General features: G+C 67.6%; 50 protein-coding genes (2 of these 50 running past the window's edge). 34 read left to right on the top strand and 16 right to left on the bottom strand.

The features are described 5' to 3' along the window. Positions 1–446, top strand: partial view of a twin-arginine translocase subunit TatC gene (gene tatC / locus BZF61_RS02270; RefSeq protein WP_086617015.1) — the 3' portion only. Its footprint begins 364 nt before the window's first position; only the last 446 of its 810 coding nucleotides appear in the window; the start codon falls outside the window, past its left edge; its stop codon occupies positions 444–446. Here tatC and BZF61_RS02265 read toward each other — a convergent pair whose 3' ends face one another. Then, on the bottom strand, positions 447–2,096 hold the full coding sequence (locus BZF61_RS02265) for an amidohydrolase (protein ID WP_086617014.1): 1,650 nt from the start codon (positions 2,094–2,096) through the stop codon (positions 447–449). A 154-nt stretch (positions 2,097–2,250) separates the two neighbouring features. On the opposite strand from BZF61_RS02265, the gene BZF61_RS02260 reads away from it, so the two are divergent. From BZF61_RS02260 to BZF61_RS02245, 4 genes are all read left to right on the top strand, one after another. Continuing rightward, the gene (locus BZF61_RS02260) at positions 2,251–3,513 is read left to right on the top strand and encodes a threonine ammonia-lyase (protein ID WP_086617013.1); all 1,263 of its coding nucleotides are present in this window, start codon (positions 2,251–2,253) and stop codon (positions 3,511–3,513) included. A 199-nt stretch (positions 3,514–3,712) separates the two neighbouring features. Continuing rightward, entirely contained in the window at positions 3,713–4,558 is an 846-nt protein-coding gene (locus BZF61_RS02255) for an arginyltransferase (protein ID WP_086617012.1), read from the top strand. Then, complete coding sequence (locus BZF61_RS02250) at positions 4,527–6,890, top strand: autotransporter assembly complex protein TamA (RefSeq protein ID WP_245804471.1); 2,364 nt, start codon at positions 4,527–4,529, stop codon at positions 6,888–6,890. The genes BZF61_RS02255 and BZF61_RS02250 overlap by 32 nt, the downstream gene beginning before the upstream one ends. After that, on the top strand, positions 6,890–11,155 hold the full coding sequence (locus BZF61_RS02245) for a translocation/assembly module TamB domain-containing protein (RefSeq protein ID WP_086617010.1): 4,266 nt from the start codon (positions 6,890–6,892) through the stop codon (positions 11,153–11,155). The genes BZF61_RS02250 and BZF61_RS02245 overlap by 1 nt, the downstream gene beginning before the upstream one ends. Before the next feature lie 104 nt (positions 11,156–11,259). Here the strand turns inward: BZF61_RS02245 and BZF61_RS02240 are convergent, their stop codons facing one another. From BZF61_RS02240 to BZF61_RS02230, 3 genes are all read right to left on the bottom strand, one after another. Beyond that, positions 11,260–11,907: a lysozyme gene (locus BZF61_RS02240; protein ID WP_086617009.1), complete on the bottom strand. Its 648-nt coding sequence runs from the start codon at positions 11,905–11,907 to the stop codon at positions 11,260–11,262. A 201-nt stretch (positions 11,908–12,108) separates the two neighbouring features. Continuing rightward, positions 12,109–15,441, bottom strand: coding sequence for an autotransporter domain-containing protein (locus BZF61_RS02235; protein ID WP_086617008.1), 3,333 nt, complete (start codon positions 15,439–15,441; stop codon positions 12,109–12,111). 133 nt (positions 15,442–15,574) lie between these two features. Next, positions 15,575–16,537 carry a calcium/sodium antiporter gene (locus tag BZF61_RS02230; RefSeq protein WP_245804470.1) on the bottom strand — a complete coding sequence of 321 codons (963 nt, stop codon included), beginning with the start codon at positions 16,535–16,537 and terminating at the stop codon, positions 15,575–15,577. Positions 16,538–16,708: 171 nt separating this feature from the next. Between BZF61_RS02230 and BZF61_RS02225 the strand changes: the two genes are divergently transcribed. Beyond that, a complete protein-coding gene (locus tag BZF61_RS02225; RefSeq protein WP_143736863.1) occupies positions 16,709–17,770 on the top strand; it encodes a hypothetical protein in 1,062 nt (353 codons plus the stop codon). Positions 17,771–17,848: 78 nt separating this feature from the next. Here the strand turns inward: BZF61_RS02225 and glnA are convergent, their stop codons facing one another. The 5 genes from glnA to BZF61_RS02200 all read right to left on the bottom strand — a co-directional run bounded on the left by glnA (position 17,849) and on the right by BZF61_RS02200 (position 22,660). Next, positions 17,849–19,258, bottom strand: a complete 1,410-nt coding sequence (gene glnA, locus BZF61_RS02220) for a type I glutamate--ammonia ligase (protein WP_086617006.1) — start codon at positions 19,256–19,258, stop codon at positions 17,849–17,851. 67 nt (positions 19,259–19,325) lie between these two features. Beyond that, positions 19,326–19,664: a P-II family nitrogen regulator gene (locus tag BZF61_RS02215; RefSeq protein ID WP_086617165.1), complete on the bottom strand. Its 339-nt coding sequence runs from the start codon at positions 19,662–19,664 to the stop codon at positions 19,326–19,328. Between the two features lie 219 nt (positions 19,665–19,883). Then, on the bottom strand, positions 19,884–20,813 hold the full coding sequence (gene argC / locus BZF61_RS02210; protein ID WP_086617005.1) for an N-acetyl-gamma-glutamyl-phosphate reductase: 930 nt from the start codon (positions 20,811–20,813) through the stop codon (positions 19,884–19,886). A gap of 4 nt (positions 20,814–20,817) precedes the next feature. Then, positions 20,818–21,180 carry a hypothetical protein gene (locus tag BZF61_RS02205; RefSeq protein ID WP_086617004.1) on the bottom strand — a complete coding sequence of 121 codons (363 nt, stop codon included), beginning with the start codon at positions 21,178–21,180 and terminating at the stop codon, positions 20,818–20,820. Positions 21,181–21,274: 94 nt separating this feature from the next. Continuing rightward, positions 21,275–22,660 carry a leucyl aminopeptidase family protein gene (locus BZF61_RS02200; RefSeq protein ID WP_086617003.1) on the bottom strand — a complete coding sequence of 462 codons (1,386 nt, stop codon included), beginning with the start codon at positions 22,658–22,660 and terminating at the stop codon, positions 21,275–21,277. A gap of 67 nt (positions 22,661–22,727) precedes the next feature. Between BZF61_RS02200 and BZF61_RS02195 the strand changes: the two genes are divergently transcribed. Genes BZF61_RS02195 through BZF61_RS02185 form a run of 3 tightly spaced genes read left to right on the top strand, consistent with a single transcriptional unit; the run spans position 22,728 to position 24,720 of the window. Further along, positions 22,728–23,609: a PdaC/SigV domain-containing protein gene (locus tag BZF61_RS02195; protein ID WP_245804469.1), complete on the top strand. Its 882-nt coding sequence runs from the start codon at positions 22,728–22,730 to the stop codon at positions 23,607–23,609. A 32-nt stretch (positions 23,610–23,641) separates the two neighbouring features. Next, positions 23,642–24,466, top strand: coding sequence for a type I methionyl aminopeptidase (gene map / locus BZF61_RS02190; RefSeq protein ID WP_086617002.1), 825 nt, complete (start codon positions 23,642–23,644; stop codon positions 24,464–24,466). A gap of 44 nt (positions 24,467–24,510) precedes the next feature. Further along, positions 24,511–24,720 carry a hypothetical protein gene (locus BZF61_RS02185; protein WP_086617001.1) on the top strand — a complete coding sequence of 70 codons (210 nt, stop codon included), beginning with the start codon at positions 24,511–24,513 and terminating at the stop codon, positions 24,718–24,720. Between the two features lie 82 nt (positions 24,721–24,802). Here BZF61_RS02185 and BZF61_RS02180 read toward each other — a convergent pair whose 3' ends face one another. The 4 genes from BZF61_RS02180 to ccmA are packed head-to-tail and all read right to left on the bottom strand — an operon-like array spanning position 24,803 to position 27,190. Continuing rightward, positions 24,803–25,465, bottom strand: coding sequence for a hypothetical protein (locus BZF61_RS02180; protein WP_245804468.1), 663 nt, complete (start codon positions 25,463–25,465; stop codon positions 24,803–24,805). Positions 25,466–25,473: 8 nt separating this feature from the next. Beyond that, positions 25,474–25,926 carry a hypothetical protein gene (locus tag BZF61_RS02175; protein WP_086617000.1) on the bottom strand — a complete coding sequence of 151 codons (453 nt, stop codon included), beginning with the start codon at positions 25,924–25,926 and terminating at the stop codon, positions 25,474–25,476. Between the two features lie 2 nt (positions 25,927–25,928). After that, on the bottom strand, positions 25,929–26,579 hold the full coding sequence (locus BZF61_RS02170) for a heme exporter protein CcmB (RefSeq protein ID WP_086616999.1): 651 nt from the start codon (positions 26,577–26,579) through the stop codon (positions 25,929–25,931). Next, positions 26,576–27,190 carry a heme ABC exporter ATP-binding protein CcmA gene (gene ccmA / locus BZF61_RS02165; RefSeq protein WP_086616998.1) on the bottom strand — a complete coding sequence of 205 codons (615 nt, stop codon included), beginning with the start codon at positions 27,188–27,190 and terminating at the stop codon, positions 26,576–26,578. Before ccmA ends, BZF61_RS02170 begins: the two co-directional genes overlap by 4 nt. A 64-nt stretch (positions 27,191–27,254) precedes the next feature. Here ccmA and BZF61_RS02160 point away from each other — a divergent pair, with 64 nt between their 5' ends. Next, the gene (locus BZF61_RS02160; protein WP_086617162.1) at positions 27,255–27,560 is read left to right on the top strand and encodes a 4a-hydroxytetrahydrobiopterin dehydratase; all 306 of its coding nucleotides are present in this window, start codon (positions 27,255–27,257) and stop codon (positions 27,558–27,560) included. A 125-nt stretch (positions 27,561–27,685) separates the two neighbouring features. On the opposite strand, the gene BZF61_RS02155 is transcribed toward BZF61_RS02160, so the two are convergent. The 3 genes from BZF61_RS02155 to BZF61_RS02145 form a co-directional block, all read right to left on the bottom strand. After that, positions 27,686–28,498: an SDR family oxidoreductase gene (locus BZF61_RS02155; RefSeq protein WP_086616997.1), complete on the bottom strand. Its 813-nt coding sequence runs from the start codon at positions 28,496–28,498 to the stop codon at positions 27,686–27,688. A 69-nt stretch (positions 28,499–28,567) separates the two neighbouring features. Further along, the gene (locus BZF61_RS02150) at positions 28,568–30,541 is read right to left on the bottom strand and encodes a S9 family peptidase (RefSeq protein WP_086616996.1); all 1,974 of its coding nucleotides are present in this window, start codon (positions 30,539–30,541) and stop codon (positions 28,568–28,570) included. Between the two features lie 62 nt (positions 30,542–30,603). Beyond that, positions 30,604–31,221: a DNA-3-methyladenine glycosylase family protein gene (locus tag BZF61_RS02145; protein WP_086617161.1), complete on the bottom strand. Its 618-nt coding sequence runs from the start codon at positions 31,219–31,221 to the stop codon at positions 30,604–30,606. 107 nt (positions 31,222–31,328) lie between these two features. Here BZF61_RS02145 and BZF61_RS02140 point away from each other — a divergent pair, with 107 nt between their 5' ends. The 24 genes from BZF61_RS02140 to BZF61_RS02025 form a co-directional block, all read left to right on the top strand. Then, positions 31,329–31,646 (top strand): 2Fe-2S iron-sulfur cluster-binding protein, encoded by a 318-nt coding sequence (locus BZF61_RS02140; RefSeq protein ID WP_086616995.1) that lies wholly within the window; start codon positions 31,329–31,331, stop codon positions 31,644–31,646. Positions 31,647–31,770: 124 nt separating this feature from the next. Next, the gene (locus tag BZF61_RS02135) at positions 31,771–32,799 is read left to right on the top strand and encodes a cysteine synthase A (protein ID WP_086616994.1); all 1,029 of its coding nucleotides are present in this window, start codon (positions 31,771–31,773) and stop codon (positions 32,797–32,799) included. Continuing rightward, positions 32,796–33,200 (top strand): hypothetical protein, encoded by a 405-nt coding sequence (locus tag BZF61_RS02130; protein WP_086616993.1) that lies wholly within the window; start codon positions 32,796–32,798, stop codon positions 33,198–33,200. The genes BZF61_RS02135 and BZF61_RS02130 overlap by 4 nt, the downstream gene beginning before the upstream one ends. Beyond that, the gene (locus tag BZF61_RS02125; protein WP_086616992.1) at positions 33,181–33,963 is read left to right on the top strand and encodes a motility-associated ABC transporter substrate-binding family protein; all 783 of its coding nucleotides are present in this window, start codon (positions 33,181–33,183) and stop codon (positions 33,961–33,963) included. The genes BZF61_RS02130 and BZF61_RS02125 overlap by 20 nt, the downstream gene beginning before the upstream one ends. Positions 33,964–34,317: 354 nt before the next feature. Next, a complete protein-coding gene (locus BZF61_RS02120) occupies positions 34,318–34,812 on the top strand; it encodes a division/cell wall cluster transcriptional repressor MraZ (protein ID WP_086616991.1) in 495 nt (164 codons plus the stop codon). Beyond that, positions 34,812–35,753 carry a 16S rRNA (cytosine(1402)-N(4))-methyltransferase RsmH gene (gene rsmH, locus BZF61_RS02115; protein ID WP_086616990.1) on the top strand — a complete coding sequence of 314 codons (942 nt, stop codon included), beginning with the start codon at positions 34,812–34,814 and terminating at the stop codon, positions 35,751–35,753. Before BZF61_RS02120 ends, rsmH begins: the two co-directional genes overlap by 1 nt. After that, entirely contained in the window at positions 35,750–36,304 is a 555-nt protein-coding gene (locus BZF61_RS02110; protein WP_086616989.1) for a hypothetical protein, read from the top strand. The genes rsmH and BZF61_RS02110 overlap by 4 nt, the downstream gene beginning before the upstream one ends. Further along, positions 36,301–38,025: a peptidoglycan D,D-transpeptidase FtsI family protein gene (locus BZF61_RS02105; protein ID WP_086616988.1), complete on the top strand. Its 1,725-nt coding sequence runs from the start codon at positions 36,301–36,303 to the stop codon at positions 38,023–38,025. Before BZF61_RS02110 ends, BZF61_RS02105 begins: the two co-directional genes overlap by 4 nt. Further along, on the top strand, positions 38,025–39,497 hold the full coding sequence (locus BZF61_RS02100) for a UDP-N-acetylmuramoyl-L-alanyl-D-glutamate--2,6-diaminopimelate ligase (protein ID WP_086616987.1): 1,473 nt from the start codon (positions 38,025–38,027) through the stop codon (positions 39,495–39,497). The genes BZF61_RS02105 and BZF61_RS02100 overlap by 1 nt, the downstream gene beginning before the upstream one ends. Next, the gene (locus BZF61_RS02095) at positions 39,497–40,984 is read left to right on the top strand and encodes a UDP-N-acetylmuramoyl-tripeptide--D-alanyl-D-alanine ligase (protein WP_086616986.1); all 1,488 of its coding nucleotides are present in this window, start codon (positions 39,497–39,499) and stop codon (positions 40,982–40,984) included. The genes BZF61_RS02100 and BZF61_RS02095 overlap by 1 nt, the downstream gene beginning before the upstream one ends. Positions 40,985–41,029: 45 nt before the next feature. Then, positions 41,030–42,100: a phospho-N-acetylmuramoyl-pentapeptide-transferase gene (mraY, locus tag BZF61_RS02090; RefSeq protein WP_086616985.1), complete on the top strand. Its 1,071-nt coding sequence runs from the start codon at positions 41,030–41,032 to the stop codon at positions 42,098–42,100. Between the two features lie 11 nt (positions 42,101–42,111). Next, entirely contained in the window at positions 42,112–43,479 is a 1,368-nt protein-coding gene (gene murD, locus BZF61_RS02085; protein ID WP_086616984.1) for a UDP-N-acetylmuramoyl-L-alanine--D-glutamate ligase, read from the top strand. Beyond that, positions 43,476–44,702, top strand: coding sequence for an FtsW/RodA/SpoVE family cell cycle protein (locus BZF61_RS02080; protein WP_086616983.1), 1,227 nt, complete (start codon positions 43,476–43,478; stop codon positions 44,700–44,702). The genes murD and BZF61_RS02080 overlap by 4 nt, the downstream gene beginning before the upstream one ends. Then, positions 44,699–45,922 carry an undecaprenyldiphospho-muramoylpentapeptide beta-N-acetylglucosaminyltransferase gene (gene murG, locus BZF61_RS02075; RefSeq protein ID WP_086616982.1) on the top strand — a complete coding sequence of 408 codons (1,224 nt, stop codon included), beginning with the start codon at positions 44,699–44,701 and terminating at the stop codon, positions 45,920–45,922. Before BZF61_RS02080 ends, murG begins: the two co-directional genes overlap by 4 nt. Continuing rightward, positions 45,919–47,358 carry a UDP-N-acetylmuramate--L-alanine ligase gene (gene murC, locus BZF61_RS02070; protein ID WP_086616981.1) on the top strand — a complete coding sequence of 480 codons (1,440 nt, stop codon included), beginning with the start codon at positions 45,919–45,921 and terminating at the stop codon, positions 47,356–47,358. The genes murG and murC overlap by 4 nt, the downstream gene beginning before the upstream one ends. Beyond that, complete coding sequence (gene murB, locus BZF61_RS02065; protein WP_245804467.1) at positions 47,355–48,320, top strand: UDP-N-acetylmuramate dehydrogenase; 966 nt, start codon at positions 47,355–47,357, stop codon at positions 48,318–48,320. Before murC ends, murB begins: the two co-directional genes overlap by 4 nt. Further along, positions 48,290–49,309 (top strand): D-alanine--D-alanine ligase, encoded by a 1,020-nt coding sequence (locus BZF61_RS02060; protein ID WP_086616980.1) that lies wholly within the window; start codon positions 48,290–48,292, stop codon positions 49,307–49,309. The genes murB and BZF61_RS02060 overlap by 31 nt, the downstream gene beginning before the upstream one ends. Beyond that, on the top strand, positions 49,287–50,201 hold the full coding sequence (locus BZF61_RS02055; protein WP_086616979.1) for a cell division protein FtsQ/DivIB: 915 nt from the start codon (positions 49,287–49,289) through the stop codon (positions 50,199–50,201). Before BZF61_RS02060 ends, BZF61_RS02055 begins: the two co-directional genes overlap by 23 nt. Continuing rightward, positions 50,201–51,523 carry a cell division protein FtsA gene (gene ftsA / locus BZF61_RS02050; RefSeq protein ID WP_086616978.1) on the top strand — a complete coding sequence of 441 codons (1,323 nt, stop codon included), beginning with the start codon at positions 50,201–50,203 and terminating at the stop codon, positions 51,521–51,523. Before BZF61_RS02055 ends, ftsA begins: the two co-directional genes overlap by 1 nt. Positions 51,524–51,659: 136 nt before the next feature. Then, positions 51,660–53,357: a cell division protein FtsZ gene (gene ftsZ / locus BZF61_RS02045; protein WP_086616977.1), complete on the top strand. Its 1,698-nt coding sequence runs from the start codon at positions 51,660–51,662 to the stop codon at positions 53,355–53,357. Positions 53,358–53,470: 113 nt separating this feature from the next. Further along, complete coding sequence (locus tag BZF61_RS02040; RefSeq protein ID WP_086616976.1) at positions 53,471–54,865, top strand: SPOR domain-containing protein; 1,395 nt, start codon at positions 53,471–53,473, stop codon at positions 54,863–54,865. Between the two features lie 192 nt (positions 54,866–55,057). Further along, entirely contained in the window at positions 55,058–55,564 is a 507-nt protein-coding gene (locus BZF61_RS02035; RefSeq protein ID WP_245804466.1) for a type III secretion system chaperone family protein, read from the top strand. Between the two features lie 107 nt (positions 55,565–55,671). Beyond that, a complete protein-coding gene (locus tag BZF61_RS02030) occupies positions 55,672–56,475 on the top strand; it encodes a pyrroline-5-carboxylate reductase family protein (protein ID WP_086616975.1) in 804 nt (267 codons plus the stop codon). A gap of 138 nt (positions 56,476–56,613) precedes the next feature. Continuing rightward, positions 56,614–56,771 carry the 5' portion of a Bax inhibitor-1/YccA family protein gene (locus BZF61_RS02025; protein ID WP_086616974.1) on the top strand. It continues 580 nt past the right edge of the window, so 158 of the gene's 738 nt are visible here — the first part of the coding sequence; its start codon is at positions 56,614–56,616; its stop codon lies beyond the right edge, outside the window.

The raw sequence follows: 56,771 nt of genomic DNA, 5'->3' as shown, positions 1-56,771 counted from the left end.
TGCTGTTCAGCGCCGGCGCGGCGCTGGCCTATTTCGTGGTGATGCCGGTCGCCTTTACCTTCTTCCTCGGCTTTGGCGGCGAGACCGGCGGGTTGGCGGTGCAGGCCCTGCCGAGCGCAGGCGACTATCTCAGCCTGGTGATGCAGTTCATCCTCGCCTTCGGGCTCACCTTCCTGCTGCCGGTGCTGCTGTTGCTGCTCCACCGCGCGGGCCTCATCACCCGCGACCAGATGGTGGCAGCGCGGCGCTATGTGATCGTCGGCATCTTTATCATCGCCGCGATCGTGACGCCGCCCGATCCGGGCTCGCAGATCATCCTCGCGGTGCCGCTGTGGCTGCTGTTCGAGGGTTCGCTGCTGCTGATGCGTCTGCAGGAGAAGGCCGTTGCCGCCGACAAGGCCGCACAGGCGGCCCAAGCAGCAGCGAAGCCGGACGCGGCGGAGTAGCTATTCGCCCGTCACCTTCACGCCGCCGATCCACACCTCGATCACCTTGGTCTGGCGAATCTCGTCGGGAGAGGCCAGCAGCGGGTCGCGGTCAACCAGCAGGAAGTCGGCGCGCTCGCCCGGCACCAGCCGGCCAAAGCGTCCCTCGGCAAACCCGGCAAAGGCTGCGTCGGCGGTGAAGGCGGCAAGCGCGCCCTCGCGGCTGACGGTCTCCTGCGGAAACCAGCCGCCGAAGGGTTCGCCCTTGGCATCAGTGCGGCTTATCGCGGCGGCAATGCCGGCCCAGGGATCCGCCGGTTCGACCGGCGCGTCCGAACCGAACGCCAGTCGGCCGCCGACCGTCATCACGCTGCGCCACGGATAGGCGCCATCGAGCCGGTCAGGCCCGAGCCGGGCTTCGGCCATCAGCCGGTCGGAGGTCTGGTGGAGCGGCTGCATCGAGGCGATGATGCCATGCCGGCCCAGCCGCGGCAGGTCTGCCGGATCGACGATCTGCGCATGCTCGATCCGCCAGCGGCGATCGCCCTTGTAGCTTTCCGAAAGCTCCTCGATCGCGGCCAGCACTTCCGCGTTGGCGGCATCGCCGATGGCGTGGACGGCGGTCTGGAAATTGTCCATCGCGGCGCGGCTCATCAGGTTGCGCAGCTGGCTGGGGGAGAGCAGGGGCAATCCCTTGGTGCCCGGATCGTCGTGATAGGGGGCCTTGAGCGCCGCCCCGCGCGATCCGAGCGCGCCGTCGAGATAGAGCTTGATCCCGCCCATCCGCAGACGATCCTCATAGAGCCAGACGGTCGGCGCCGGCCCGGCAACTGTCTCCAGCGTCTCGAAACCGTCGGCATAGGCCATGATGCGGATCCGCAGCCGCCCCTCGTCACCGGCGCGGCGGAAGGTGTTCCAGTCGGCCAGTGTGGTGCCCATATCGGCGACCGCTGTGACCCCGTAACCGAGCAGCACCTCCTGCGCCTTGACGAAGGCAAGGTCGCGGTCTTCGGGCCGGGGGGCGGGGATGACCTTCTCGACCAGCTGTGTCGCCTTGTCGATGAACACGCCGGCGGGCGCGCCCCTGGCATCGCGGATGATCTTGCCCCCGGCCGGATCGGGGGTCTTCGCGCTCACGCCCGCGGTCTGGAGCGCGAGACTGTTGCCCCAGGCGGCATGGCCATCGACCCGTTCGAGCCACACCGGCCGGTCGGCCACCACCGCGTCCAGCTCGGCGGCGGTCGGGAAACGGCCAAGGCCCCACTTTTCCTGGTTCCAGCCGCGCCCGAGGATCCACGGGCGGCCCGGGCTCTCCTCGGCAAAGGTCTTGATTTTCGCCAGTGCATCTTCGAGCGATACGCTGTCCGAAAGGTCAAGCGTCAGCTTGCCGAAACCGATACCCATGACGTGGACATGGGCATCGATCATGCCCGGCAACATCACCTTGCCCTTGGCATCGAGGCGGTAATCGACCTGCGGGCGCGGCTCCCCGCGCTCGAGCAGCGCGGTCACCTTGCCGTCCTTGTCGAACACCAGACCGGTGAAGCGCTGCACCTTGCCTTCGGCATTGATCGTCACCCCGTCGACATTGTCGATCAGGGTGTCGGCCAGCGCCGGGGCGGCTAGCGCGAGGGCGGAAGCGACAAGAGCAAAGGCGAAGGTGCGAGGCATGGCAATCCCTGAAAGAACGCAAGAACGGCGGTGGCGCGGTGCCTATCGCCTTCGCGCGAGGTTGCCAACTTTCCCCCTGGCAGGAAATCCTTTCGGGCAATCGGCGCGTGGCTGATTGCCCTTGCGGCAACAAGCCTCTAATCGGCGCCGCACCATGTCAACACAGCCTGCATCGATTAGCCCCAAGGGCGCTGCCGCTTCGCCGGCCGACCTTACCCTCGACGACGTGCGCGCCGCCGCCGCGCGGATCGGCTCGGCTGTGGTCAACACGCCGATGATGCGCTCGATCACCCTGTCGGAGATTACCGGCGCACAGATCTGGCTGAAGTTCGAGAACCTCCAGTTCACCGCCGCCTACAAGGAGCGCGGGGCGCTCAACGCGCTGCTGCTGCTGAGCGAGGAGCAGCGCGCGCGCGGCGTGATCGCGGCCTCGGCGGGCAACCATTCGCAAGGCCTCTCCTACCACGGCACCCGGCTCGGCGTGCCGGTGACGATCGTCATGCCGCGCACCACGCCGACGGTTAAGGTGATGCAGACCGAAAGCGTCGGCGGCACGGTCGTGCTCGAAGGCGATACCTTCGATGAAGCCTATGCCCATGCGCGCAAGCTCGAGGTCGAACTCGGCCTGACCTTCGTCCACCCCTTCGACGATCCGCATGTCGCGGCGGGCGCCGGAACCGTGGCGCTGGAAATGTTCGCGGTGAAGCCGGATCTCGACTGCATCGTCACCCCGATCGGCGGCGGTGGGCTGATTTCGGGCATGGCAACGGTCGCCAAGGCGCTCAATCCCGCGATGGAAGTGGTTGGCGTGCAGGCTGCGCTGTTCCCCTCGATGTTCGACAAGATCAAGGGCGCAGACCTGCCCTGCGGTGGCGACACGCTGGCCGAAGGCATCGCCGTCAAGCAGCCCGGCGAGTTCACCGCGCAAGTGATCGCGGAAAGGGTGGACGATATCCTGCTGGTGGATGAACCCGCGCTGGAAAAGGCGGTGGCGCTGCTGCTCCAGATCGAGAAGACCGTGGTTGAGGGCGCGGGCGCAGCAGGGCTTGCAGCGGTGCTCAGCAATCCGGCGCGTTTCGCCGGCAAGAGCATCGGGCTGGTGCTGTGCGGCGGCAATATCGACACCCGCCTGCTCGCCAATGTGCTGCTGCGCGATCTCGCCCGGCAGGGCCGCCTCGCGCGGCTGCGCATCACGCTGCAGGATCGTCCCGGCGCGCTGTTCCGGGTGATGCGCCTGTTCAACGAGCACAACGTCAACATCATCGAGATCTATCACCAGCGCATCTTCACCACCCTGCCGGCCAAGGGCCTGATTACCGATATCGAATGCGAGGCGCGCGATGCCGAGCAGGTCGAACGGTTGGTTGAGGGCCTGCGCGCCAACGGCTATTCGGTGCAACTGGTCGAGCTTGGCTGAGGCGTTCGGGCGGTCTTCGTTCGACCGGGCGTGCCGTTTTGCGCCATTGCCGCAGCATAATGCGCGGGTTCCCGTGCAGAGCGCGGGATATTTTGTGATCTTTCATGGTTAAGGGACTTTTACCGCGGGGCGCGTCCATGCATAAGTTTGCTCCGACACAACCCGCCATGATTCCCGCCAAGAGGACCGAGGCCCGCACGTGACGGCACCCATCCGCTTCCCAAGGTTTTTCGTGACCAGCCCGGCGCCCTGTCCCTACCTGCCGGGGCGGAGCGAACGCAAGGTGTTCACCGAACTCAAGGGGCCGCATGCGGATCAGCTCAACGAGGCGCTCGGACGGATTGGTTTCCGCCGCAGTCAGACGGTCGCCTATCGCCCGTCCTGCCTCGATTGCCAGGCCTGCGTGTCGGTGCGGGTGGTGGCGGGGGCCTTTCGCCCCTCGGCCACGCAGAGGCGCGATCTCAGGCGTAATGAGGATCTGATCGTCACCGAATGCCGCCCCTGGGCAACCGACGAGCAGTTCGCGCTGCTGGCGAAGTATCTCGGGGCGCGCCATCCGGATGGTGGCATGGCCGCGATGGACGAGCTCGATTATGCCGACATGATCGAGCACACGCCGGTCCATTCCGTGGTCACCGAATACCGCCTGCCGGGCATCGACGGGCGGCCGGGCCGTCTGGTTGGTGCCTGCCTGACCGATCGGCAGGGCGACGGGCTGTCGATGATCTACTCCTTCTACGATCCCGATCTGGAAGGTCGAACCGGGCTGGGCAGCTTCATCATCCTCGATCACATCCGCCGCGCCGCGGCCGAAGGCCTGCCCTATGTCTATCTTGGCTACTGGGTCGAGGGCAGCCCGCGGATGCAGTACAAGGTCCGCTACCGTCCGCTCGAACGTTTGACGCGCGAAGGCTGGCAGGTGATGGAAGAGGCTGAACAGAGCCGGCTGATCGCCGCGGCCATCAAGCCGCGCCAGCCGCAGCACGCGTCGCTGGCCGGCGCCCGAGGCAAGGATGGCCAGCCCGTCAAGTTTCCGGGAAGCTGAGCCTCGCCACCTCCTCAAGCGCGGTCTGCTGCTGGCGGCCGGACTGGGACAAGCAGCGGCGATGCTGGTGGCGCAGCCCGCCTTGGCGCGGGAGGCAGAAGCCGTCTTGCCCGCCGGTCGTCCCGCCGATCCGCCGCGCGACGGTTATGATGAGGCCGCGCCTGCACCCTCGCCCGCGCCCGAATCTGTGCCCGAGACTGCCCCTGTCCCGCGCACGCTCGATGATCTGATCCCGGCCGAGGCGGTCGACGATCCCGAAGCCTGGGCGGCGCAGGCCAGCCCCGATGCGGCCGCTGGCCGGGATCCTGTGCCATCCGCCACAGACGATTCCTTCTCGGCCAGCTTCGACGATGTCCTGCCGCCCCCCGTGCCCGGCTTGCAGTCCGCGCTCGATGCCGCCTTCGCCGATCTTTCGATCGACGTGCCCGAACCGCTGCCCCCCGATCCCGAGGTCGAGGCGCTGGCCAGCATCGCGGTGCCGGTGACCGGCGAATTGCCCGAGCTTGCCGATGTCGAAATCAGCAAGACGCTGGTGCTGGGTTTTCCGGCCGCGCCCGGATCTTTCCCCGAACAAGCCGAATTCCTTGCCCGGTTCCGCGAGCTTTCGACGCTGCGTCAGCTCGACGGAGCGAAAGACACCGCCCCCCAGATCGCCGCGCGCGCCCGCGCCGACGAGGAGCTCTTGGGCGAGATGCTGCGCACCTATGGCTATTATGGGGGTGAGGTGGTGCGCCAGCTTTCCGGTGGACGGCGGACGGGTGAGAATGGCGCGGAGGCTGCGGACGCTTCCGGCGATGCCGCTATCGAGCCGCGGGTGCGCTTCGATCTGGTACCGGGGCCGCGCTACCGCTTCGGGCGGATCGATCTTGGCAGCCTCTCGCTCCTGCCGGGGCCAGATCGCGAGCGTCTGCTGGCCGCCTTCGCCATCGCGCCCGGCGATCCGCTCTATGCCGACCGCATCCTCGAACGCGAGCTCGAACTGCGCGTCGCGCTGGGCGAGACGGGCTATCCCTTCGCCACGCTGGCCGAGCCTGAGCTGCTGATCGATCACGCCCGCACCGAGGGCGATTTGACCCTTACGGTCGATCCGGGCGGGAAATATGTCTTCGGCGGCGTCATCAGCAGCGATCCGAAGTTCCTCTCCAGCCGCCACCTCGCACGCATCGCCCGGTTCGAGGCGGGTGAAGTCTATCAGCAGAGCCTAGAGACCGATCTGCGCCGCGCGATTCTCGCCACCGGGCTGGTGTCGAGCGTCACCATCACCCCGCGCGAAACCGCCCCGCCCGCCGAGGGTGCGCCAGGCGAAGTGGCGCTCGATGTCGCCTTCGAACGCGCCCCGGTGCGCACCATCGCGGGCGCAATCGGCTACGGGACCGAGGACGGCTTCAAGGTCGAAGGGCGGTGGGAGCACCGCAACCTGTTCCCGCCCGAAGGTGCGCTGCGCCTGCGCGGCATTCTCGGCACGCGCGAGGCGCTGGCCGGCATCGGCCTGCGGCGCGACAATTTCCGCGGACGCGACCAGATCCTGACCGCCGACGTATTCGCCAGCGATATCCGGACGCTGGCGGTCGATTCGCGCTCGATCGGGTTGCGCGGCACATTCGAGAAGGTGTCGAACATCCTCTTCCAGAAGCCGGTCAGCTGGCAGGTCGGCGGCGAGCTGGTCTATAGCGACGAGCGCAACCGGCGCGCGCGCGGCTCCAACATCCTGCTGCCGCGCCAGACCTATCTGATCGGCGGGCTGTTCGGCAGCCTCACGCTCGACGGAAGCGATGATCTGCTCGATCCCTCGCGCGGCTATCGCGCCACGCTCTCGCTCGCGCCGGAGGTGTCGCGCTCGGCGGGCGAGAGCAGCTTCTACCTGCGCGCACAGGGCGAGGCGGCCTATTACAAGGAGCTCGGCACGACGGTGATCGCCGGACGCCTGCGCGCGGCAAGCATCCAGGGCGCGCCGCGCGACAAGATCGCACCTTCGCGCAGGCTCTATGCGGGCGGCGGTGGCTCGGTGCGCGGCTATGGCTTCCAGGGAGTCGGCCCGCGCAATGATCGCGGCGAGGCCGTGGGCGGGGCATCGCTGGTCGAATTCTCGTTGGAAGCGCGGATCGAGACCTCGCTCATGGGTGGGGCGGTCGAGGTGGTGCCCTTTGTCGATGCGGGCACTGTCGGGCTTGGTTCCACCCCCGATTTCCGCTTCATCCAGGCCGGTGCCGGGGTCGGCATCCGCTACAAGACCAGCTTCGGACCGATCCGTGTCGATGTCGCCACTCCGCTCAACCCGACCCGGTTCGACAGTCCGGTGGTGGTCTATGTCAGCCTCGGGCAGGCGTTCTGATGGACACCCCCGATATCCTCGCCCCGGAACTGGCGGTGGACAGCCTGCCTGCGCGTGCCGAGCAAGCGAGGGGCAAGCGGGTGTGGGCCAAGCGGCTGGGCTGGGCGCTGGCGCTGATGTTGGCGCCGCTGGTGCTGGCTGCCGGGTTCCTTTCCACTCCGATTGGCAAGCGTTTGATCGCCGATCAGATCGCGGCAGCCGCACCCGCTTCGGGCCTGCGCTTCACCGTCGGGCGGATCGAGGGCGATATCTATCGCACCGCGACCTTGCGGAATGTGCGGGTGAGCGATCCGAAGGGCCTGTTCCTGACCATTCCCGAAGTCGTGCTCGACTGGCGGCCGCTCACCTGGCTGTGGCGCGGGCTCGACATCCGCGAGGTGACCGCGCGGCGCGGGCGGCTGATGCGCCTGCCCGAACTGCTGCCCGGCGATCCTGATGCGCCGCTGCTGCCCGATTTCGATATCCGTATCGACAAGCTGACGATCGAAAATCTCGTCATCGCCAAGGGCGTTGCCACCGGCGAGGCCGAGCGGGTCGATGCGCTCGCCAAGGTCGATATCCGCGAGGGCCGCGCGCTCGTCGATGCCAGCGCACAGCTGGGCGCGCGGGATCGGATCGCGGTGCTGATCGATGCCGAACCGGATGGCGACCGCTTTGATCTTGAAGCCGATTATCGCGCGCCCGCCGGCGGGGTGCTTGCCGGTCTTGCGGGCCTTTCCAAAGGCTACAGCGCGCGCATCGCGGGCGACGGGACGTGGCGCAAATGGCGCGGGACGGCGGTGGTGCGGGGCTTGCCAGCCGGGGGTGGCCAAGCCATCGCCGGTCCGGCGGTCGCCGCCTTCCAGATCACCAATGACAGCGGCCGGATCGGCGTGATCGGGCGGGTGCGCCCCGGCCTTGCGGGCGCGGATCTTCTCGCTCGCGCCGCCGGCCCGAAGATTGCGGTGGCAACCAGCTTCACGCTGGAAGACAGCATCCTAGAAGGCCGCGCGGCGGTGATCACCCGCGCGCTCGATCTGCGCGGGGCGGGGGTGATTGACCTTGCCGACAACCGCGTCGAAGGCGCGCGCACCAGCGCCACCTTGCGCGATCCCGATCTGCTGGGTGAGGGCTGGCGCTTCGAACAGGCAAGGCTGGCCGCCGACCTGTCCGGCCCGCTGCGCGATCTGGCGATCGATCACCGTCTCACTGCCGCGCGGCTGGTCGCGCAGGGGATCGAGGCGAAAGGGCTGGTGCAAGAGGGGCTGGCGCGCTTCGAGGACAAGCTGCTGAAGCTGCCGCTGGCGTTGACCGCGGAACGCATCACCACCGGCAATCCGCAGGCCGATCCGCGCCTTGTGAAAGGCCGGGTGACGGGTCTGCTGACCTATGATCTTGAAAGCGGCAAGCTTGCTGCCGATGCGGCGCGGGTCGTGTTTCCGGGGCTTGACGCGACGCTGGCGCTGCGCGGCGACATCGCGCGCGGTGCCTATGCCCTAGCTGGGCCGGTCACCGCCCGCAGCCTGAAGATCGACGGTGCGGGCACGGTGACTGCCAATGCCAAGATTCTCGCCAAGTTCGGCCCCGCCGTGCCGTGGAGCCTGCGCGCCAATCTCGCAGGCGTGCTGACCAGCATCGGCAATGACACCATCGTCGCTCTCGCCGGGCCGACGATCCGCTTCAAGGGCGCGCTCGGCATGGGCGCGGGCCGACCGGTGATCCTGCGCGATGCAACCATAGCCAGCGCACGGCTCAACGCCCGGCTCGACAGCAAGCTGGTGCCCGGCAGCGGCGGCGCCCGCACCACGCTGGCGGGCAGCGGGCGGCAGGCCGATTACGGCCCTTTCACGATCGATGCCGAACTCGCCGCCGATGGTCCGCGCGGGGTGCTGGTGCTGGCCGATCCCTATCCTGCTGCAGCGCTGGAGAATGTGCGCATCGCGCTGGCCCCTTCGCCTCGGGGCTTCGCACTGGATGTCTCGGGTGGATCGCTGCTGGGGCCGTTTGCGGGGGTGCTTGGCCTCGTTCTGTCCGAAAGCGGGCCAACCCGGATTGCGATCGAGCGGCTCGATATCTTCCGCACCCGTGTCAGCGGCGGCCTGGCGTTGGACGAAGCCGGGCTTTCGGGCGATCTCGCCTTGGCCGGCGGCGGACTTGACGGGACGCTTGCCTTCCGCCCGCAAGGCAAGGGCGCGGTCAGCTTCGCGGTCGATATTGTCGCGCGCAATGCCGCCTTCGCCGGACGGGTGCCGATCAGCCTCGATCGCGCCAACATCCTCGCCAAGGGGCGCTACGCCAAGGGCGACTCTCGCGTCGATGCCGATATCAAGGGCACCGGGCTTGAATATGGCGGACTCTACCTCGCCAATTTCGCCGCCAAGGCCGATATCGTCAACGGCCGGGGCAAGGTGACCGGCGGGGTGGCGGGCGAGCGGGCGGATCGCTTTGCGCTCAATTTCGATGCCGATGTCGCACCCGATCGGATCGCTGCCGTGGCGCGCGGGCAATATGGCGGCGAGCCGATCACCATGCCGCGCCGCGCGGTGTTGACCGCCGAACCAGGCGGCGGCTGGCGGCTGGCGCAGACCCAGATCGGCTTTTCGCGCGGCTATGCCCTGCTCGCAGGCGTGCTCGGCGACGAGGAGACCGCGCTTGAGATGAAGCTGGCGCGGATGCCGCTGCGGCTGCTCGATCTCGCCGGCGCGGAACTCGGCCTTGGCGGGCGCCTGTCGGGGGTGATCGACTATCGCCAGCGCGGCGCCGCAGCGCCCGAAGCGCGCGCGCGGGTGAAGGTCGACAATTTCAGCCGTTCGGGGTTGGTGCTCTCGTCCAAGCCGGTCGGCGTGCTCGGGGTGATCGACCTTGATGGCGAGCGTCTGACCGCTGCCGGCCGGTTGACCGAGGGCGGCGCGCGGCTGGGTGACATCGCCGTCAGGATCACCGCCTTCCCGCCAGAGCGCGAGCTGACCGAGCGGCTGCTGAAAGGGCGGCTCGACGGGCGGCTGATGTTCGAAGGTGCGGCCGAAACCCTGTGGCGGCTGGCGGCGATCGAGGCGTTCGATCTCACCGGCCCGGTGCGCCTCGCCGCGCGCGCCACCGGCACGCTCGCCGATCCGCGCATCACCGGTGCGCTGGCTACCGACGATCTCAAGATCACCAGCGCGCTCACCGGTACCCGCATCGATGGCGTGCGCGCGCGCGGGCGGTTTGCCGGATCGCGGCTCGAACTGACCCGCTTTTCCGGGACCACGCGGGGCGGCGGCACGGTGAGTGGCAGCGGCATCGTCGACTTCGCCGGGATCGGCCCGACGCGTGGCCCCGGACTCGATCTGCGCGCGGCGGTGAAGGGCGCGCGGTTGCTCGATGCCAATGGCCTCGAAGCGACCATCACCGGCCCGCTGCGGATCGTCTCCAACGGGCGCGGCGGCACCATCGCCGGGCGGGTGAAGATCGACCGGGCGCGCTGGGAGTTGGGCACCGCGGCCGAGGACTATGCCCTGCCGCAGATCGCCACGCGCGAGATCAACGCCCGCGACGGACGCAACCGCGAACAGGTATCGGCGCGCGATGTCGCCTGGCGCTATCTCGTCAACGCCTCCGGCCCGAACCGCGTGCTGGTGGAGGGCATGGGGCTGGAGAGCGAATGGGGGGTCGATATCGCGCTGCGCGGCACGGTGGACGATCCGCGCATCGGCGGCACCGCGCGGCTGGTGCGGGGCGACTACACCTTTGCCGGCAACCGCTTCGAGCTGACCCGCGGGCGGATCCTGTTCGACGAGAACGAGCCGATCGACCCGCAGCTCGACATCCTCGCCGAGACCTCGCGCAACGGCACCAATGTCGATATCGCGATCACCGGCAATGCCCAGTCGCCTGCCATCGCCTTCTCCTCCGAGCCGGCCTTGCCCGAGGAAGAGATCCTCGCGCGGCTGCTGTTCGGCGGCTCGGTCACCTCGCTTTCGGCGACCGACGCGCTGCAGCTGGCCGCCGCGATTGCCTCGCTCCAGGGCGGCGGGGCGGGGCTCGATCCGATCGGTGACTTGCGCCGCTCGATCGGGCTTGACCAGCTGCGGATCGTCAGCGCCGATCCGCTGATCGGGCGCGAGACGGGGGTTGCCCTCGGCAAGAACATCACCCGGCGCATCTATGTCGAACTGGTCACCGACGGGCAGGGCTACAGCGCGACCCAGGTCGAATACCGCATCACCAGCTGGCTGGCGCTGCTCGGCACGGTTTCGACCATCGGGCGTGACTCGGTGCTGATCGAGGTTTCACGCGATTACTGACTTGTGTCCACACGCCATCGGGCGTGCGAAAGCCTCGCGCCGGCCGCGCTGCGGGCGTGCGGTCGCGCTTGCGGCCAGCGGGGCGGCCGGTTTCACCGCGAACATCAGACCTTGCCGAGGTACAGCTCCGCCTCGGCCTCGCGGCGGCGGACCAGTCCTTTCAGCACCCGGCCCCCGGCGCGATTCCAGCGGGCGAACTCGCGGGCCGCGCCGGCGGTATCCCCGGCGCAATGCTTGCGGGTGAGGCTCGCGCGGGCAATCGCGCCGGTGTTGTAGTGGAAGCTGACCAGCGCATCGAACTGCGCCTGGGTGGTCGGCGCGTCGCCGATTGCGGCGGCCACCTCGGCAGCGTAGCGGGCGAGATCATCGGCCAAGCGCGCATCGCACTGGGCCTGCGTCCACACAGTTCCAGGCCCGATCCTGCCGCCATGGACGTGATCGTGCCCCGTGGCGCCCCAGCCGATCGTCCAGGGCGCCCCGCCCGTGGCGGGATCGGGATAGGCCTCGACCAGCCCGTCGGTGCGCAGCCGCGCGCAGCCCTCGAACCGCTTGATCAGGGCGATGCCATCAGGGCTGATCGAGCGGGGGCGCAGCGTGTTGGAGACACATGAGACACTGTCCTGAGCAGGAAAACCGGGTGCCACTTGGGCAGCGGCGGCGGCGGCGGCGGGCAGACCGGTCGCGGGTGCGTGGGCGAGGCCCAGCAGACGGCGGAGAAAGGCGGGAAGCAGGGCGGGGGATTGTTGCGGCATGGCAGAGCACCTCGATGGCTGGAAGCGAAAGACGAGGCACAGGCATTCAGCACAAAGTGAGAAAGTAGGAAAATGGCAAAACGCCGCGCCCTGCGCTTGGCCGCGGCGCGCTGCCGATCCTGCGATGGTCAGCCTTGCCCTGCAAACGGGAAGGGGCGTGGGCGGCCGACGGACGCGCCCTTGTCCGGGCGGGATGCGCGATCAGAAGCGGTAGCTTGCCGAGCCCCGGAACACCCGCGCATCGGCACTGTCGCGGCCGACGGTGGTATCGAAGCCGAAGCCGAGCTGGAACGGCCCGTCGCCGATATTGGCCGACAGCCCAAGCTCGACCCAGGTGTGATCGGCGCGGCCGAGCACGAAGCCCGCATTCGGGCCAGTTCCTTGCGCGAAGTTCGCCCCGAGCAGTTGCGGGCCGTCCTCGAACTCCCACACCAGCTGCGCATTGGCGTTGATTTCCACCATCTCGGCCTGCTTCACGTAGTCGAAGCCGAACCGCGCCTGCGCGGACCTGAAGGTCTCGCGGTCGATTGACAAGGCGGCCAGCCCGCCATTCTCGCGCACCGCGGCGAGATCGACGCTGGCATAGCGCCCTTCGATGCCCGGCGAGATTGTGCCGATCCCGGTGTCGAGATCATAGGACAGGCCCAAGGCACCCGAGACCAGAAGATCGTCGCTGGACGAGGTCAGGGTCTGGCCGGCGCCGAGGAACTGCACCGTCCGGGTGGTATCGAAGCCCATCGTGCCCATCGCGAATTGGCCGTCGAGCACCGGGCCATCGGGAAACTTATGGCGCATGTAGAGCGAGACGGCATAGGTGCTGCTGTCGACCCGCTGCCCGAGCGGGGTATCGGCTTCGAGGTTGTTGAAATAACCCGCCAGGCCCAGCATGGTGTTGTCGCCCGGGTAGAATTCGAGACCGCCGGAGACGAACAGGCCCGAGATCTCGGTGTCGCGCCGGAAGCCGGGGAGCGAATCGACATCGCCGTTGACGAGGCCAGCGGCGATGAACAGCGCGACATCCTCCGGCAGGTTGGCCTCGCGCAGCGCGGTTTCCTGCGTCCCGCTTTGCAGCGCCATTGCGGCCCTGCCGATCGGCTGGGCGAAGGGCGCAAGGCCAGCCTGCGCCACGGTGAGCGGCGCGCCGGAGATCGCGATCTTCCCGCCCGCCTTGCCGCGATCCGCCTCGCGCAGGCGCGCATCGTTGAAGTTTTGCAGCAGGTTGACAGTCTGCCCCGCGATCGCGCGCACCGCCTGCTCGTTCACCGGCGCAAGGCCGGAGAAGGTCGCGCGGATGGTGTCGGGGCTGGCGAAGTCGAGCCGGTAGAGGCCCGCCAGCGCGGCGTTGGCGCGGTTCTGGTCAAACAGGTCGGCATAGGCCGCCTGCACCGGATCGCTGGGATCGATCACGCTGCGGTAACTCGCCGCCGCGATCTCCATCAGCACCGCGTTCTGCTGGTAGATGAAGCGCTGGCCGAGGATCGCGGAGATGGCTGCGGCCTGAAAGGTGCCCGTCACCCCGCCCTCGGCGGTGAGGATGGTGTATTGGCGGCCATTGCCGTTGACCTGCTGCCTCAGCCCGCTCCCGAGCCCGACCACGCCGCCGACATTGGCCGCGCCGGTCACCGCGATCCGGTCGGACGCGCCGGTGCCGGTGAAGTCGGCAAGGAAAGTGCTGCCCGAGGACATCACCAGATTGCCGTCGATCGTCAGCGTGCCGGTGGTGCCCATCGTCGCGGGAGAGAACACGCCGGTGATGCTGGTGAGGAACGGCGCGGTGATCGTGCCGGTGCCCTCGATCATCCCGGCGAACAGGGTGTAGTCCCCGGCCGAGGTGAGACTGCCGTTGACGTTGACCCGCCCGCCGAACTGGTTGACGTCGATCAGCGAGGTGAGATCGCCTGCCGCGGCCACGCTCAGCCCGGCATCGCCGCGCACCGTCAGCCGGTCGATGGTGACCGCGCTGGAGAGTGTGGTGGTCCCGTTCTGGCTGAGCGTGACGTCGAAGTAGCGTGGATCGACGCGCTCGTCGGGGGTGGTGACGGCGTCGATGTTGTCGGGGACGAAGCCGGTCGCCCCCGGTAGGCCGTTGGCGAGCGTCGGGGCGGGGAGGGTATCGCCCTCGGCTGCCTCTGCGCCTTCGGCCGCCTGCGCTGCGCGGACACCGGGGGCGGCACTGGCGCCATCGGCCAGGCTCGCCGCTACCGGCAAGGCGAAATTCGCGCCGCCGGTGACAGCGGCGAGGTTGATAAGCCCGCGGTTGCTGGTCTGCTCGGCCTGCGGATCGAAGGTGTCCTCGAAGATCCCGGTCGCCACGTCCACGCAGCCATCGCCGGGTTCCTCGAACTCGACGCAGACTGCGCCGAAATCGCCTTCGGTGCCGTTAAGGCCGAGTTCGGGCGTGCTCGGCAGGCCGTTGACCACGTTGCCGCTGGCATCGATCACCCGGTACATCGGATCGAGCAGCGAGACCCAGTGGTTCGGGTCTTCCCAATTGCCGTCGCCCGCGCGCGCGCCGACGTAGCGATAGGGGTTGGTGGCGAGGATATACTGCCAGTAGAGCGATAGCGGCTGGTAGAAGCTGGTGGTGCCGAGCGAGCTGAAGCTTTGTGCCCCGAAGAAGCGCGAACCGCCCGACAGCACGCCGATGACGAGGTCTTCGTCCGACAGGGTGTTGTTGGCCGCGCCGAGGATCAGCGGACCGCCCGAATCCCCGCCCGCAGTGATGCCTTCATTGGGCAGGGCATCATCGCGGTGGACGTTGATGTCGAACACCACATCGCGGTTCTGGGAATCGAAATCGAGCTGGTAGAGGTTCTGCGGCAGTCCGCTCCCCCCGCCGAACAGCACGAGGTTGCGATCATCGAGCGACAGGAACCCGCCGAGCATATTTTCGGCCGCGCGGCGGCGGAAATCGATTCCGCCCACCGCGCCCTGCAGCGCGTTGCCGGTGCCGCCATAGCCGACGAGGTTGACGTGATAGCCGGTGCCGCGCACCGGATCGATGCTTTCGGGCGCGGGCAGGGTGGTGAACAGCAGCGCCCAGGTCGGGATGCCGGCCGCCGGCGTGTCGAGGCTGGCAAGCGCGATATCGGCCTCGGTGAAGCCACCCGCCTGTGGGTTCTGCAGCGACTGCGCGTTGTAGAAGATCCGGTTGACGTTGAACACCGCCAGCGCCGGGTTGCTGCGGAAGTTGTTGGCGAACCAGTTCTGGAAGCCGGGCAGGGCGTTGACATTGAACGACCAGGCCGCCGGGACCTCGTCGACGTTGTAGGCCTCTTCGGGCAGGTCGTTGACACAGTGCGCCGCGAACAGCACGGTGCGCGGGTTGATCAGCGTGCCGGTGCACACGAAGCCGTCGGCACGGAAGAACATGCCGATGCCGCGATATTCGTCTTCACTATCGACGATGTCGCCCGAGGTGATGGTCTCGTTGGGGACGACCGCGAGCGCGGGAGCGGCCGTGGCAGCAGTCGCCAGCGCGAGCATGGCCGACCCGGCCAGCAGGCCGCGGCGGCGGGTTTCGCAAAGCTTCATGGGGGACCCTTTTGTGCTTATCGATTGCGGTCGCCCTTGTGCGACCCTGTCTGACAGCGTAGTCTATCGCACGCGATTGGCAATCGGAAAAATCCTGTTTTTTCTTTGAGTTCGGTTCTCTGTCGCGCAGGCCTCAGCGCAGCGCGAGGAAGGCGGTATAGGCCGCGTAGAGCGCCACCAGCACCGCGCCCTCGATGCGCGACAGCCGCCAGCCGCTGCGCAGCTGGAGGATCAGCAGCAGCGTCACCCCCAGCATCGCCCAGATATCGAAGGCCGCGATTTCGGCCGGCACCGCGATCGGGTGGACCATCGCGGTCAGCCCGAGGATGCCGCACAGGTTGTAGATGCACGAACCCACGACATTGCCAAGCGCCACGTCCGCGTGCTTGCGCAGCACCGCGACGATGCAGGCGATCAGTTCGGGCAGGCTCGTGCCGACCGCGACCACGGTGAGGCCGATCACGCTCTGCGAAACGCCCGCCGCGCTCGCCAGCACGATCGCGCCGTCGACCAGCCAGCCCGCCCCGAAAATCGCCGCCGCCAGCCCGGCGAGGATCATCCCGCCGAGCACCACCGGGCCGGTGTCGGGCGGCACCGGGCGCTCTTCGGCTTCATGCTCGTGGCGCACCGCCTCGGCATCGTGGGCCGCGCTCTCGGACTTGTAGGCCCACCAGATATAGCCGACCAGCGCCGCCACCAGCGCTGCGCCCGGCAGCAGCCCGATCACGCCCAGCAGCACCGCCCCGGTCGCCAGCACCGCAGATCCGCCGAGCGCGAGCGAATCCCGGCTGAACGAGGCCGGGTTGACGCTGATCGGCACGATCACCGCCGAAAGGCCGAGGATGAACAGGATGTTGGCGATGTTCGATCCCAGCACATTGCCGATCGCAATTCCCGGCGATCCGGCCAGCGCGGCCTGCACGCTGGTCGCGAGTTCCGGGGTCGAGGTGCCGAAGCCGACGATCGTCAGCCCCGCCAGCAGCGGCGAGATGCCGAGCCGCGCCGCCATGCCCACCGCGCCGCGCACCAGCAGTTCGCCGCCCAGGGCCAGCAGCACGAGGCCACCGGCCACCAGCAGGATCGATTCGGTCATCATGTTCTCCGCAAGATTGCGACGGCGACGAACCTTAGCTGCCGGTTGCGACAGGGTGAAGCGCGTCCGCCGTGCTCCTGCCCGGCCTGTCGGGTTTTTCCAAGACGACCCGTCCGGGAAGATGATATATTTGACGCAGCAAAGGGTGTTGGACCTGAAATGAGCGGGTACAGCATGAAAGCAGCACGGTGGGACAGGCGCTCGGTCCTTGGCGGAGCGGTAGCCGCGGCTGGCGCGGCGCTTCTGGGTGGCGGTGTGGCGACACCGGCGCGGGCGGCGCAGAAGATGATCAGCGTCGGCGCGCTGGGCCCCAAGAACTTCAATATTTCGATGGCCAAGATGCTGGCGCGCTCCTCGCGGATAGCGATCCCGAGCTATCGTTTCGGCATCGTCGTGCGCAGCGGCATAAGTGCCACGGCTGATGCCGGCAATGTCCAGTTAGAGGCCAGCGCCGATCTGGTGGGTGTCGATGTCGCCATGATGCGCCGCATTGCCGACCGCATGTTCACCGATTTCGTCGCGCAATTGCAGGCAACCGGGCGCAGCGTCATAACCCCTGACGAGGTCATGGCCACGAAGGCGGCGCAGAAATTCACCGTCACCCAGGTTCCCTTCGTCAAGAAGCCCTTTGCCGATGCCCGCACGATTGCGGTGGTGACGCCCGAATCTCAGCCGCTGATCAACCTGCACCTCGATGGGCCGCTGTCGGACCAGTCGGCGTTCTCGCTGGGCAACTGGCGGGCGGCCAACGCCCTGAGCGTTGAGACCAAGGCGCTGGTGATGCTGCCGCGGGTCGTGTTCGACTTCGCCGCGCTCACCGGCAGCGGTCGCAGCATCTACGGCGATAGCGCCTCGATCGGGATCGAGCCGGGCATCTATCTCGTCCCCGTGCTCACCAGCTTCAGCTTCTACCATGCCAAGATCGCGCTGGCGGGCGAAATCGGCCAATGCCGGCTGGAAGACCGGGTGGCGCTGGGGCAGGCAGGGGAGTTGATCAAGTCAGGCAGCTTCAACAACCGCGAGGAGGTCGATCGCTGGAATTTCTTTGCCTCCGGCATCGCCTGGTGGGCGCAGCCGGGCGCCGTGGTGCCCGGTCGGCCGAGCACGGCCTATGATTTTTCGACCTACCAGTACCGGGTCGAACCAGCGCTGCTGGAGCAGGCGTGTCTGAATGGCGCGCTCGCAGCGCATCGGGTTTTCGCGGGCACGCTCGCGGCCAACCCGGCGACGGGCTGAGGCTGGCCGACTGCCCCAAGCAAAAGGCCCGGGAAGTGCTCCCGGGCCTTTCGTCTGAAGGTCGTGCGGCCTGCCCGACTACATCGAATAGTACATGTCGAATTCGACCGGGCACGGAGTGGTCTCGGTGCGGATCACCTCTTCCCACTTGAGTTCCATATAGGCTTCGATCTGATCCTTGGTGAAGACGTCGCCCTTGAGCAGGAATTCGTGGTCAGCGGCCAGCGAATCCAGCGCTTCGCGCAGGCTGCCGCACACGGTCGGCACTTCGGCGAGTTCGGCCGGCGGCAGATCGTAGAGGTTCTTGTCCATCGCCTCGCCGGGGTGGATCTTGTTCTCGATCCCGTCGAGGCCCGCCATCAGCAGCGCCGAATAGGCGAGGTAGGGGTTGGCGAGCGCATCGGGGAAGCGGAACTCGACGCGCTTGGCCTTTTCGCCCGCGCCATAGGGAATTCGGCACGAGGCCGAGCGGTTGCGCGCCGAATAGGCCAGCAGCACCGGCGCTTCGAAGCCCGGCACCAGACGCTTGTAGCTGTTGGTGGTGGGATTGGTGAAGGCGTTGATCGCCTTGGCATGCTTGATGACACCGCCGATGTAATAGAGGCACAGTTCCGACAGGCCGGCATATTCATTGCCCGCGAACAGCGGCTTGCCGTCCTTCCAGATCGACATGTGGGTGTGCATCCCCGAGCCGTTGTCGGACTTGATCGGCTTGGGCATGAAGGTTGCGGTCTTGCCATAGGCCTGGGCGACCTGATGCACGACATACTTGTAGATCTGCATCCGGTCGGCGGTCTGGACGAGCGTGCCGAAGGTCAGGCCCAGTTCGTGCTGGGCGGCAGCGACTTCGTGGTGGTGCTTGTCGCAGGGAAGTCCCATTTCGAGCATGGTCGATACCATCTCGGCGCGGATGTCGACGGCCGAATCCACCGGCGCGACCGGGAAATAGCCGCCCTTGGCGCGCGGACGGTGGCCCATGTTGCCATTGTCATATTGCTTGCCGGTGTTGGTCGGCAGCTCGATATCGTCGATCGCGAAGCTCGAGCCGGCGTAGCCGTCCTCGAAGCGGACGTCGTCGAACATGAAGAATTCGGCTTCCGGGCCGACATAGACGGTATCGCCGATCCCGGTCGACTTGAGATAGGCCTCGGCGCGCTTGGCGGTGCTGCGCGGGTCGCGGCTGTACCAGTCGCCGGTCGAAGGCTCGACGATATCGCAGTTGATGATCAGCATCGGGGTGGCGCTGAAGGGATCGATCCAGGTTTCCGAAAGATCGGGCTTCAGGATCATGTCGGATTCGTTGATCGCCTTCCAGCCGGCGATCGACGAACCGTCGAACATCAGCCCGTCCTCAAGCTCGTCCTCGCCCATCACGCTGGCGACCATGGTGAGGTGCTGCCACTTACCCTTGGGGTCGGTGAAGCGCAGGTCCACCCACTCGATTTCCTCGTCCTTGATCTTCTTCAGGACGTCTTTTGCTTTCGACATTTCGCTATTGCCTCCAACTATGGTGTGGACCGGCCCGCCGCTGCGGCAGGCAGGAGAGGGTGAAAAATCAGATGGCGTCGTCGTCGGTCTCGCCGGTGCGGATGCGCAGCGCGCTTTCGATTGCGCTCACGAAAATCTTTCCGTCGCCGATCCGGCCGGTCTGGGCGGCGGCGGCGATCGCCTCGACCACGCGCGCGGCCTGATCGTCGGCGACCACGACCTCGAGTTTCACCTTGGGCAGGAAGTCGACGACATACTCCGCGCCGCGGTACAGTTCGGTATGGCCCTTCTGGCGGCCGAAGCCCTTGGCCTCGGTCACGGTGATTCCCGACACGCCGATCTCGTGCAGGGCCTCCTTCACCTCGTCGAGCTTGAAGGGTTTGATGATCGCTTCGATCTTTTTCACGTTATCCCCATCCGCGCCTGGCCGGATTTTCGCCACTTTCCTAACAAGGATCGTGCCAATCACCCCTATGACCGGGCTGAATTATCCTTGCTGCCGGCGAATTGCGGGCAGTGGATGTGTTTCGCCTGAAGCCAGCCGGTAGCAAGATTATGGTGCGCTGCGCAATGGTGCACAGCCTGTGAACGGGCATTGCCTATATTTTAGGCAGCGTTGCGTCGATCAGAGGCGCAGGCCCGTCGTTTCGGGCAGGCTGCACATGATGTTGAGGTTCTGGATCGCGGCGCCCGATGCGCCCTTGCCGAGATTGTCGAGCCGAGCGACGAGACGCGCCTGCGAGCCGTCTGCGCTGCCGAACACATAGAGCCGCATCCCGTCCCACGGCGCGGCATCGGTGCGCAGCAGCAGTTCCGCGGGCGGCATCTCGGCCATGTCCACTCTCACCACGGCACTTGCCTCGAAATGCGCGACGAGGGCGGCGCGCAGGCTGGCGACATCGGCGCACGCGGACATGGCCGAGAGCGGCAGCGGCACGTCCACCACCATCCCGCGATGCGCGGGCACCACCGCAGGCGAGAATACCGGCGCGTGGCGCAGGCCGGCGTGGGTCTGCATCTCGGCCAGGTGCTTGTGCCCCAGTCCCAGCCCATAGGCGCGGTAGGCGATCTGCGGCTCGGACTGGAACCGGTCGATCAGCGCATTGCCGCCGCCCGAATAGCCGCTCACCGCATTGACGGTAAAGGGCCAGTCGGCAGGCAGCAGACCCTCCTGCACCAGCGGCGCGACCAGGGCGAGGAAGCCGGTAGGATAGCACCCGGGATTGCTCACCAGCTTGGCATTGGCGATTTTCTCGTGTCCGACGATTTCGGGGAAGCCATAGGCCCACCCCTTGGCGACCCGGTGGGCGGATGAAGCGTCGATGATGCGCGTGGCCGCCCCGTCCGCCAACCTTACGGCATCCCTTGCCGCGTCATCGGGCAGGCACAGGATCGCGATGTCGGCAGCGTGGAGCGCCTCGCGGCGGGCGCTCTCGTGCTTGCGCTGGGCCTCGTCGAGGACGATCAGATCGAACTCGCTGCGCCCCTGCAAACGCGCGCGGATTTCAAGGCCGGTAGTCCCCGCAGCCCCATCGATGAACAGGCGGATCGCCACCGCCTCAGCCTTTGGCCGGGACGAGTTCGCTCGTCCGGCACCATCCGCTCGGGCCCTGCGGGCCGGGGCAGCCCCAGGCCCATTCGCCGGCCACGTCGAGCAGTTCGAACCGGCTGCCGGGGGCGAGGGTGGCGAAGACCTCGGCATCCTCGCGCGGGGTGAGACGCAGGCCGGCGCCCGCTGCGCCGACAGCGTGGAGATGGGGGATGACATAGTGCGCCGCCAGATACGCGCCTGCCAGGGCAATATGCGCAAGATCCCCGCGCAGCGGCAGAGAGCCGGGCGCAGGCCTTTCAACCGGGCCTTTGAGGCCCAGCCCGCCCTCGGGCACTGCATATTCGGTCATGTCGGGCGCGATGCCGCTCATTGCTGTTCCGTTGGCCTTCCCAGGTAACGCTGCGTCCTCTCCCCAGACGGCGGCGTGGCAGGCCCGTTAGCGGCAAGCGGGCCGGTGAGCAAGTTCAGGCGCCATATCGGGCGCGGATTGCGTGCCAGGCCGCACGCAGGCCCAGCCCGCGCCCACCGCGCGCGCGCCCAGGGCGAGGGGTGGGGTTCCAGGCGAAGGTGTCGAAATGCACCCAGTCGATCCCCTCGCCCACGAAGCGATCGAGGAACAGCCCGGCGACGCTCGCCCCGGCAAAGGGGTTGGGCGAGGCATTGGCCAGGTCAGCGACATCCGAGGAGAGATATTCGCGGTAGGCCTCGGGCAGCGGCAGGCGCCATGCGGTATCGTCATGCGCCTTGCCCGCGGCAAGGAAGGCCTCGGCGGTTTCGTCGCGGCGCGCCATCAGCGCCGGCAGATCCGGACCGAGCGCCACCCGCGCTGCGCCAGTCAGCGTGGCGAAATCGACGATCAGATCGGGGTTTTCCTCCGAGGCGCGGGTCAGCGCATCGCCGAGGATCAGCCGGCCTTCGGCATCGGTGTTGTGGATCTCGACCGTCAGACCCTTGCGGCTCCGCAGGACATCGCCCGGACGCATGGCGGCGCCGGAGATCGCGTTCTCCACCGCCGGGATCAGCAGGTGCAGCCGCACCTTCAGCCGCGCGCCCATGACGAGATCCGCCAGCGCGATCGCGTGGGCCGCGCCGCCCATGTCCTTCTTCATCAGCCGCATGCCCGAGGAAGGCTTGATGTCCAGCCCGCCGCTGTCGAAGCACACGCCCTTGCCGACCACCGCCAGCACCGGGTGCGCGGGATCGCCCCACACAAGGTGCATCAGCCGCGGCGCATGATGCCGGGCCGCCGCGCGCCCGACCGCGTGGACCATGGGATAGAACTGCTCCAGCGCATCGCCGCGCACCACCGTCAGTTCGGCCTTGTGCGCCTTGGCCAGGCGTTCGCACTCGGCCTCCAGCGCGGCCGGGCCCATCTCCTCGGCGGGCAGATTGACGAGATCGCGCAAGCGGCATTCGGCCTCGGCCTCGGCGGTGACGGAATCGATCTGGGCGACCTGGGCGGTCAGCAGGATGCGCGGGCCTTGTGCCTTGTCCTCGCTCTTGTAGCGATTGAAGCGGTATTGGCCGGTGATCCAGCCGAACATCGCCGCGCCGGGCTCGCCGCCGACGAGCCGATAGGTGCCCTCGGGCAATTCCTCGGCCAGCTTGGCGAGGCACCAGCTCGACAGGCTTTCCGGCTTGGCCACCCCGCTCGCCACGAACCAGCCATCGCCTTCCGGGATGATGGCGAATTGATGGCTGCCACCCTCGAACTTCTGGGCAGCAAGGGCCGCGCGCTGGCCGGCTGTCAGCCCTTTGGCGAAGGCTTCCAGGCCTTCCTTGTTGACGAGGTGGATAGGGGTAGCATCCTGGCCGCGATCGGGCTGGATCAGTGCTTTGGCTTCGCTCATGGCTGTTCCATAATCGGCGGCGGCAACTTGTCACCAGCAGATTCGCCAAAGGGGAGGGAAAGGCAGCATGACTGTTCACCAAATGTTTCACGTGAAACATCGACGGACCGGCAACAAACCCGCAATCAGCCGATCATCCCCGCGCGCAGGCGCGGTGCTGGCGGTGCTGCTGCTGGCGGGTTGTTCCGCGCCCAAGGACAAGGCTCAAGCCACCGCCACAGCCAGCACCGGGGCCGGGTCCGAAGCCTCGGCTGCGGCCTCTGCCAAGCCCGCAGCCGTGGCCTTCGCGGACAATGCCGAACAGGACGGCGGCACGCGCGAATTCGCCTACAAGTGGCCCGCCGCGGTCTCAGCCATCCCGGCGCTGGCCGAACGGCTTGCGGCCGATCGCGACAAGGCGCTGGCCGAGCAGAAGGCCGACTGGGCCGGCGCGCTCGCCGAGTTTCCGGGCGAGGACTGCATCAGCTGCAAGAACCTCTCCTTCGCCAAGGAATGGAAGGTGGTGACCGATTTGCCGCGCTATCTTTCGCTTTCGGCCGACATCTACCTCTACACCGGCGGCGCGCACGGCAATTCCGCCTTCGAGACGCTGGTGTGGGACCGCGAGGCGGGCACGGCGATCAAGCCCGAGGCGATGTTCACCTCCGAGGCGGGGTTGCAGGATGCGCTCGGCGATGGCTGGTGCAAGGCGCTGAAGGCCGAGCGCATCAAGCGCATTGGCGCGGATTTGAGCGACGACGGGTTTTTTCCCTGCCCGGCGATTGCCGATCTGACCGTGCTGCTGGGATCCTCCAACCGCAAGGCCTTCAACCGCATCGGCCTGATCGCTGCGCCCTATGTGGCCGGTTCCTATGCCGAAGGGCCTTACGAGGTGACACTGCCGGTGACGCCGAAGGTTATCGCGGCGGTCAAGCCCGAATACAAGGCGGCTTTCGCGTCCGGGACGTAGCTTTTGCGGCGATCAGTCGCTATGTGGGGCCCATGCACGAATACCAAATCGTTGACGGCGAACAGGCCGTCTATCGCGACGGCACCATCAAGCTCCACACCGCTGAGGGCTTCGAGGGGATGCGCAAGGCCGGGCGCCTTGCCGCCGAGATCCTCGATGCCTGCGCCGATCTGGTCAAGCCGGGAGTGACCACCGGTCAGCTTGACGACGCGATCCGGGGAATGATGCTCGATGCTGGCGCTCTGCCGGCAACGCTCGGCTACCGCGGCTATGCCCATTCCTCGTGCATCTCGATCAACCACGTTATCTGCCATGGCATTCCGGGCGACAAGGTGCTGAAGGATGGCGACATCCTCAACATCGACGTGACCCCGCTGGTCGATGGCTGGCACGGCGATTCCAGCCGGATGTTCTACGCAGGCGAGCCTTCCTTGAAGGCGAGGAAGCTGGTCGAGGTGACCTATGAATGCCTGATGCTTGGCATCGCCGCCGCCCAGCCCGGCGCGCGGCTGGGCGATATCGGCGCGGCGATCGAGGCCCACGCCAGCAAGTTCCGCTACGGCGTGGTGCGCGAGTTCTGCGGGCATGGCCTTGGGCGCCTGTTCCACGATGCCCCCGAAGTGGTCCACGCCGCCAAGGCCGGGACCGGGCCGGAATTGAAACCCGGAATGTTCTTCACCATCGAGCCGATGATCAACGCGGGCAAGCCCTGGGCCAAGGTGCTGAGCGACGGCTGGACCGCGGTGACGCGCGACAAGAGCCTGTCGGCGCAGTTCGAGCATTCGATCGCGATCACCGAAACGGGCAACGAGATCTTCACCAAGAGCCCGATGGGACGGGACTGCCCGCCTTATTGAAGGCTCGCTTGCCGTAGGTTCTCCAGCCCAGATGGTCACAATTCGTGAACATGCTTATCTGGTGCGCGGCAGTGTGCCTTGCCGCGACGGTTTTTCCGGGCGGATGCGTGCAGACGACCCATGTCGCGCGCAAGGAAGCGCGGCTGCAATGCGAGCGCGACGGCAAGGTCTTCCTTGAGCGCGCGAAGATCAGCAATTTCGGCTTGTTCGGTTCGGTCACGGTTGCGGGCGATTGCCTCGGGCCGGGGGGATGAAGGCTATGTCGAAGCCCTTGAAAGGGCCAAGGCGCCAGACGCCGCCCTGCGCTGAGAGGCGGCGGAACGACGGCGCCGGCGGCTAGAGAAACAACACCGCCAGCACCGCGCTCATCACCACCACCAGCCCGACCGAAAAGCCCAGCATCGCCAGCACGGGCCGGGTGACGCGTCCGTGCAGCACCCAGTCATAGCGCACCGCAATCGCAATCGTGATCGGCACCTGCACCGCGATGGTGACCGGATCGGGCAGGCCCAGCACCTGCACCACGCGGGCATAGGCCGGGGTCATCAGCGCCAGCGTCGCGATCAGCATCGCCTGCCGGTGCGCGGCCGTATCGCGGCGGCGGGCGAAGCGCAGGGCAAGCAGATACAGGGGGATGAAGGTCGCAAAGGCCGTGAGGTTCACCACTGTCACCTCGGGGCGGCCGAGCTCCTCGCCGATGCGCCACGAGATCACCCCGCCGCTCACCAGCATCGCCGCCACCAGCGCAAGGCTGGCGCGGCCGCTCGCGCGGTGGGCGGCGAGGCGATATTTCGCGGCGAGCAAGCTCTGGCTCGCCAGCAGGATCAGCCAGGCGATCATGCTGCCCGCATGGAACACCACCAGCGGGGTGTAGCGCGCCTGCACCTCAGGATGGGCAATCGCCTTGCCCGCAAAGGCGAACAGCGTGAAGGCGAGCAGCCCCAGCGCGATCCGTCCCATCAGCAGGTTGGCGCGGGTGTGGCTTTCTGGCGCGCGCATTATCGCCTTCAGCGCGGGTCGCCTGGCATCAAGCCCGGCACTGGCGTGATCTCTCGGCGCTGCGCGGTGCCGACCACGATGCGTTCGGGCGTGTCTATTCCGATCGGCTGGAAATAGGTGAGCGCAAGGTCTTTTCGGTCGATCGCGCGCTTGGTGTAGCCGGGGCCGGGCGGCAGCCGGTTCGGATAGAGAATGATCTCGTCACTCTCGTAGCGCAACCCGTAACGCATTCCGCCGCGCGTGCCGTCACGCGAGGCGCTATACCCCCGCTGGCGCTTGGCATTGATGGCCAGAGGGTGGCTCTTGCGCTCCCAGCTTTGGCCAATGTACTCGAGATGGAGATCGCGTTCGCTCGGCAAGGCGGCCTGCTGCGCGGCAAGCGGCCGAGGCAGGGGGCTTAATCCGAGCACGACTGCCACCAGCCAGATTGCGCCCCACCTGCGCCGGATTGGCTTTTGCATGGTCAATTCTCCCTTGCCGCGCGGATCGCGGCCCCGGCGGCAAAGGGCGCGAGTGCCACCAGCGCGAGGCTTATGGCGGCAACGAAACCGAGGCTCACGTGATCCTGACGGGCGAGCGCGCCCGCGCCGAAGATCAGGACGGGCAGGGCAAGCGGGATCAGCAGCAGGCCCGAAAGCGCCGCGCCCGCGCGCAGGCTGGCGGTCAGCGCGGCGATCATCAAGCCGATGGCGGCAAGGCCCGGCGTGCCCGCCAGCAGGCCGAGCAGCAAGAGAGAGAAGCTCTCGCCCTCGATCCTGAGCAGCGCGGCCGCCGGGAAGGTCGCCAGCACCAGCGGTGGGCCGAAGCTCAGCCAGTGGGCGGCAAGGCGCACCGCCATCATGGTCTCTTCGGCCATGCCGCGCAGCCTCAGCTGGTCGAAGAAGCCCAGTTCGATGTCGCGCGCCACCAGCCTTTCCAGAGGCAGGATCGCCGCCAGCAGCGCCGCGATCCACACCACCCCGCCGCCGGTCCTGGCGAGGATCTTGGCATCCGGCCCGACCGCGAAGGGGAACAGCATGGCGACCGCGACGAAGAACACGGTGGGAAGCGCCGCCCCGCTGCCGGTGAAGGGGAAGAACTGCGCGAGGTCGCGGCGGAGCAGGGCGGCGGTCATGCCTCCGCGTCCTCGGTTTCGGCCGGCGCGAAGTCCTCGATGGCGAAGCTTGTCATGCCCGGCACATCGAGCGGCTGGTGCGAGGCGATCAGCGCGATTCCGCCTGCGGCGCAATGCTCGCGCACCAGCGCGCTCACCAAGCCTTGGGAGGCGATGTCGAGGCCTGCGAGCGGCTCGTCGAGCAGCCACACGGGCGCGGCCTGCCCCAGCACCCTGGCGAGCGCGGCGCGCTTGCGCTGCCCGGTCGAAAGGAAGCGCACCGGGACCTCGGCAAGCGCATCAAGGCGCAGCCGCCGCATGACCGCGTCGCCATCCGTCGCGCCGTCCAGCCCGAACCAGAAGTCCAGCGCACGGCCCAGCGGCAGGTCAGGCTCCAGCCCGCTGCGTTCGTCGAGCAGGGCCAGCGCGCCCTCGCGCCGCACCTCTCCGGCAAAGGGCGTGGTAAGGCCCGCCAAGGCGCGCAGCAGCGTGGTCTTGCCCGCCCCGTTCGCGCCGGTCACATGGCACGCCGACCCGGCCTCCAGCCGGAACGACAGCCGCCGGAACAGCAGCCGCTCGCCGCGGCGGCAGGCGAGGCTTTCGGCAGCGAGGAACGGCGGCAAGGCTTGCATTGGCGCGCAGCGTTAGGGAAAAGCGGCCGCGCGAACAAGCGATCTGCAATCAAGGATGCCTTCGATGTCCGTCCCCGAACTCACCTGCGAAGAAATCTCCGCGCTGCTCGGTCGGCACCCCGAATGGACGCTGGCGCGCGAGGGCAAGGCGATTGCCCGCACCTTCCGCTTCAAGGATTTTTCCGAGGCCTGGGGTTTCATGTCGCGCGTGGCCTTGCTGGCCGAAGCGCAGGATCACCATCCCGAATGGTTCAACGTTTACAACCGCGTCGAGGTGACGCTGACCACGCATGATGCCGGGACAAGCGGCGGGCTGTCGGCGCGCGATGCGCGGCTGGCGAGCGAAATCGATAGGATCGTCGGTAACTGATCGGGCAAGTTCGCCCGCCAAGCGACGGGCCGCAAGCGCAAACGCGGGCCCGTAGCGACACAACCTTCAGGTCGCATGAGCGAGGATTTCGCATCGCGGAGGCGATGCGGACAAAAACGCCCAACTCACCTTCCCAGCAAGCCCTGCCGCCCCGCGGCGCGCTGTTGCTTGCGCACCTTGCCCGGCATCCAGCGCTTGGCGAAGGCAAGCCGGCGGGCGGTCTTGCCGACGAGGTAGTGCAGCTCCTCGCCGTGCACCGCCTGCCACACCGCCTCGGCCACTTCCTCGACCGGGGTGATCTCGAGTCCCGCGGCGGTCACGCGGGTGCGGATGTTCTCGTTGCTGTTGCGGTTGCCGGTGCCGTCGAGCAGCGGGGTGTCGATGAAGCTGGGGCAGATCGAGGAGACCTTGATCCCGTCCGCCGCCCATTCGGCATCGAGGCTCTCGGCCACCCCGCGCACACCGAACTTGGTGGCGGAATAGACGCTCATTCCGCTGCCGCCGGTCAGCCCGGCGGCGCTCGCGATGTTGACCAATGCCGAGCCGGGCGCGCTCGCCTTCAGATAGGGATAGGCCGCCTGCGCCCCGTAGAGCACCCCGCGCAGGTTGATGTCGAGGCAGCGGTCGATCTCGTCCTTGTCGAGCTCGGCGAGCGGCCCGCCGGTGCCGATCCCGGCATTGTTGACCACCACGTCGATGCGCGATCCGGCGGCGGTGTTGAAGGCGGCCAGCGCCTCGTCCCACGCCGCCCGGTCGCGCACGTCGAGCCGGTGCATGTATTTGAACCCGCCCTCGATCAGGCCGAGCGTGTCCTCCATGCCTTCGACATTGATGTCGGCGATCCCCACGAACCAGCCGCGTTCGCCGAAATGGCGGGCGACGGCGCGGCCGATGCCCGATGCTCCGCCGGTGATGAAGATGCTGCGCCGGCTTGCCATGCTGATCCCTCTCCGATTGCTCTTTGCAACCCATCTAGAGCGGATGGGCAGGCTTGTCAGCAGGGCAAATCAGCCCGCGCTCGCTTGGGCCAGCGCCGCTGCCAGACCTTTTACATGGCCTGCGCCTTCGATGACCTGCGCGCTCGCCGGCCGCAGCGCATCGCCGATCGGCTCGGCCCGGCCGCCGAGACATTCGGCGAGGAAGTTCTCGGCGATGGCGAAGAAGGCGATGTTGTTTTCCGGCCGGGCAAAGCCGTGGCCCTCGTCAGGAAAAAGGACATAGGTGACCGGGATTCCCGCCGCCCGCATCGCAGCGACGATCTGATCGCTTTCGGCCTGCTTGACGCGGGGATCGTTCGCCCCTTGCGCGATCAGCAGCGGACGCGTGATCCGGTCGGCCTTGTAGAGCGGGCTGGCCGCGCGCAGCAGCGCCCGTCCTTCCTCGGTCGCAGGGTCGCCCATGCGTTCGTGGAACACCTTCACCAGCGGCGCCCAGTAGGGCGGAATGGTGGCAAGCAGGGTTTCAAGGTTCGATGGGCCGACGATATCCACCCCGCAGGCGAAAACCTCCGGCGTGAAGGCAAGGCCCGCCAGCGTCGCATAGCCGCCGTAGGATCCGCCCATGATCGCGATCTTGTCGGGCAGCGCGATGCCCTGCGCCACGGCCCAGTCGACCGCGTCGATCAGATCATCGTGCATCTTCAGGCCCCACTGCCGGTTGCCGGCATTGAGAAAGGCCTTGCCGAACCCTGTCGAGCCGCGGAAGTTGACGCTGAGCACGCCATAGCCGCGATTGGCGAGCAGCTGGTGGGCGGCGTTGAAGCCGTAGGTGTCACGCGCCCAGGGGCCGCCATGGACCAGCAGCACCATCGGCACAGGCTGGTCCGGCACCCCGTCGCGATCGCCATCGCTGCCCGGCGGCAGGGTGAGATAGCAGGGCAGGGTAAGACCATCGCGGCTGGCGATCTCGACCGGGTGCATCGGCTGCAGCGGCGCGCCTTCGAGATCCGGGCGCGTGGTATAGAACGGGGTCAGCGTCATCGCGGTGCGATCGAAGATATAGGTCAAAAGCGGGCGCGTGAGCGGATCGTTCCAGACGATCCACACGCTGTCGTCATCGGTGCGGCTGTTGATCCCGAAATCGCCCTCCAGCCGCTCACCCAGCCATGCCAGCGCGGCGGCCATGGCCGGATCGGTGGCGTGCCAGCAGGTGGTGAGATAGGTCACCGCATAGGCCTCGATCACGCCGGTCAGCGGATGGCGCAGGGTCTGGCTGATATCGGCGCGCTCATCCGCTCCAATCAGGGTGCGCGCGCCGGTCGTGGTGTCCTGCGCGAACAGGGCGGCGGTGTCGCGCCCGCGGCTATCGATCCAGTAGAGCGTTCCGCCGTCGGTGGTGTAGCCCACCGGCGCGGTCGTCAGCGAATCCTCCATTGCCGTGGTCTCGCACGGCTCGGCCGCGACCACATTGTCCTCGATCCGGAAGTAATCGGTCCCGCCCTCGGCATTTTGCCGCATCGCCATGCGCAAGGTGAGCGTGTCATCCGCCTCGAACCCGGCATAGGCATTGTTCTCCAGCACCAGCGTGAGCGTGCCGCTGGCGAGGTCGAGCAGATAGGCATCGTGCCACTGCGGATCGCGGTTGTTGAGGCCGATCAGCAGTTTGTCCCGGATGGTCGCCGAGATCGCGATCAGCTCGACCCGGGTGTTCTCGAACGGGGTGAGGCAGGTCTGCGCGCCGCTGGTCAGGCAGGCGCGATAGAGCAGGAAGTTCTCGTCCCCGTCCTTGTCCTGGATATACATCACCGCGCTCGAATCCGGAGCCCAGAAGTGCTGGCGGATCGGGCGCCGTTCGGCGCGGGTGATGGCCCGGGCGGCGCCGGGATCGGATCGGGGCGCGATCCACACGTTCAGCACGCTATCGAGCGGCGCAAGCCAGCTCAGCCAGCGCCCGTCGGGGCTGACCTTGCCCTGCGCGCGGACGGGATTGCCCATCAGCGCGGCGCGCGGGATGAGAGGGGCGGTATCGGGATGTCGGGCCATGGTTTCTCCTGTATTGCCCAGATAAGACACCAAGCTCCCGACTGCAACCCGCGCTGCCTCGCCTAGATTGCGGGATTGGCGTAGAAATGCCAGGTGAAGATCGCCATGCTGCCGCGCTGCGGCGCCCAGTCCTCGGCTAGTGCGCGGGTCGCCCTTTCCGTCGGGCGTTCGGGCAGATCCAGCAGGCGTCTGACCCCTTCCTGCAGCGCCAGATCGCCGGCCGGCCAGATATCCGGGCGTCCTTCGGCAAACAGCAGGTAGATCTCGGCCGACCAGCGCCCGATGCCCTTGATCCGGGTGAGCAGGGCAATCGCCTCCTCGTCATCGGCGGGGAGCGCGGCGAAATCGAGTTCGCCCGCCGCCACCAGCGCGCACAGGCTTCGGGCATAGCTCTGTTTCTGGCGCGAGAGGCCGCAGGCGCGCAGGGTGTCGAAATCGCGCTCGAGCAGGCAGGCGGGGGTGAAGTCCGGCCCCAGTTCCGCCTCCAGCCTGCGCCACATCGAGGCGGCGGCCGCGACCGAGACCTGCTGGCCGACGATCGTGCGCAGCAGGGTCTTGTAGCCCCGCTCGCGGATGCGCGGCTCGGGATAGCCGATCCGCGCCAGCGCGCGCGCCAGCCGCGGCTCACGCGCAGCGAGAGCGTCGAGGTCGGCCCGCAATCTTTCGCCTGTCAGGCCCACTGCCACTTTCCTCATCTTGCCTTGGCTTTCAGACTGCCTTAGCAGCGCCTCAACCACTCTCCCAGCGCGCATTATTGCGCGCAACAGCCGAAAAGGAAGCCGAGCCCATGCCCAGACTGGTCGTCACCAATCGCCAAGGCGAAACCACCGAGATCACCGTGGATGACGGCCTCACCGTGATGGAAGCGATCCGCGATAACGGCTTTGACGAACTGCTGGCGCTGTGCGGCGGGTGCTGTTCGTGCGCGACCTGCCATGTGCATGTCGATCCGGCCTTTGCCGACAAGCTGCCCGCGATGAGCGAGGACGAGAACGACCTGCTGGAATCGAGCGACCATCGCGTTCCCACCAGCCGCCTGTCGTGCCAGATCCCCTTCACCGCCGAGCTGGACGGCCTGCACGTCACCATCGCCCCGGAAGATTGAGCCGTCCAAGCGGCTGGCCACTGGCCCTGAAGGACGCCTTGCCCTGCGGGTCGCAGCGGTGTCGGATCTGGCTTGCCGGACTTCGACATTGCGGCGCGCGTTGCGAGTGCCTAATTCTGTGCCCATGAACATCACCCGCCCCTTCGGCGACACGCTCTCGCTCATCGGCAACACCCCGCTTGTGCGTCTTGCCGGGCCTTCGGCTGCGGCTGGCTGTGACATCTGGGGCAAGTGCGAGTTCGCCAATCCCGGCGCCTCGGTGAAGGATCGTGCGGCCCTGTGGATCATCCGCGATGCCGAGGCGCGCGGCGAGCTTCGGCCCGGCGGCACGGTGGTGGAAGGCACCGCGGGCAACACCGGGATCGGCATCGCGCTGGTGGCCAATGCGCGCGGCTACAAGACGATCATCGTCATGCCCGACAACCAGTCCAAGGAAAAGATGGACACGCTGCGGGCGCTGGGCGCGCAGCTGGTGCTGGTGCCGCCGACCAAATTCGCCGATGCCGGCCATTTCGTCCACACTTCGCGCCGGCTGGCCGAGGAAACGCCGGGTGCGGTGTGGGCCAACCAGTTCGACAACATCGCCAACCGCCGCGCCCATATCGAGGGCACAGCGCCCGAAATCTGGCAGCAGACCGGAGGCCGGATCGACGGTTTCACCTGCGCGGCGGGCACCGGCGGGACGATTGCGGGCGTGGGCCTCGGGCTCAAGGCCTTTGACGAGAACATCCGCATTGCGCTCACCGATCCGCACGGCGCGGCGCTGTACAACTATTACGCCCACGGCGAACTGCGCGCCGAAGGCTCGTCGGTGGCCGAGGGCATCGGGCAGGGGCGCATCACCGCCAACCTCGAAGGCGCCGTGATCGATACGCAGTACCGCATCAGCGACGAGGAAGGCCTCGTGTGGGTCGCGCGGTTGCTCAGGGAGGAGGGGCTGTGCCTCGGCCTCAGCTCGGGCATCAACGTCGCCGGCGCGGTGGAATTGGGCAAGGAGCTGGTCGCGGAAGGCCGATCCAACCCGCAGGTTGTCACCATCCTGTGCGACACCGGTTTCCGCTACCTCTCGACGCTCTACAATCCCGAGTGGCTGGCGGCCAAGGGACTGCCGGTGTTCGACTGGCTCGCGCGGCCGCAAATCGTGGGGGCATGACGCAAGTGTCGCTGCTTGTGCGCCTGCGCATGCTGACCCAGCGCAGCCTGTTCTCGGCCGAGCGCCGCGATGCGCCGGAAACCATTGCCGAGCGCGAACCACCGCTCAGCGCTGAGCGTCAGGAAGCGATCCAGCGTCTCCAGATCGGGGTGTTCGGGATTGCCGCGATGGTGCTGCTGGTGGGCCTTGCCAGCATCATCGGCAGCCAGGCCGACGTTACCGAGGAAGCGGCCGTTCCCGATGCCGCACCCACCACCGAGCCGAGTCCGACGCCGAGCCAGGCCAATCCGCTCGCCGATGCCGGGGTGGTCCCGGATATTGCCGCCGAGCCGAGCCCATCGCCGGTCGCCCCGCTCGATCTGCCGCCGCCTGCGCCGGGCAATGGCAATCAGGGGCAGTAGCCGCCGCGCTCTGCCGGCGCTGATCGCTGCGCTGGCGCTGCTGGCCTTGGGGGGATGCGATGCCGCTCCGGCGGCAAGTACCCCGGACCAGCGCCCCGAACTGGGGCTGATGACCAGCCTGCCGCTCTACTGGCAGGCCGATGCGGAGCTCGCCGACATCGCCGCCGGGCGCGCTATCCCGCCGTGGCAGCGCCGCGCGATCGAGACGCGCTTCGTGCTGGTGCCGCTCGATACGCTCTCACCGGTTCCCGCTCTATCCCCCGATGCGCCGGACACCGACCCGCTTGCCGGCCTCGCCCGGCTGGCGGTGATCCAGCCGCGCGGGCTGGCCCCGGCCGACAATGTCGCGCTCGACGCCTGGGTGCGTCGCGGCGGGCGCCTGCTGCTCGTGCTCGATCCGATGCTGACAGGCGAATACGACGGCCCGCTGGGCGATCCGCGTCGCCCGGTGGATAGCGCGCTGGTCCCCCCGGTGGTGGCGCGCTGGGGGCTGGCCATCAGTTTCGACGCGGCGCAGCAGCCGCAAGTGACGCAAGCGCCGCTCGGCGAAGCCAGGCTGCCGCTCGTGCTCGCGGGCCGTATCGCGCTGACCGATGCGGCGGCCGGACAATGCCGGTTGCTCGCGGGTGCGGCGGCGGCAAGCTGTGCCATCGGCAAGGGGCGGGCAACGCTGATCGCCGATGCGGCCCTGTTCGAACATCCCGAACTGGCCGGCGCCGAAGGCGAGGTGCTGCTGGCATTGCTCTCCTCGGTATTCGATTAGCGACTGCCACGGGAAAATGCGGGAAGGGGTGGGACTCGCGGGCGCAGGATCTTCGGGAAATCGCGGGAAAGCAGGGTTTGATCCCCGAAAACAGGGGTTTTCGGGCCAATTCGCGCGCTTTCCTGAGGCTCGCCATTTGAAACTAAAATAATATAAAACAACAATGTAACGAGTTTTCCCGTCTTTTCCCGTAAAAATCCCTTCCATCCCCAGGCCTTCTTCCATATGAACAAGGTCCATCAGACATGCTGGTTCGTGCCGTTTCCGGTCGGAGGGATCGGAAAGCCGCCTGCGCCTGCGCGCGGGCGGAAGGGGAGAAGGCGTGTCGCAGAGCGGGGCGGAAGGGATCGGGGCGTGTCAGCCTTTGGAGGATATAGCGGGCAGGCCTTCTCGCCGGCGGGCGACAAGGGTCGCTTCGTCCTGCCGCCCGCCTTCCGCAAGGCGGTTAGGGAAAGCTCCGGCGGCAACCGCATCCTGTGTCTTGCGGCGCATGACCGCTTCGACTGCCTGATCGGCTTCGGCCTGTCGCGCAAGGAGCAGCTCAATGCCCAGCTCGAGCGCGAGGAAGAACGGGCGATCCGTCTCGGCCTGCACGATTTCGACCGCGATGTGCGTGCCCAGCAGCTGTTCGGCTTCGAGCAGCTGCCCTTCGACGACAGCGGCCGCTTCGTCATGCCCGATCATCTGCGCGATCTCGGCAAAGTCGGCGACGGGCTTTACTTCCAGGGCGCGGGCGACTTTTTCTTCATCTGGAACCCCGACGAGCTCGCCCGCATGGGTCCGGAGTGGAAAGGCGCGCAGGCGGCCTGTGCAAAGCTGCTTGCCGCTGCCAGAAAGGGCGGTGCCTGATGAGCGATGCGCCCCATATTCCTGTGCTGCTTGACGAGGTGATCGCCGTGCTCGCCCCGCGTCCCGGCATGACCATTGTCGATGCGACCTTCGGTGCGGGCGGCTATAGCACCGCGTTGCTCGAAGCCGGCGCCAGGGTTCATGCCTTCGACCGCGATCCCGACGCGATCGCCGCCGGCCAAGCGCTGGTGGCGCGCTATGAAGGTCGCCTCACGCTTTACGCCGCGCGCTTTTCGGCGATGCGCGAGGAACTGGCCGCAGCCGGCGTGCCGCAGGTCGATGCGGTGGTGATGGATATCGGCGTCTCCTCGATGCAGCTCGATCGCGGCGCGCGCGGCTTTGCCTTCATGCATGACGGCCCGCTCGACATGCGCATGAGCCAGGCCGGTGAAAGCGCGGCCGATTTCCTCAACACCGCCGACGAGGAAGCGATCGCCGACGTGCTCTATCGCTATGGCGAGGAGCGCCAGTCGCGGCGCGTTGCCCGCGCTATCGTCGCCGCGCGCCCGCTGGCGACCACTGGCGATCTGGCGCGGGTGGTGCGCCGCGCGCTGGGCCACAAGCCGCACGACAGGAAAGACCCGGCGACCCGCACCTTTCAGGCGGTGCGGATCCATGTGAACGATGAACTGGGCGAGCTTGAGGCCGGCCTTGCCGCGGCCGAAGCCCTGCTGGCCGAGGGAGGGGTGCTCGCCGTGGTCAGCTTCCACAGCCTTGAAGACCGCATCGTCAAGCACTTCTTCAAGTCGGCAAGCGGCGCAGGCCGTGCCGTGTCGCGCCACCTGCCCGGGGAAATCCCCGGCCCCGCGCCGACCTTCACCCGCGTTTCCAAGGCTATCCGGCCTTCCGAGGCGGAGATCGCGCGCAACCCGCGCGCCCGTTCGTCCACCCTGCGCCATGCGATCCGCACCGGCGCACCGGCAAGGAGCATTGCTGCATGATGACCAGCAGTCGGGCGCGTTCGCTGGGGTGGATGGCGGTGTTGGCGATGTGCGCCGCGGCGGTGATCATCCTCGGCTTCAAGGTTCATGCGGTGAAGAGCGAGGTGCTGCTTGCCGAGCGCGAGATCCTTGCGCTCAAGCGCGAGACACTGCTGCTCGAGACGGAGTTCGAGACCCGTGCCAGCCAGCGCCAGCTGGCCGCGTGGAATGCGGTTGAGTTCGGCTACGAGGCCCCGCGCGCCGACCAGTTCCTTGAGAGCGAACGCCAGCTGGCCAGCCTCGGTCAGCGGCCCGGCCGCGATGCGCCCGCGCCGATCATGCTTGCCCGGGCCGAAGCGGACGGCGGCAGCGCTGCGATCAGGCCCGGGCCGATGCGCTCGCCGGTCTCGGGCGCGAAGGTTACGCTCGCTTCCGCCGCGAGCGAAAAGGATGTCGGGCAAGTGTTCACCGAGGCCTTCGGTGATTTCCTGATCGAAGCCTCGCCGATCCGCCCAGCCCAGGCCCAGACCATGCGCGCCAAGGCCGCCGGTGAAGCGGGGCTGAGCGAATGAGCGCACTGGCTGCCGCCGCAGCTGTCCCCTCGATCCCTGCCGGCCGGATCCAGCGCGTCAACCTGCGCGCCCGCCTGCTGTGGACTGCGCGTGTGCGCGTGCTGTGGGTGGTGGCTGGCTTTGCGCTGGTGGCGCTGACCGCGCTGGTGCGGATCGCCTCGCTCGCCTTGGCCGGGCAGGGGCCCGAGCGCACCAGTCTGGAAGATGCGCTGTTGCCGCCGCGCGGCGAGATCACCGATCGCCACGGCGTGCCGCTGGCGCGTGCCTTCCCGGCCTATGCGCTGTGGTTCGATCCCAAGGCGATGGGCGACACCGGCTCGCCGCTGGTGCGCTCGCCGCGAGAGGTCGCACGCGCATTGAAGGCGATCTTCCCCGATATCGACGAGGCGCGCATGGCGCAGCGTCTCGCGTCCGGCCGTCCGGGCTATCTGCGCCGCCGGATCCTGCCCGAGGAAGCGAACAAGGTCTTCGCGCTGGGCGAGATCGCGCTCGAGATCCCGCGCGAGACCGATCGCCACTATCCGCAGGGCACGCTTGCGGCGCATGTGCTCGGCTATGTGGTCGAGGGCGAAGGCGGCAAGGTCGGGATGGAGGAGGTGCTCGAACGGCGCCTGACCCATCCCGACCTGCGCGGCGAGCCGGTGTCGCTTTCGCTCGACGTGCGGGTGCAGGGCGCGCTCGAGGACGAATTGCGGCGCGGGATGCTGGCGACCAACGCGATCGGCGCGGCGGGTGTCGTGCTCGATGTCCAGACCGGCGAAGTGATGGCGATGGCGAGTCTGCCCGAGTTCGATCCCAACGTGGCGGGCGCGAGCGGGGCAACGAATGTGTTCAACCGGGTCACCAACGGGGTCTATGAGCTTGGCTCGACCTTCAAGCCGCTTACCGTCGCGGCGGCGATGGATGCGGGCGTGGTGCGCGATCTCGGCCAGCCATGGAATGCCGCGCCGGTGCCGGTCGGCCGCCGCACGATCAAGGATTCGCACCCGATGGGACCGAGCCTCAACGTGCCCCAGGCGCTGGTGCATTCGTCCAACACGGTCACCGCGCGGATTGCCGATGCGCTCGGCCCGGAACGGATGCGCCGGGCCATGATTGATCTGGGCATGGACCGCCGCCCCTTCATCGAACTGCCCGCGCGCGGGCGTCCGATCTTCCCGCGCGGGCCGTGGAGCCGTGTCACCAACATGACGGTCGGCTTCGGCCACGGCCTGGCCGTCAGCCCGCTGCATCTGGCCAGCGCCTATGCCGCGATGGTCAATGGCGGGATCTGGCGGCCGGCCACGCTGATGAAGCTTGATCCGGCCAAAGTGCCGCGCGGTCGGCGGGTATTCAAGGAATCCACCTCCTCGCGCATGCGCCAGATGCTGCGCATGATCTCGCTCTACGGCACCGGTCGCAACGCCGATGCCAAGGGCTACCGCGTGGGCGGCAAGACCGGATCGGCGGAAAAGGCCAGCGCGGGCGGCTACAACAAGACCGCGCTCGTGTCCTCTTTCGCCGCCGCCTTCCCGATGGACGCGCCGCGCTATGTGGTGGTGGTGGTGATTGACGAACCCAAGGCCACGCTCGCCAGCAGCTTCCAGCGCACCGCCGCCTTCACCGCCGCGCCGGTGGTGGGACGGCTGGTGCCGCGGATCGGCCCGATGCTGGGCGTGCAGCCCGACGAGAGCCGCGATGTCGACATCTCGGACCTCGCCTATCTGGTGGAAAAGCACTGATGCGGCTGGGCGATCTGCTGCAACGCGCCGGGCTTGCCATCCCGGCGGCGGCCGATGTGGCCGTGACCGGCTTTGCCATAGATCACCGCAAGGTGGCGCCCGGCACCGTGTTCGGCGCTTTTCCCGGTGCGAAATTCAACGGCGAGGATTTTATCCCCGCGGCGATCGAGGCCGGGGCGGTGGCAGTCGTCGCGCGTCCCCAAGCCCGCGTCGAAGGTGCGGTCCACATCGCCGATGTCACCGCCCGGCGCGCCTTCGCGCGCCTTGCCGCAGCCTTCTTTTCGCCTGTGCCGGCGGTCATCGTCGCGGTCACCGGCACCAACGGCAAGACCTCGACCGTCGAGATGACCCGCCAGATCTGGCGCATGGGCGGTGAACGCGCGGCGAGCATCGGCACGCTCGGCGTGACAACTCCCGACGAATCCGTCGCGACCGGCCTCACCACCCCGGACATCGTCACCTTTCTTTCCAACTTGGCCGGTCTGGCCCGCGAGGGCGTGACCCACGTCGCCTACGAGGCATCGAGCCATGGTCTCGATCAGTATCGCAACGAGGGGCCGACCCTTGCCGCCGGCGCCTTTACCAATTTCAGCCGCGACCATCTCGATTATCACGGCACGATGGAGGCCTATTTCGCGGCGAAGATGCGGCTGTTTGCCGAGGTGGTCGCGCCCGGCAGTCCGGCCATCATCCATGACGCGGGCGACGGTTCGCCATGGACTGCCAGGGCGATCGCCACCGCGCGCGCACGCGGGCTCGATGTGCGCACGGTGGGCGAGGGCGGGGATTTCCTGCGGCTGGTCTTGCGCCAGGCGGGGCAGTTGGGCCAACTTCTTCACATCGAACATGAAGGCGAGACCCGGAAGGTCAATCTGCCGCTCATCGGCGCCTATCAGGCCGCCAACGCGCTGGTGGCCGCGGGGCTGGCGATGGCGACGGGCATGGGCGCGGGCGTGGTGTTCGACGCGCTGAGCCGGCTCCAGCCGGTGCGCGGGCGGCTCGAGCGCGCGGCGATCAATGCCGCGGGCGCCCCGATCTATGTCGATTATGCGCACACGCCCGATGCGCTGGCGGCGGCGCTGGCCGCGCTGCGGCCGCACGTCGCCGAGGGCGGCAAGCTGATCGTGGTGTTCGGCGCGGGCGGCGACCGCGATGCCGGCAAGCGCCCGGAAATGGGCGCGGTTGCCGCGCGGGCGGCCGATCTTGCGATCGTCACCGACGACAACCCGCGCTCCGAAGATCCCGTCGCGATCCGGGCCGCGATCGTGGCGGGCGGCACGGGCCTGCGCGAGATCGGGGATCGGCGCGCGGCCATCGCCGCCGCCATCGCCGAAGCCGGCGCGCGCGACATTGTGCTGATCGCGGGCAAGGGCCACGAACAGGGACAGATATTTGGATCAGGAGAGAATATGCGGGTCGAAGCATTCGATGATGTCGAGGTGGCGCGCGAATGTGCGGGAGGGCGGATGTGATGAACGCATCGCTTGCCCATCCACTCTTGCATCATTGGCCGATCACTCCCCGCGACGCGCTGCCCCTGGCGCTGTGGACGGCGGCGGAAATCGAAGCGGCGTGTCGAGGCACTGCCAGCCATGATTTCCAAGCCTCGGGCGTCGAAATGGACTCGCGCGATGTCAAGCCCGGCGATGTCTTCGTCGCGCTCAAGGGCGAAGCGATGGACGGTCACAAATTCATACCCCAAGCCTTTGAAAAAGGTGCCATCGCTGCGATCGTCGATCGCCCGGTCGATTATCCGCATGTGCTGGTCGAAGACACCACGAAGGCATTGCACGATCTCGCTCATTGTGCGCGTGAGCGTTCACAAGCGATCCGTATCGGCATCACCGGCTCGGTCGGAAAAACCGGCATGAAGGAGGCGATTTTCGCTTGCCTCGATCGCGCCAGCCGGGGTGCGGCGCATCGCTCGGTGCGCAGCTACAACAACCATGTTGGCGTGCCGCTCAGTCTGGCGCGCCTGCCGGCCCGGGCCAAATTCGGCGTGTTCGAGATGGGGATGAACCACCGTCACGAGATCGCGCCGCTCAGCGCTCACGTCCGCCCCCATGTCGCGCTGATCACCACCATCGCGCCCGCGCATATCGAGAACCTCGGCAGCCTGGAGGCGATCGCGGACGAGAAGTCGGACATCTTCAAGGGGCTGATGCCGGGCGGCACCGCGATCATTCCGGCCGACAGCGAATGGGCCGAACGCATGATCGGCCATGCCCGCGATTGCGGCGCCAGAATCGTCACCTTCGGTCGCACTGCCGATGCCGATGTGCGGCTGCTCGATGCGATCCCGGCGGCGGGCGGCGGGGCGCTGGTCACCGCCGATCTCGGCGACCGGCGGATCTGCTACACGATTGCCGAGCCGGGCGAGCACTGGATCGTCAACTCGCTGGGCGTGATGGCGGCGGTGCGCGCGGCCGGGGGCGATCTCGGGGCAGCCGGTCTTGCGCTCGCCGAACTGGGCGGACTGAAAGGCCGCGGCGCGCGCCATGCCATCGCCGTTGCCGGTGGCACCGCGTTGCTGATCGACGAAAGCTACAATGCCAACCCGGCATCGATGCGCGCCACGCTCAAGGCGCTGGCGGCCACCCCCGCGACCCGCCGCCTCGCGGTGCTGGGCAGCATGAAGGAACTCGGCGACTTTGCCGATGCCTTCCACCGCCAACTGGCCGAACCCATTGCCGAGGCGGGGGTCAAGCACGCGATCCTCGTCGGCGAGGAGATGCGCGCGCTTGCCGAGGAACTGGGGAAACTCGCCGGCGCTCCGCTTGGCAAGGCCACCACCTTCGCGCATTGCCGAACTCCTGCCGAAGCCATCGCGCTGCTGGAGCAATATGGTCTTGCCCCGGGAGACGCGGTGCTGGTCAAGGGCTCCAACTCGGTCGGTCTTGGCCGGCTGGTGTCACACTTTACCGATAACGCCCCTGCCGAGGCCGCAGCAGGAGGCTGAGGCCCGCCGCGCCGTGAGGTGCCAAGGGCGCCGAGGAACGACTGAATGCTCTATCTGCTTGCCGATTGGCTGGGCTTCGAAGGCATCTTCAATCTGGTGCGCTACCAGACCTTCCGCGCCGGCGCGACGCTGATCACCGCGCTGCTGATCGGCCTGGTGATCGGGCCGCGCTTCATCAACCTGCTGCGCGTGCGCCAGGGCAAGGGCCAGCCGATCCGCGAGGACGGGCCGCAGGCGCATCTCGCCAAGCGCGGCACGCCGACCATGGGCGGGCTGATGATCCTGACCGCGCTGACGCTGTCGCTGCTGCTCTGGATGAACCTGGCGAGCCCCTTCGTCTGGGCCTGCCTCGCCGTCACCATCGGCTTTGGCCTCATCGGTTTCCTCGATGATTACGACAAGGTCTCGAAGCACAGCCATGCCGGGGTTCCGGCGCGCGTCCGGCTGGCGGGCGAATTCCTGGTGGCCGGTCTCGCCGCATGGATCATCGTCACCCAGATCAACACCAACCTTTACCTGCCCTTCCTTTCGGGGGTCAGCATTCCGCTGGGGCCGGGCTACTACGTGTTTGCCGCTTTCGTGATCGTGGGCGCGGGCAATGCGGTCAACCTCACTGACGGGCTGGACGGGCTGGCGATCATGCCGGTGATCATCGCGGCCGGCACCTTTGCGATCATCGCCTATCTGGTCGGCCGGGCGGATTTCAGCGCCTATCTCGGCATCCCGCATGTGCCGGGGGCAGGCGAGCTGGCGATCTTCTGCGCGGCGATCATGGGAGCGGGGCTTGCCTTTTTGTGGTTCAATGCCCCGCCGGCGGCGGTTTTCATGGGTGATACCGGCTCGCTTGCGCTTGGCGGGGCGCTGGGCGCGATCGCGGTTGCCTCGCATCACGAAGTCGTGCTGGCGATCGTCGGCGGCTTGTTCGTGCTTGAGGCGGTGAGCGTCATCGTGCAGGTGTTCTGGTTCAAGCGCACCGGCAGACGGGTGTTCCGCATGGCCCCGATCCATCATCATTTCGAACAGCTCGGCTGGAGCGAGAGCAAGGTGGTGATCCGCTTCTGGATCATCGCCATCGTGCTCGCGTTGATCGGCCTTTCGACGCTGAAGCTGAGGTAAGGAACGGCCCGGTGATCGTCTCTCCCGCCTTTGCCGGTCAGCGCTTTGCGGTGCTGGGGCTTGCGCGTTCGGGCGCGGCTGCGGCCGAGGCTTTGCTGGCGAGCGGGGCGGAAGTGATCGCGTGGGACCGCCAGCCCCATGCGCGCGAGCCGTTCGCGGGCCGCTGCCGGTTGATCGACCCGCTGGAGCTGGATCTCACCGGCTTTGCCGGGGTGGTGGTCTCGCCCGGCGTGCCGCTCAACAGCCACCCGATCGGCCCGCACGTGTGGCAATACGGCCTGCCGGTGATCGGCGATATCGAGCTGTTCGCGATGGCGCGCGCGCATCTGCCGCCGCACCGCGTGGTGGGCATTACCGGCACCAATGGCAAGTCGACCACCACCGCACTGGTGCATCACATCCTCGCCGCAGCGGGCGTGCCGACGGTGATGGGCGGCAATATCGGCGATCCGATCCTCGGGCAGGCGCCATTGCCGGAAGGCGGGGTCTATGTGCTCGAACTGTCGAGCTTCCAGATCGATCTCACCTTCACGCTCGATTGCGACGTCGCCGCGCTGACCAATATCACCCCCGATCACCTCGATCGCTACGCCGACTTCGCGGCCTATGCGGCAGCGAAGGAACGGCTGTTCCAGATGCAGGAGTACGGGACAGCGGTGATCTGCGCCGAGGACGAGCCGACCATCGCGATCGCCGAGGGGCTGGAGACTGCGGGCAAGCCGCTGGTTCGGGTGAAGACTGCCGATCTTGCGGCGGCGGGGCTGGCCGAAGGGCGCTCGCCCTCGCTGGCCGGGCCGCACAATGCCCAGAATGCGGCCGTGGCGGCGGCGATCTGCCGCCAGCTCGGCCTGAGCGATGCGCAGATCGCCGCGGGGCTTGCGACCTATCGGGGCCTCCCCCACCGGATGGAGCGCGTGTGCGAGGCTGCGGGGGTTGTCTATATCAACGACAGCAAGGCGACCAACGCCGCTTCTGCCGCACCCGCGCTCGCCGCCTTTCCTCCGGATCCGGCGATCAATGGCGGAGCAGCGCGCATTCACTGGATCGTCGGCGGGCTGCCCAAGCAAGACGGGCTTGGCGCCTGCGCCGATCACCTCGCCAATGTCGCGGCGGCCTATACGGTGGGAGAAGCCGGACCGATGTTTGCAGAGCTGCTTGAAGCGGCCGGTGTGCCGGTCGAGCGCTGCGAACTGATCAGCGAAGCGGTGCGCCGCGCGCACGATGCCGCACGTGAGGGAGAGGTGGTGCTGCTCTCGCCCGCCTGCGCCTCCTACGATCAGTTTCGCGACTACGAGAAGCGCGGCACCCACTTCCGCCAGATGGTTGGCGCGATGACCGGCTGCGAAGTGGACAGCGCCGGGCGGAGCATCCTGCCATGAACGGCGCCGCCAGCTCTGCCCGCGCCGGTGCCGGGGCCTATCTTCCGCCTGCCGTGGTGCAACGCCGCTGGCGCGACAATCTGCGCATCTGGTGGCGCGAGATCGACAAGGTGCTGCTCGGCCTGATCGTGACGCTGATGGGCATCGGGTTGCTGGCGGTCGCCGCGGCCTCGCCCGCGAGCGCTGACCAGCTTTCGACCGCGCGCGTCAGGCTCGACGCGTTCATGTTCTTCAAGCGTCATGTGGTGTTCCAGCTGCTTGGCCTCTCGTTGATGGTGGCCCTGTCCTTCCTGTCGCGCGATCAGGCGCGGCGGCTCGGCATTCTGGTGGGCGCGATCATGCTCGCGCTGCTGTTCGTGGTGCCAATCATCGGCGAGGAAAAGAACGGTGCGCGGCGCTGGATCAACCTCGGCATGAGCCTCCAGCCGTCGGAATTCCTCAAGCCCGGTTTTGCGATCATCTGCGCCTGGGTGCTGAGCTGGAAGCCGCGCGATGCAAGCCTGCCGGTGATCGGTTTCGTCACCGGCTTTCTGGCATTGATCGCGGCGCTGCTGATGGCGCAGCCCAACCTCGGCGATGCGATCCTGTTCGGCGGCATCTGGCTGGTGATGGTGCTGCTGGCGGGCGTGGCCTGGCAGCGCATCGGCGCGCTGATTGGTGCGGGTGTGGTGGCGTTGATGCTCGCCTACCTGTTCTATGACAATGCCCGGCACCGGATCGACAGCTTCCTCGGCGGCGGCACCGCTTTCGATCAGGTCGATCTGGCCCAGCGCACCATCACCGCGGGCGGGTGGACCGGCAGCGGCTTGTGGCTCGGGGTGCGCAAGATGAACCTGCCCGAAGCGCATACCGATTACATTTTCTCGGTGATCGGCGAGGAGTTCGGGCTGATCACCTGCGCACTCATCGTCGCGCTTTATGCTGCGCTGGTTATCCGCGTGCTGATACGGATGGTGAGCGAAGACAATCTGTTTGCGCTGCTTGCGGGTGTCGGCCTCGTCACCCAGTTCGGCGGACAGGCCTTCATCAACATTCTCGTCAATCTCAAGCTGTTTCCCTCGAAGGGGATGACGCTGCCGCTGATTTCCTATGGCGGCTCATCGACTCTGGCGGTGTGCTTAACGCTTGGGCTATTGCTGGCGATCACCCGTCGCAACCCGTTCCTCGCCCGCGAGGCGGGGAGACTGCGCGACCTGATCGAACGCAAGGACCTGAGCGCATGACCCAGCAGCCCCGCAGCGGAGCGAACCGCCATTACGTGCTTGCCGCAGGCGGCACCGGCGGCCATCTGATCCCGGCCTTCGCGCTTGCCGCAGAGCTGCACGCGCGCGGCCATCACGTCGCGCTGATCACCGACGAGCGTGGGGCGATCATCCCCGGCAAGCCCGACTATCTCACCGCCCATGTCCTGCCCGCCGGCCGGTTCGGCAAGAACCCGCTGGGCTGGCCCGCCGCTCTGCGCGCGGTGCTCGAAGGGCGGCGCATGGCGCTGCGTCTGTTCGAAGCCTTCGCGCCTTCCGCAATTGTCGGCTTCGGCGGCTACCCGGCGCTGCCCGCGCTGCTCGCCGCGATCTCGGCAAAGCTGCCGAGCGTGGTGCACGAGCAGAACGCGGTGCTGGGTCGGGTCAACCGGCTGCTGGCCGGACGGGTGGATGCGATCGCGACCTCCTTCGACAAGGTCGAGAGGCTCCATCCCCGGCATGCCGCCAAGGTGCACCTGACCGGCAATCCGGTGCGTGCCGAGGTGCTCGCCCTGCGCGAACAGGATTTCCCCGCCTTCACCGAGGAAAGCCTGTTCCGGATCCTTGTCACCGGCGGTTCGCAAGGTGCGCGCGTTTTGTCCGAGGTGGTGCCCGATGGTCTTGCCATGTTGCCGCCGGCGCTGCGCCAGCGCTTGCAGGTGATCCAGCAATGCCGCGCGGAAGACCTTGAAGCGGTGCGCAAGCGCTATGCCGAGCATGACATTCCCGCCGAACTCGGCACCTATTTCGAGGACATGCACGAACGGCTGGCCGATGCGCACCTGTTCATCGGTCGCGCGGGCGCCTCGACGATTGCGGAACTGACCGCGGTGGGCCGGCCTGCCATTCTGGTGCCATTGCCGATCGCGACCGACGACCATCAGGCCGCCAATACCCGCGAGATGGTGAAGGCCGGCGGCGCGCGGATGATCCGCCAGGATGCCTTCCAGCCCAAGGAGCTGGCCAAGCAGATCCAGGCGATGGCGATGAATCCGCAAAGCCTCGCCAACGCGGCGCATTGCGCCTTCAATTGCGGCCGGCCCGATGCGGCAAAGGACTTGGCCGATCTGGTGGAGAGCATGAGCGGGATCGATCTGATGGATGTGATCCGCGTGGGCGAGGCAATCCCGCGCGCCAAGCAGGTAAGCGCCCGTGCGCAGACCGCCTCGCATGAAGCGGCGAGGGAGCGGGCGGACACATGAAGGGCGTCGCCACCGACATCGGCATCATCCACTTCGTCGGCATCGGCGGGATCGGCATGTCCGGCATCGCCGAGGTGATGCACAATCTGGGCTATCAGGTGCAGGGCAGCGACATCGCCGAAGGGCCGAGCGTCGAGCGTCTGCGCGCGCGCGGGATCACCGTGCACGTCGGCCACAAGGCCGAGAACGTCGCCGGCGTGGCGGTGGTCGTCACCTCGACCGCCGTGCGCCGTACCAACCCCGAAGTCGTTGCTGCCTTGGAGGCACGCATTCCCGTGGTGCGCCGCGCGGAGATGCTGGCGGAACTGATGCGGCTGAAGTCCACCATTGCGGTGGCGGGCACCCATGGCAAGACCACGACGACCAGCATGATTGCGACCTTGCTCGATGCGGGAGGAATCGATCCGACCGTGATCAATGGCGGGGTCATCGAACAATATGGTTCGAACGCGCGGCTGGGTGACAGCGACTGGATGGTGGTGGAGGCCGACGAGAGCGACGGCAGCTTTCTGCGCCTCGATGGAACCATCGCGGTGGTCACCAACATCGATCCCGAGCATCTCGATCACTACGGCGATTTCGACGGGGTGAAAAAGGCCTTCGTCGAGTTCATCCAGAACGTGCCCTTTTACGGCGCGGCGGTGCTGTGCGTCGATCACCCCGAGGTGCAGGCGGTGATCGGGCAGGTGCGTGATCGCAAGGTGGTAACATATGGCTTCTCGCTCCAGGCCGACATCTGCGGGGTCAACGTGCGTGCGGACAACGGGGGCAATAGCTTTGACGTGATCGTGCGCCAGCGCGGTCTGGAGGATCGCCGGATCGAAGGTGTGCACCTGCCGATGCCCGGGCGTCACAATGTCCAGAACGCGCTTGCGGCGATTGCCGTGGCGGTCGAGATGGGCTGTAGCGACGCGGTGATCCGCACCGGTTTTGCCCGTTTCGGCGGCGTAAGGCGCCGTTTCACCAAGGTGGGCAGCGTGGCGCTTGATGGCGGCAATGTCACCGTGATCGACGATTACGCCCACCACCCCGTCGAAATCCGCGCCGTGCTCGCCGCCGCGCGCGAGGCGGTTGGGCCGAGCGGGGGCCGGGTGATCGCGGTCGCCCAGCCGCACCGCTATTCGCGCCTCAGGGATCTGATGAACGATTTCCAGTCGTGCTTCGACGACGCCGATATTGCCTATGTCGCTCCGGTCTATCCGGCGGGCGAGGAGCCGATCCCCGGCGTCGATCACGCGGCGCTGGTGGCCGGGATGAAGGCGCGCGGGCACCGTGCCGCGCGCGCGATTGCCGGGGCGGATGCGCTCGCGGATGCGCTGGTTGAGGAGATCGCGCCCGGCGATCTGGTGGTGTGCCTCGGCGCGGGGGACATCACCAAGTGGGCGGCGGGCCTTGCGCCTGCCATTGCGGCAAAGCGGGAGGCGCAGGCGGCATGAACCAGCCCGGCGACAGCTTCGTCTTCGATGACGGCTCGGCCCCGACCTGCGCGGTCGAGGGGGCGGTGGCCGCGCCCGTGCCGCTGGAGGGCATTCGCGGCAAGCTCACCTGCAAGGCCCCGCTCGCGCCCTACACCTGGTTCAAGACCGGCGGGCCGGCCGACTGGCTGTTCGAGCCGGCTGATCTTGGGGATCTCAAGACTTTCCTTGAACGTCTGGGCGGGGAAATTCCGGTCATGGCGCTGGGCCTCGGCTCGAACATGATCGTGCGTGATGGCGGGGTGCCCGGCGTGGTGGTGCGGCTCGGCAAGAGCTTCGCCAAGGTCGCGCACACGGGCGAGATGGAACTGACCTGCGGTGCCGGGGCGAGCGGTATCCTCGTCTCTTCGACCGCGCGCGACCTCGGCATCGCGGGCCTCGAGTTCCTGCGCGGCATTCCCGGCACGGTGGGCGGCTTCGTGCGGATGAACGGCGGTGCCTATGGGCGCGAGGTCGCCGATGTGCTGCTCGACTGCGCGGTGATCCTGCATGACGGCAGCTTCATCACGCTGAATGCCGAGGAACTCGACTATTCCTACCGCCACTCCGCCCTGCCCGAGGGGGCGATTGTCGTTTCGGCTCGCTTGCGGGGGCATCCGGGCGATCCGAAAGACATCGGCGCGGAGATGGACCGCATCGCCGCCGCGCGCGAGGCGAGCCAGCCGCTGCGCACCAAGACCGGCGGATCGACCTTCAAGAACCCCGAAGGCCACAAGGCCTGGGAACTGATCGACCGCGCCGGCTGCCGCGGCCTTACGCTGGGCGGTGCGCAGGTTTCCGAGAAGCACACCAACTTCCTCATCAACACTGGCACCGCGACCAGCGCCGACATCGAAGGGCTGGGCGAACTGGTGCGCGACAAGGTCTATGCCGCGACCGGCGTGAGCCTTGAATGGGAAATTCAGCGCGTGGGACGTCCGTGACTCTGCCTAAACTTCACGTCGCCGTCCTGATGGGTGGCTGGGCCAACGAGCGGCAGGTCTCGCTCACCAGCGGCGCGGGCGTGGCTGATGCGCTCGAAAGCAAGGGCCACCGCGTCACGCGGATCGACATGGGGCGCGATGTTGCGCTGCGTCTGCATGAGGCCAGGCCCGATGTCGTCTTCAACGCGCTCCACGGTGTGCCGGGCGAGGACGGGAGCGTGCAGGGGATGCTCGACCTGATGGGCCTGGCCTACACCCATTCGGGCCTTGCGACCTCGGTCATCGCGATCGACAAGCAGCTGACCAAGCAGGCGCTGGTGCCGCACGGCATCCCCATGCCGGGCGGGCGGATCGTGACGCGCGAGGAGCTTTTTGAACGCGATCCGCTGCCGCGCCCCTATGTGCTGAAGCCGGTGAACGAAGGCTCGTCCGTGGGCGTTGCCATCATCACCGATAACAGCGAGGTCGGCAACCCTGTCTCGCCGGATGCCAAGGGCCCGTGGCAGGACTTCGCCCAATTGCTCGCCGAACCCTTCATAAAGGGCCGCGAACTGACCGCTGCGGTGCTCGACGGCCCCGATGGCCCGCGCGCGCTGGGCGTGACAGAATTGGTCGTCGCCAGCGGCTTTTACGATTACGAGAACAAGTACACCGAAGGGCGCACCCGGCATATCTTCCCCGCCAGGCTCCCTCCCGCAATCACCGCCCTGTGCGAGGCCTATGCCATCAAGGCGCACCAGGTGCTCGGCTGCCACGGCACCAGCCGCACCGATTTCCGCTGGGACGAAGAGGCGGGCGAGGAAGGGCTGTTCGTGCTCGAAACCAACACCCAGCCGGGCATGACCCCCTTGAGCCTCGTGCCCGAACAGGCGGCCCATTGCGGCATTGCCTATGCCGATCTGGTGGAACTGCTGGTGGCCGAAGCGCTCAGGATTCACGCTTTGAAGCAGCACAAGGGAGGATCGCATGGCGCAGCAGATCAGGCGTAGCTCCACCACCGGCGTGCGGCGCAGTGCCAAGACGCAGAGCCGTGCAGTCAGCGCACGCAAGGCGGCGGGCCAGGCAAGCGGCTTCATCGACTGGCTGATGGGCCACTTGCCCTTCACCGAGGAACAGTGGAGCCGCATCTGGCTCGCGATCATCATCGGCGGGGCGGTGGGCCTTGCGCTGATCATCGCCAGCCTTGCCGGGTTGCCCGCGCTGGCACGGGCGCAGGTCGCCAAGATCGCCGCCGATGCCGGGTTCGAGGTTCGCCATGTCCGCGTTACCGGAACCAAGCGGATGGACGAGCGGCTGGTCTATGCCCGCGCGCTCGCGCAGCAGAGCCGTGCCATGCCCGAGGTGGATGTCGCCGCACTGCGCGCCGAACTCAAGACTCTGCCGTGGGTCAAGGATGCGCGCGTCTCGCTCCAGCTGCCGCACACGCTGGCGATCGACATTGTCGAGCGCACACCCCACGCGGTGCTCGAAAAACCCGACCGGCTGGTTCTGATCGATGCCGGCGGGGTGGAGCTGGAGACGATCTCCGCGGCCAAGGCCAAGGGGATGCTGCGCCTCGTCGGGCCGGGCGCGGGCCGGCAGGCAGGGCGGCTCGAAACCCTGCTCGCCGCCGCGCCGGCGCTCGCCCCGCAGGTCGAGGCCGCCGAATGGGTCGGCAATCGTCGCTGGAACCTCACTTTCAAGACCGGCCAGCTGCTCGCGCTGCCCGAGGGCGAGACCGAGGCAGCGACCGCGCTGGTAAAATTCGCGCGGCTCGACGGACAGAACCGCCTGCTGGGCGGCAAGGTGCTGGCCTTCGACATGCGCTCGCCGCCGCGGCTCTACATGCGGCTGCCAGACGATTCCGGCGCTGCGGCGAAGGCCGCCGGAGGGTCGCTCTGATGGCGTCCAAGGCATCCGCGCAGCGCCGCTTCGCCCGTACCTTCGGGGCGGTCAATATCGGTTCGTTCCGCATCTCGGCGATGATCATGGGCGAGACCGAGAGCGGCGAGTTGCAGGTGCTCGGCTCGGGCCACCGCGCCAGCGCCGGGATCAAGCGCGGCTACGTCATCGACATGGCCGCTGCGGCCCATGCCATCCGCGATGCTGTCGAACGCGCGGAAAGGAGCGCGGGCACCCAGATCGGCTCGGTATGGATTGCCTGCGCCGGAGCGGGGCTAGCCAGTCAGGTCGTCTCGGTCGATATCGAGATCGGCGGGCGCTGGATCGAGGACGAGGATATCGAGCATCTGCTGATCGAGGCGCAGGACATGATCCAGCCTGACGGCCGCACCGTGCTGCACGCCCAGCCGGCGCATTACACGCTCGATGGGGCGCACGGCGTCGCCAATCCGCGGGGGCTGCATGCCGAGCGCCTGGGGGTGGATATCCACGTGATGCTGGCCGATGGCGCACCGGTGCGCAATCTCACCGAGGCGGTGCAGAATGCGCACCTCTCGGTCGACGGAGTGGTGGCCGCGCCGCTCGCCGCGGGCCATGCCTGCCTGACGATGGAAGAGCGCGAACTGGGCGTGGCGCTGGTCGAGATCGGCGCGGATGTTTCCAATATCGCGGTCTTTGCCGGTGGGATGCTGCTTGGCCTGAAGGCCGTAGCGATGGGCTCGGCCGACATCACCGACGCGATCGCGAGCAGCTTCGGCATCCGTCGCAGCCAGGCCGAACGGCTCAAGTGCGTCGCCGGTTCGGCGATTGCCAGCCCGGCCGATCACCGCGAACTTATCCCGGTCAACGGCCCCAATGATGCGCCCGAAGGCGTCGCCAAGGGGCCGCTCGCGCGCGGGGCTGATGACAAGAACCGGATCGTGCGCGCAGAACTCGTATCCGTGGTGACGCAGCAGCTTGCGCTGCTCACCGGTGAGATTGGCAAGGGACTGAAAGAACTCGGCTTCTCGGGACGTAGCGCCGGGCAGGTGGTGCTCACCGGCGGGGGAGCGGAGCTCGCCGGGATGGCCGATTTCATGCAGGGCGCGCTGGGCCAGCCGGTGCGGCTTGGGCGGCCGCCGCAGCTGGTCGGGATGCCGGAAGCGCATCATGCGCCCGGCTTTGCGACTTTGGCAGGGCTGTGTCTCTATGCTGCCGAGGACCCAGTCGACATCCGCGCCGTGGGCACCGCGCGCGCGGCGGTCTATCGTGGCGTCGCCCGCCAGCGCGGATGGATCGAGGCGGTGATGCAGTTGGTGCGGGCGTTGCGGGAGAATTTCTGATAACCCGGGGGCTCGGAGCAAGCGCTGTGGATAAGGACATTGCCGCTATAATATGTGGACATTGTTTATGTCACAGAGGTGAAAGGATGGCGGGAGCAGGGTCAAGAGGCCGCATTCCGCGCTGGAGGACAAGCTGATGAGCATCAATATCGGACCTGCCGCCACGGATGATCTGCGTCCGCGCATTACCGTCATCGGCGTTGGTGGAGCGGGCGGCAACGCGATCGCCAACATGATCGCGGCGGAGATCGATGGCGTCGAATTCATCGTCGCCAATACCGACGCGCAGGCGCTCAGCACCTCGCCGGCGGAAAGACGCATCCAGCTCGGCCCGGACATCACCGGCGGACTTGGTGCCGGCGCACGGCCCGAAGTGGGCAAGGCCGCGGCGGAAGAGACCGTGGCCGAGATCGAAAAGGCGCTCGAAGGCGTCAACATGTGCTTCATTGCGGCGGGCATGGGCGGGGGCACCGGCACCGGCGCCGCGCCCGTCATCGCCGAGGCCGCGCGCCGCATGGGCGTGCTCACCGTGGGCGTGGTCACCAAGCCGTTCCTGTTCGAGGGCACCCGCCGGATGCGGGCTGCCGAAGCCGGGATCGAGGAGCTGCAAAAGCATGTCGATACCCTGATCGTCATTCCCAACCAGAACCTGTTCCTTGTCGCCAAGGCGGAAACCACCTTCAAGGAAGCCTTCCAGATGGCCGACGAGGTGCTCCAGCAAGGCGTTCGCTCGATCACCGATCTGATGGTGATGCCGGGCCTCATCAACCTCGATTTTGCCGACGTGCGCTCGGTGATGAGCGAGATGGGCAAGGCGATGATGGGCACCGGCGAGGGGGAGGGCGAGAACCGCGCGCTTCAGGCCGCCGAACAGGCGATCGCCAACCCGCTGCTCGACGGGGTCAGCATGGCCGGCGCCAAGGGCGTTATCATCTCGATCATCGGCGGCGAGGACATGCGCCTGCTCGAAGTCGACGAGGCGGCCAATCACATCCGCCAGCTGGTGGACGAGGACGCCAACATCATCTGGGGTTCGGCGTTCAACCCCGACCTCAAGGGCAAAATCCGCGTCTCGGTGGTCGCCACCGGGATCGAGCAGGGTGCAATCGGCCCGATCGAGCGGCCGCAGCCGGTCGCGCTGGGCGGCGCACGCGCGCCCAAGCGGCCGGTGCTCGAACTGTCCGAGGACGATGGTCTGCGCGAACTGCCGGCTGAGGAGCCGGTGGCCACCGCGCCGCCGTCTGCTGCCGCTGCGCCGCTGGCTGCGGCGGGCTTCACCCTCACCCCGCCCGATTTCCCCGCTGCCGAAGATGACGCAGCGGATGTCGAGGACGATTATGACGTCGCTGCGCCTCTCGATCTGACCGGAATGCAGGCCGGCGACGAGATGGGCGAGGAATACGAGGACGATGTCGATGAGATCATCGATCCGCTCGCTGGCCTGCGCGGCGCGGAGGAGGATCTGCCGGGTGTCGTGGGCGATGCGGGCGAGGATATGCTCGATCTGACCAGTGATTATGTCGAATACGAGGACGATGGTGCACCGGCCGCTCCGTCGCCGGGTGCGGCGCAGGACGATCTCCTCGCCAGTGCCGACCGGCTCGCGGCCGCGGGTCAGCCGGTTACAGCGCGGCTCGGCGGTGGCCGTCGCCGCGGGCTGCTCGGCGAAGGCAGCGGCGAAGGAGGTGCCCTCGGCGGCAGCACCCTGTTTGAGCGCATGGCCAATCTCTCGCGCAGCACGGGGCGCAACGAAGACGAGGATGATGACGACGGCGGCGATGACGGGCCGGCACTCAGCATTCCGCGTTTTCTGAGCAATAACCGCAACCAGTGAGGGTGCGTCCCGCGTCCGGGCCGACTGCGGCCCGGCGCGCTGACGGTGCCGTTCGCCGCGGTGGTGCGTCTGGCGCACTGGATTGCCTCTATTTCCGCGTTAGGTCAGCCTGCGTGAAGCCCGTTTCGCTCTGTCTGCCTGTGCTGCTGCTCGCCGCTTCCCTGCCATTGGGGGCGCAGGCGGTCATCTCGCGGGAAGTGGTGCAGCCGCTCCCGAGCGAGGAAGTCCAGCGGCTCAACCGCGCGCTCGTGGCGCTGGCCAAGGCCCCGCGTGACCTCGACGCGCTGGTCGAGGCGGGAACGGCAGCGATGGGGATCGACGATCTCGAAGCGGCGAGAGGTTTTTTCGCGCGCGCGGCCGATATTGACCCCAATCATCCGCGCGTCGCGCTGGGGCTGGCTGCGATCTATCTGCGCTCGGGCCGGGCAGCCGAGGCGATCCCGCAGTTCGATCGCGCCCGCGCGGCCGGCGTCCCCGCCCGCGAGGTGCTGCCCGACCAGGCGCTGGCCTTCGATCTGGTGGGTGATCAGACCGCCGCACAGGCCGCCTATGCCGAGGCATTGAGGCTCGATCCCGGCAATGATGAGGCGCGACGACGCCAGGCGGTCAGCTATGCGATCGCCGGCAATCGCGCGCGTTTCGAAGAGGCGCTGCGCCCGCTGCTCGACAAGCGCGACATGGCTGCCTTGCGCGCCCGCGCCTTCGGGCTGGCAATCCTCGGCGATCAGGCGCGCGCGGCGGCCATCGCCGAGCAGGTGATGCCGCGCGATCTGTCGAGCCGGATCATCCCCTACCTCGCCTACATGCCGCGGCTGACACCGGCGCAGCAGGCTGCGGCAGCCAACCTTGGCATATTTCCGCAAGCGGCGGATATCGGGCGCGACGATCCGCGGCTGGCGCGGCTCGCGATCGAGGCGAAGGCGGACAGCCGACTCGAACCGGCCGGCGTGCCGCTCGGTCAGCCGGCGCCCCCTGCTTCGGCGCCAGCGCGCGTGGCGGCCGCTCCGGCACCTGCTCCGGCGCCTATGCCTGCCCGCGTTGGCGAAGCCGCGCCCGCGCCGGCGCCCGCGTCTGAACCTGTGCGCCCCTTGCGCGTTGCCGAGGCCTTTGCCGATCTCGGCGATGACCCCTTGCCCGACGCACGGGTCAGCGGCGATGCGGTCGACCTGACGCGAATCACCATCAGGCGCGAAGCACCCCCACCGCCGCCCAAGCCCAAGGAACCGCCCAAGCCGGTCCATCCCAGCCGGATCTGGGTGCAGCTGGCAACCGGCAAGAATCTCGGCGCGCTCGGGTTCGACTGGCGTCGGCTGTCGCGCAGCGGCGGCGATCTGTTGGCGAAGCTCAAGCCCTACACCGCGCCTTGGGGCGAGGCGCACCGCCTGCTGGTGGGGCCGATCGACGGCCGGGACAAGGCGCAGGCCCTGGTCCGCGAGCTCAAGGCCAAGGGCCTCGACAGCTTCCTCTACGTTAGCCCAGAGGGTGAGGAAATTCAGCCGGTTAAGTGATTTCCGCCGGTTCTCCCCGACAAAATTTGCACAGGCTTTGAACAAGCTTGCGCGGTTCTCCCCAACTCGCCTGCGCCGCCGCATTGCCAAGGCGCCCCCTGCCCGTTCATTCGTGCCGTCCATGACTGCACCACGTGCCTTGAGACCCCTGCCCGGCCTTGCCCTCTGGCCTCGTTGCCGGGACAGAGTGCGATGAGGCCGCGCACGATGGACTATTCCGCCGAGGACGATGCGGCCCCGGTCGAGATGCTGGTGGCTCTGTTCGAGGCGCGCTGCTGGCCGTGCGAGATGGTCTCGGAAGAGGAAATGTGCGGCGAGGTGCAGGGCAGCTGGGCCAATTACCAGCTGCGTGCGATCTGGCGCTCGGAAGACCGGGTGCTCCAGTTCCTGTGCCTGCCCGACATCCGCGTGACCGACGACAAGCGCGCCGCGGCCTATGAGTTGTTGTGTCTCGTCAACGAGCAGATGTGGCTGGGGCATTTCGACATCTGGTCAAACGGCGACGTCCTGCTCTATCGCCACGGCGCCCTGCTGGGCGAGGAGGGGCGCCTGAGCCTCGCCATGGCGCAATCGCTGGTCGAGATCGCGATCGACGAGTGCGACCGCTTCTACCCCGCATTCCAGTTCGTGCTGTGGGGTGACAAATCCCCTCGCGCTGCGCTCGAAGCGGCGATGGTCGACGCGGCGGGTGAGGCGTAGGGCGACATTGCTTCACCCCGGATTGGCGAAGCGCGGTCATTTCTTCTAGCCATATTGCCGCAGAAAGAACGACAGGACTTCGACAGGCTCGGTTCGAACGGGGATTTATGGCGCACAGTTTCCAACACCTGCTCATCATCGGTTGTGGCAACATGGGCGGAGCGATGCTCGACGGCTGGCTCGCCGCGGGCGAGCCGTCGTCGCGCTTCGCCGTGCTCGATCCGGCGCTTGGCGCGGTGCCCGACGGGGTGGCGCTCTATCGCGATGCGGCCGAGGTGCCCGGCACGCATGATGCGGTGTTGCTCGGATTCAAGCCGCAACAGCTGGGGCTGGTCGGGCCGGGCCTTCAGTCGGTGACCGCGGGCAAGACCCTGTGCTCGCTGCTTGCCGGAATCACGCTGGCGCAGCTTGCTGCCGCTTTTCCGCTCTGCGCTGCGCGGCTGCGGGTGATGCCCAATCTCGCCGCGCGGATCGGCAAGTCGCCGGTGATCCTCGCCGAGGCCGGACTGGATGCGGCCGGGCGCGCGGCGGCCCTGGCGCTGTTCGACCGGCTTGGCACCGCGATGTGGCTGGCGGACGAGGCGAAGTTCGATCTGGTCACTGCGCTGGCCGGGTCGGGGCCGGGCTTCGTCTATCGCTTCATCGACGCGCTGGCCGGGGCGGCGGTCGACCTCGGGCTGGAGCCAGACACCGCTGCCCGCCTCGCCTTGGCCACGGTCGAGGGGGCGGCAATGCTCGCCGCTGTCTCGGATGTTCCGCCGGCGGTGCTGGCCGACCGGGTGGCGAGCCCTGGCGGCATGACGCGTGAGGGGCTCAACGTGCTCGACGAGGGCGGCGCGCTGCGGCGGCTGCTCACCGAGACGCTGCGCGCTACCGCGCACAAGGGTGCGGCGCTTTCCAGAGGCGCTTAATATTAACGGGCATTAAGCTGAACGAATTGCGCGCTTTGCAAGCCGGTTTCGCTTGAAATGCCGCTGCGAAACCCCGATATTCGCTGCACTGGAGAGCGCGGCGTTTCGCGCTCCGCGAGAAGGAACAAAGGTTTCGCAATGGCTGACTGGAAAGACATTTCGCAAAGCGCTCAGCGGCTCGGTTCGGTGCCGCGCGCCGGTGGCGATGTCGTCGGGCGTTATGACGAGGGCCTGCGCAAGCACATGCTCTCGATCTACAACTACATGGCCTCGGCCGTGCTGCTCACCGGCATCGT

Source organism: Erythrobacter tepidarius, from assembly GCF_002155695.1.
Classification (GTDB): domain Bacteria; phylum Pseudomonadota; class Alphaproteobacteria; order Sphingomonadales; family Sphingomonadaceae; genus Erythrobacter; species Erythrobacter tepidarius.
This window is presented reverse-complemented; position numbering and strand designations above follow the sequence as displayed.

Coding starts and splice junctions, on each gene's coding strand:
- BZF61_RS02265 (WP_086617014.1), bottom strand. CDS start 2,096: ATGCCTCGCACCTTCGCCTTTGCTCTTGTCGCTTCCGCCCTCGCGCTA.
- BZF61_RS02260 (WP_086617013.1), top strand. CDS start 2,251: ATGTCAACACAGCCTGCATCGATTAGCCCCAAGGGCGCTGCCGCTTCG.
- BZF61_RS02250 (WP_245804471.1), top strand. CDS start 4,527: ATGGCCAGCCCGTCAAGTTTCCGGGAAGCTGAGCCTCGCCACCTCCTC.
- BZF61_RS02245 (WP_086617010.1), top strand. CDS start 6,890: ATGGACACCCCCGATATCCTCGCCCCGGAACTGGCGGTGGACAGCCTG.
- BZF61_RS02240 (WP_086617009.1), bottom strand. CDS start 11,907: ATGCCGCAACAATCCCCCGCCCTGCTTCCCGCCTTTCTCCGCCGTCTG.
- BZF61_RS02235 (WP_086617008.1), bottom strand. CDS start 15,441: ATGAAGCTTTGCGAAACCCGCCGCCGCGGCCTGCTGGCCGGGTCGGCC.
- BZF61_RS02230 (WP_245804470.1), bottom strand. CDS start 16,537: ATGATGACCGAATCGATCCTGCTGGTGGCCGGTGGCCTCGTGCTGCTG.
- BZF61_RS02225 (WP_143736863.1), top strand. CDS start 16,709: ATGAAAGCAGCACGGTGGGACAGGCGCTCGGTCCTTGGCGGAGCGGTA.
- glnA (WP_086617006.1), bottom strand. CDS start 19,258: ATGTCGAAAGCAAAAGACGTCCTGAAGAAGATCAAGGACGAGGAAATC.
- BZF61_RS02205 (WP_086617004.1), bottom strand. CDS start 21,180: ATGAGCGGCATCGCGCCCGACATGACCGAATATGCAGTGCCCGAGGGC.
- BZF61_RS02200 (WP_086617003.1), bottom strand. CDS start 22,660: ATGAGCGAAGCCAAAGCACTGATCCAGCCCGATCGCGGCCAGGATGCT.
- BZF61_RS02195 (WP_245804469.1), top strand. CDS start 22,728: ATGACTGTTCACCAAATGTTTCACGTGAAACATCGACGGACCGGCAAC.
- map (WP_086617002.1), top strand. CDS start 23,642: ATGCACGAATACCAAATCGTTGACGGCGAACAGGCCGTCTATCGCGAC.
- BZF61_RS02180 (WP_245804468.1), bottom strand. CDS start 25,465: ATGCGCGCGCCAGAAAGCCACACCCGCGCCAACCTGCTGATGGGACGG.
- BZF61_RS02175 (WP_086617000.1), bottom strand. CDS start 25,926: ATGCAAAAGCCAATCCGGCGCAGGTGGGGCGCAATCTGGCTGGTGGCA.
- BZF61_RS02170 (WP_086616999.1), bottom strand. CDS start 26,579: ATGACCGCCGCCCTGCTCCGCCGCGACCTCGCGCAGTTCTTCCCCTTC.
- ccmA (WP_086616998.1), bottom strand. CDS start 27,190: ATGCAAGCCTTGCCGCCGTTCCTCGCTGCCGAAAGCCTCGCCTGCCGC.
- BZF61_RS02160 (WP_086617162.1), top strand. CDS start 27,255: ATGTCCGTCCCCGAACTCACCTGCGAAGAAATCTCCGCGCTGCTCGGT.
- BZF61_RS02155 (WP_086616997.1), bottom strand. CDS start 28,498: ATGGCAAGCCGGCGCAGCATCTTCATCACCGGCGGAGCATCGGGCATC.
- BZF61_RS02150 (WP_086616996.1), bottom strand. CDS start 30,541: ATGGCCCGACATCCCGATACCGCCCCTCTCATCCCGCGCGCCGCGCTG.
- BZF61_RS02140 (WP_086616995.1), top strand. CDS start 31,329: ATGCCCAGACTGGTCGTCACCAATCGCCAAGGCGAAACCACCGAGATC.
- BZF61_RS02135 (WP_086616994.1), top strand. CDS start 31,771: ATGAACATCACCCGCCCCTTCGGCGACACGCTCTCGCTCATCGGCAAC.
- BZF61_RS02130 (WP_086616993.1), top strand. CDS start 32,796: ATGACGCAAGTGTCGCTGCTTGTGCGCCTGCGCATGCTGACCCAGCGC.
- BZF61_RS02125 (WP_086616992.1), top strand. CDS start 33,181: ATGGCAATCAGGGGCAGTAGCCGCCGCGCTCTGCCGGCGCTGATCGCT.
- rsmH (WP_086616990.1), top strand. CDS start 34,812: ATGAGCGATGCGCCCCATATTCCTGTGCTGCTTGACGAGGTGATCGCC.
- BZF61_RS02110 (WP_086616989.1), top strand. CDS start 35,750: ATGATGACCAGCAGTCGGGCGCGTTCGCTGGGGTGGATGGCGGTGTTG.
- BZF61_RS02105 (WP_086616988.1), top strand. CDS start 36,301: ATGAGCGCACTGGCTGCCGCCGCAGCTGTCCCCTCGATCCCTGCCGGC.
- BZF61_RS02100 (WP_086616987.1), top strand. CDS start 38,025: ATGCGGCTGGGCGATCTGCTGCAACGCGCCGGGCTTGCCATCCCGGCG.
- BZF61_RS02095 (WP_086616986.1), top strand. CDS start 39,497: ATGAACGCATCGCTTGCCCATCCACTCTTGCATCATTGGCCGATCACT.
- mraY (WP_086616985.1), top strand. CDS start 41,030: ATGCTCTATCTGCTTGCCGATTGGCTGGGCTTCGAAGGCATCTTCAAT.
- BZF61_RS02080 (WP_086616983.1), top strand. CDS start 43,476: ATGAACGGCGCCGCCAGCTCTGCCCGCGCCGGTGCCGGGGCCTATCTT.
- murG (WP_086616982.1), top strand. CDS start 44,699: ATGACCCAGCAGCCCCGCAGCGGAGCGAACCGCCATTACGTGCTTGCC.
- murC (WP_086616981.1), top strand. CDS start 45,919: ATGAAGGGCGTCGCCACCGACATCGGCATCATCCACTTCGTCGGCATC.
- murB (WP_245804467.1), top strand. CDS start 47,355: ATGAACCAGCCCGGCGACAGCTTCGTCTTCGATGACGGCTCGGCCCCG.
- BZF61_RS02060 (WP_086616980.1), top strand. CDS start 48,290: ATGGGAAATTCAGCGCGTGGGACGTCCGTGACTCTGCCTAAACTTCAC.
- BZF61_RS02055 (WP_086616979.1), top strand. CDS start 49,287: ATGGCGCAGCAGATCAGGCGTAGCTCCACCACCGGCGTGCGGCGCAGT.
- ftsA (WP_086616978.1), top strand. CDS start 50,201: ATGGCGTCCAAGGCATCCGCGCAGCGCCGCTTCGCCCGTACCTTCGGG.
- ftsZ (WP_086616977.1), top strand. CDS start 51,660: ATGAGCATCAATATCGGACCTGCCGCCACGGATGATCTGCGTCCGCGC.
- BZF61_RS02035 (WP_245804466.1), top strand. CDS start 55,058: ATGAGGCCGCGCACGATGGACTATTCCGCCGAGGACGATGCGGCCCCG.
- BZF61_RS02030 (WP_086616975.1), top strand. CDS start 55,672: ATGGCGCACAGTTTCCAACACCTGCTCATCATCGGTTGTGGCAACATG.